The following is a 46,780-nucleotide window of genomic DNA, read 5'->3' on the forward strand; positions in this document are numbered from 1 at the left end:
CAGCCAATGCGATGGCGACCGAAGCCATGAAGCCGGCGACCGATGCTATGATGCCGACCGGCGCGATGAAGCCCGCGGATAAAATGAAGCCCGATGCGATGGCGTCCCAGGCGATGAAACCCGCCACGGATGCCATGAAGCCCGCGGATGCGATGAAGCCCGCGACGGATGCGATGAAGCCTGCCGACGCGATGGCGCCGGCGCAATAAGTCAGCGGCCCCGGTCTCTTGGCAACAATCGCCATCGGCCATAAGCCGCCGCACGGCAAAGTGAGAAACCAGCGGCGGCTTGCATCGTATATAATGGAACAACGAACAAGGAGATCCGATATGAACGGCATCGAAAAAAAGGCGGCGCGGCGCTCGCTGGCCCCGCTTGCAGCGCTGGTGCTGACGGCGGCCGCGGCCGTCTTCTGGCAGACGCCGGCGCGTTCGGCCGAGGACGCGGTGGTGATCCCGCCGCCGGTTTTGGATGAAAAGTCCGCCAGCGGCACGGAGAAAGCGATCTTCGCCGGCGGCTGCTTTTGGGGCGTGCAGGGCGTGTTCCAGCACGTCAAGGGCGTCAGCAAGGCCGTCTCCGGCTACGCCGGCGGCAGCGCCGAGAACGCCGTCTACGAGGTCGTCGGCACCGGCCGCACCGGCCATGCGGAATCGGTCGAGATCACCTACGATCCGTCGAAGGTCACCTATGGCCAGTTGCTGCAGGTCTATTTCTCGGTCGCGCACAATCCGACGCAGCTCAACTATCAGGGGCCGGACCAGGGCACGCAGTACCGCTCGACGATCTTTGCCGAGAACGACGAGCAGAAGAAGATCGCCGAGAGCTACATCGCCCAGCTCGACAAGGCCAAGGTGTTTTCGAAGCCGATCGTGACGACGCTGGAGACCGGCAAGACCTTTTATCCGGCCGAGGATTACCATCAGGATTTCCTGACGCTGAACCCGACCTACCCCTATATCGTCTACAACGACCTGCCGAAGATCGAGAATTTGAAAGCGCTGTTTCCCGCGCTCTACAGCGAGAAGCCGGTGCTGGTGCTGGCAAGTAGCAAGAGCTGAGGATGACCATCTTAGGCCTTCTCCCCGTCACTATACGGGGAGAAGGTGCCGGCAGGCGGATGAGGGGCGGCGCCGGCATTTGCAGGAACGGGCCGCCGCTTTGCTTGACAGGTTTGCGCTGCCCCTCATTGCCCTGCCGGGCATTTCTCCCCGTATGGTGACGGGGAGAAAGACGCCGTCACCAACGCCTCTCCTCAATCGTAGGTCAGATCCGTCGCCTTGCCGCCGAACACGCGATAGGCGTAGAACGAATAGAAAATAATGATCGGCAGCACGACGACGGTGCCGACCAGGATGAAGGCCAGGCTCTCCGGCGCCGAGGCAGCCTGCCAGATCGTCAGCCTGTCGGGCACGACATAGGGATAGAACGACCAGGCGAGCCCGGCGAAGCCGAGCGCGAAGATGGCGGCCAGGGTCAGGAAGGGCCGCAGCGCATGCCGGTCGTCGGGCTTGGGCAGATGAAACGTCTGCCGCCACAGCCACAGGAACAAGAGCGCCGATACGATCGGCAGCGGCGACAGATAGAGGATCTCCGGCCAGAGGAACCATCTGTCGAAGATGCGCGGGCTGGCGAAGGGCGTGGCCAAAGAGACCGCGACCATGCCGAGCGCCGTCAGCACCAGCGTGACGCGCAGCCAGCGCACCGCCTTTCCTTGCAGGTCGCCCTCGGTCTTGTAGATCAGCCAGGCCGAGCCCATGGCGGCGTAGGCCGCCGACAGGCAGAGCGCGACCAGCGCGCCGAAGGCCATGCCGCCAATGCCGACATCGAGGCCGAGCACATAGACGCCGAGCATATAGCCCTGCGCCAGCGAGGCCATGGTGGAGCCCAAAAAGAAGATCCGGTTCCAGCGGTGCTTCTTGCCGGCCGGCACCTTGGCGCGGAAATCGAAGGCAACGCCGCGCAGGATCAGGCCGACCAGCAGCAGGAACACCGGGATATAGAGCGCGGTGAGGATGGTGCCGTGCGCCATCGGGAACGCGACCAGCAAGAGGCCGACCGCCAGCACCAGCCAGGTCTCGTTGGCGTCCCAGAATGGGCCGATCGCGGCGATCATCGTGTCCTGCTCGGCATCTTCGGCGCCTGCGAACAGGATGCCGATGCCGAGATCGAAACCGTCGAGAATGACGTAGATCAGGATGGCGAGGCCCATCAGGCCGGCGAAGATCAGCGGAAGCGCGGTGGGCCAGTCGAAGGTCATCTTTCTTTCCTCCAACCGAGATTGGTCCGACAGACGGCCATACTGTTTGAAGCACCCGTGCCGGCGGTCAGGTGAGTGACAGCGCCGACCTCAGAAGAAAGGCCCGCATCGAACCGACCGTACCGCTTGTCTTGCTCCTGCATGTTCACTCTCCGGCGGCCGGCTGCGACATCGCGGCGTTCATGACGCCGGGCAACGGCGAGGTGTCGCCTTCCTTGGCCGCCTTCAGCGCGAGATGCACCAGCACGCCGAGATAGGCGATCAAGAGCAGCACATAGAGGATGAGATAGACGGCCAGGGTCAGCGCGACATGGCTGCCGGCGACCGGGCCGACGGCATCGGCTGTCTTCAATATCCCGGTGACCAGCCAGGGCTGGCGGCCGATCTCGGTCGTGTACCAGCCGGCCAGCGTCGCCAGCCAGCCGGAGAGCGCCATCGGCACCATGATCAGGGCCAGCGGCTTAGGCAGGTTGCGGCGACGCTTGAGGAAGAAGGCTGCCGACCAGGAGACGATGAGCATCAGGATGCCGGTGCCGACCATGACGCGGAAACCCCAGAACACCGGGAAGACCGGCGGGTGGTTGCCCGGATAGTCGTTGAGGCCGGGCACGACGCCGCTTGTGCTGTGGCGCAGGATGAGGCTGGCGCCGTCGGGAATGGCGAGCTCGAACCTGTTTTCCTTGGCCGCCTCGTCGGGCAGCGCGAACAGCACCAGCGGCACGTGGGCGCCGGTGTTCCAGTTCGCCTCCATGGCGGCGATTTTCTGCGGCTGGTGCTCGAGCGTGTTCAAGCCGTGCTGGTCGCCGGCAAAGATCTGGATCGGAATCAGGATGGCGGCGGCGAAGACGCCGGTGCGCAGCGCCTTCCACATCGATTCTGAGCGGTCGCCATAAAGGTAGCGCAGCGCCGAGCAGCCGGCGATCAGGAAGGAGACCGTGAGCCCGGAGGCGAGCAGCATGTGGACCAGCCGGTAGGGCATGGACGGATTGAAGATGACCGCCCACCAGTCGAGGGCATGCGCCTTGCCGTCGATCATCTCGAAGCCGGCCGGCGTCTGCATCCAGGAGTTCAGCGCGATGATCCAGAAGGCGGAAACCGTGGTGCCGCCCGCCACCAGCACGGTCGCCAGCGTGTGGATGCGGTTGGAGACGCGGCGGAAGCCGAACAGCATGATGCCGAGGAAGGCCGCCTCGAGAAAGAAGGCGGTCAGCACCTCATAGGCAAGCAGCGGGCCGGCGATGTTGCCGACCGTTTCCATATAGCCCGGCCAGTTGGTGCCGAACTGGAAGCTCATGGTGACGCCCGAAACCACGCCCATGGCGAAGGACAGCGCGAACACCTTCACCCAGGTGAAATACGCGCGCATCCAGGCCGAGTCGCCGGTCGCGTTGTAGCGGAGCTTGAAGAAGAGAAGCACCCAGCCAAGTGCAATGGTGATCGCCGGAAACAGAATATGGAACGAGATATTCGCGCCGAACTGGATGCGCGACAGGATGAGCGGGTCCATGCTGGGCTCCGGCTGCAATTCAGGCTTGAAGGATAGGCTTCGAACACGCATCGGTCAAAGCGGCGCGGCGTCACGCGAGGCGCGTTGTCGCAGCGCCGGGCGGTCATGGACACACGCATCGCGTGACAGCTTGCCGGCGCCGTGGGAGGCCGCGAGCGGCGGCGACTGTCGAGAACTGTCAGGAGCACGGTCGATTGCCGATTTGCATAAAACGACATCCGACCTATATCAGGTCACGTTTTCCAGCCGGCCATATTTCAGCATGTCACCCATCATCTCCATCTCCGGCGTCACGAAAACCTATGCCACCGGTTTCAAGGCGCTGAAGGAAATCAACCTCGACATCGAGCGCGGCGAGATCTTCGCCCTGCTCGGGCCGAACGGCGCCGGCAAGACGACGCTGATCTCGATCGTCTGCGGCATCGTCAACCGCTCGTCGGGCAGCGTCACCGTCGATGGTCATGATATCGGCAGGGACTACCGCGCGGCGCGCAGCCTGATCGGGCTGGTGCCGCAGGAGCTCACCATAGACGCCTTCGAGACGGTCTGGGCGACGGTGAACTACAGCCGCGGCCTGTTCGGCAAGGCGCCCGACAAGGCTTTCGTCGAGAAGGTGCTGCGCGATCTCTCGCTTTGGGACAAGAAGGACGCCAAGGCCATTACGCTTTCGGGTGGCATGAAGCGCCGGCTGATGATTGCCAAGGCGCTGTCGCACGAACCGCGCGTGCTGTTTCTCGACGAGCCGACGGCGGGCGTCGACGTCGAGCTGCGCCAGGACATGTGGGCGATGGTCAGGCGGCTGCGCGAGGACGGCGTCACCATCATTCTGACGACGCATTACATCGAGGAGGCCGAAGCCATGGCCGACCGCGTCGGCGTCATCAACCGCGGCGAGATCATCCTGGTCGAAGGCAAGGCCGAGTTGATGCGCAAGCTCGGCCGCAAGCAGATGACGCTGGAGCTGCGCGCGCCGCTCGACGCGTTGCCCGAGGGCCTGTCGCGCTATGCGCTGGAGCTGTCGGCGGACGGCAACGAACTCACCTACACCTATGACAGCCAGAGCGACCGGCCGGGCGTCGCCTCGCTGATCCGCGATCTCGAGGCCGCAGGCATTCAGTTTCACGACCTCGACACCAAGAACAGCACGCTCGAAGAGATCTTCGTCAATCTGCTGAGGCAAGAGCCATGAACCGCCACGCGGCCATGAACCTTCGTGCAGTGTGGGCGATCTACCGGATGGAGATGGCGCGTGCGTTCCGCACGGTGCTGCAGAGCATCGTCTCGCCGGTGATCTCGACATCGCTCTATTTCGTCGTCTTCGGCTCGGCGATCGGCTCGCGCATCACCGAGATCGACGGCATCAGCTACGGCGCTTTCATCGTGCCGGGGCTGATGATGCTTTCGCTTTTGACGCAGTCGATCTCGAACGCGTCGTTCGCGATCTATTTCCCGAAATTCGTCGGCTCGATCTACGAGCTCTTGTCGGCGCCGGTCTCCTATCTCGAGATCATCATCGCCTATGTCGGGGGCGCGGCGACCAAATCGATCATGCTCGGGCTGATCATCTTGGCGACCGCGGCGCTGTTCGTGCCGCTCAGGATCGAGCACCCGTTCTGGATGATCGCCTTCCTGGTGCTGACGGCGGTGACCTTCAGCCTGTTCGGCTTCATCATCGGCATCTGGGCCAAGACCTTCGAGCAGCTGCAGCTGGTGCCGCTGCTGATCGTCACGCCGCTCACCTTCCTTGGCGGCAGCTTCTACTCGATCCATATGCTGCCCGGCATCTGGAAGACGATCACGCTGTTCAACCCGGTCGTCTACCTGATCAGCGGGTTCCGCTGGAGTTTCTACGGCAAAGCGGACGTCTCGGTCGGCGTCAGCCTCGGCATGACGCTGGTGTTCCTGGCCGCCTGCATCGCAATCGTGGCGTGGATTTTCAGGACCGGGTATCGGCTGAGGAATTGACGAACAGGGCTTGCTTCAAATCGCCTTGATCAGCCGCAGCAGTCCAAGCATCTCCATCAGCGTTCCCTTGCGGAAGGCAATGTAGGTCGGCTCCTCCAGCCCGTGGAAGCGGCGCTTGAAGGCGGCCTGGCCCTGCAGGTTGAAGCGCGAGCGGTTGACCCAGGGCGACTCGTAGGCGCGCCGGAAGGTGCTGCGCCAGAAGCTCGATTCGGCAAAGCCGCTCGGCTCGACGTCGAGCAGCGGCGACAGGCCAAGCGTGACCACCGAAACGCCCTCCTCGCGAAAGCGATCGACGGCGAATTTGGTCAGGCCGATCTCGGCATGCGGCGTGGCGTCGACCTGCTTGCGCTTGAAGGCGGTGGTATAGCCGATGACCTCGCCATTGCTGAACAGCGGATCGAAATCGAGGATGGCGACGAGCTCACCCTGCGGGCCGTGAAGGACGAAGCGGCGCATGTCGGCGCCGAGATGGTCGGCGAAAGGGCGGTTGAGGAAGCCCATCTCCCAGCGTTTGACGATGCGCTCGCCGCGCCAATTCTCGGACAGCCGGGAAACCTCGTCGAGCAGCATGTTGGCCCTGTCCTCGGCGAAGGTGAAGCCCTTCTTCGCCAGCCAGCGCTCCGAATAGCGCACGGTCTCGTTGCGCTTGCCGGAGAAATCATGCGCCGGCAGCTGCAGCCTTGTGTCGACGCCCAGCCGATTGATCTGATAGCCGAACCCGGCCAGCACCTTTGCCGTGGCGGCGCTTATCTGAACGAACCAGGGGCCGCCGGCGGCCTCGACGAAGCGCTTGATGTAGCCCGGCCGGTCCGGCGGATCGACGACCGGATCGCCCAGCGCGAAATGGTGCTTCATCTTGGTGCCGAATGCGATGTAGCCATCGCCTTCGCTGAAGTAGGACAGCTTCTGCTGCACGGCGGTGGAATAGGCGAGCGAGAAGTCGCCATGGCGCCGCACCAGCTCCAGGCGCTCGAGATGCGTCAGCTCGCGCCGCGGCACCTTGGGCGCCGCGCCGTCAAGAAACCTGTCGATATGGATGCGCAGGGATGGCATCAAGCGTCCGCATGCCGATGAAGAAAGACCCGGAGCCCACGGGCCTCGAATCAGTCGCCTTGGCGCGACGGATCGGTCATGTCGCGCCAGCGCCATATAGGATGCTATCGGCGGCGAATGAAGAGGGAATGTCTACCGGCCAAAGCCGGCGCTCCGGCTGCATCGTGAAACCATATTGCCAATTTCCATGCAAGATTATATATCATGTTATCCTTTTCGTTCCGGCAGTTCGACGATGGAAGATGTTCTGAGGTCCCTCGGCTTTCTCTGCCTCGGCAGCAGGCTGAAGCGCATTGGCGAGCAGTTGCAGGCCGACACGCAGCGCGTGCTCGATCGCCTGGATGTGCGGATCCAGTCGAGTCAGTATCCGCTGCTCGCCGCGCTCGACAGGCTGGGGCCGCTGCCGGTCGGCGAACTGGCGCAGTCGCTCGGCATCGCGCAGCCGGGCGTGACGCGGGCCGTGTCGCTGCTCACCGAGCTCGGCCTGGTCGAGGTCGCACAATCGGATGACGACCAGCGGCGCCGGATCGTTTCCCTCTCCGCGGACGGCCAGCGGCTGGTCGATGCCGCGAAGCACGACGTCTGGCCGCGCATCGAGGGCGCGGTCGCGGAATTGTGCGCGGACCTCTCCGGGCCGCTGCTTGGCCAGCTCGCCGCCATCGAGGATCGATTGGCCGCGACCCCGCTCGACCGCCGGGCGGACAAGGCCAAGGCAGTCGCGCCCAAGGCCGTCGCACAATGAAACATGTTCTCGACCGTCCGATCTGGAGCGCGTTGGCGACGCGCCACCAGGCCTTTGCGGAAGGCGATACCCTCGCCCGGCGGTACCGGCCTTCGATCGTTCCCTTCGCCGCCACAGCCGCGGACGATGCGGAAAGCCTACAATCTCTGGGCAAGCTGCTCCCGCCGCTTGAAAGCGCCATCCTGGTTCAGACGGACCCGATCGCTCTGCCTTCGGAACTTGCCGCGGTTTCGACCGCGTCCCTGGTGCAGATGGTTGCCGAGCAGCGGCTTGAGGCGGTCTCCGACGAGCGCGTACAGCGACTGACGCCGGACGATGCGGCCGAGATGCTCGCTCTGGCATCGCTCACCAAGCCCGGCCCGTTCACGCTCGAAGCCTTGAGCCTCGGCGAGTTCTGGGGCGTGAAGATAGACGGCAGGCTCGCGGCGATGGCCGGCGAGCGCATGAAGCAGCCCGGCTACTCCGAGCTCAGCGGCGTGTGCACGCATCCGGATTTCCGCGGCGGCGGCCTTGCCAGGCTGCTGTCGCTGTTCGTGGCGAACCGGATCATGGCGCGGGGCGAGGTTCCATACCTGCACGCCTATGACAGCAATGCTCCGGCCATCGGCCTCTACGAGGCTATCGGCTTCCGGTTGAGAACCACCCTGAACATGGCCGTGGTCCGAGGCGTGGAGTAATCGCAAGGTGAGGAGGGTCGCGGATCACCGCAACCCTTCCCCTGCTTAAGCGAGTCGCCAATCAGACCGCGATCTTGCCGCCGCCCTGCTTGGTGATGGCAACGACCGCCGGACGCACCGGCATGTCCGGCTTGAAGTCCGGCCACCGGGTCGATGGATCCTCGTAATAGGAGGGGCGGCCAAAAGCTTCCCAGTCCTCGCCGCCATCGCCCGGATGCTGGACGGCGACGAAGGCGGTCTGGTCGTCCGGCGCGAATAGCGGGCCGCACATCTCGGCGCCGATCGGCACGCGGAAGAACAGCTTTGAGGTCGCCCGCGCCGCGCCCTCGGTGTCGACCGCCCACAGGCCGTCGGTACGGCCGGTGGCCTTCGGGCCCTGACCGTCGGTCGCGACCCACAGGCGGCCGGCCGAGTCGACGGCACAATTGTCCGGCATGCCGAACCAGCCATTGGCGGTGGTGGCAGTCGAGAAGGTGGCGCCGACATCGGCCACCGAAGGATCGCCGCACTTCAGCAGCACGTCCCACTTGCCCTTGGTGGCGGCGCAGTCGCCGCCGTCCTCGACGATCTCGATGATGTGGCCGAAGGCGTTCGCCGCGCGCGGATTGGCGGCGTCGACCTGGTCGGCCTTGCGCTTAAAATTGTTGGTCAGCATGACATAGACCTTGCCGTTGCCGGCATTGGGCTGAATGTCTTCCGGCCGATCCATCTTGGTGGCGCCGAGCAGGTCGGCGGCGCGACGCGTCTCGATCAGAACGTCGGCCTGGCTGGCGAAACCGTTTTCCGCCGTCAGCGGACCTTCGCCGAACACGATCGGCATCCATTCGACCGAGCCGTCCTCGGCGAATTTGGCAACATGCAGCGTGCCCTCGTCGAGCAGGTTCATGTTGGCGGCGCGGTCGTTCGGATTGAACGTACCTTTGGTGACGAATTTGTAGACATAGTCGAAGCGTTCGTCGTCGCCGAGATAGAAGGCGACGCGGCCATCCTTGGTGACGATCGATTCGGCGCCCTCATGCTTGAAGCGACCCATGGCGGTTCGCTTCCTCGGCACCGAATTCGGGTCGTTGACGTCGACCTCGACGACCCAGCCGAAGCGGTTGGGCTCGTTCGGTTCCTTCGCGAGGTTGAAGCGATCGTAATGCGCGCCCCATTCATAGGCGCCCTCCGGAATGCCGAGGCGCTTGTAGTTGGCGGCCTCCTTGTGGCCTTCCGGCAACTCGCCCGAGAAATAGCCGTGGATGTTCTCCTCGGCCATCACATAGGTGCCCCAGGGCGTGACGCCGCCGGCACAGTTGTTGAGGGTGCCGAAGACCTTGGTGCCAGACGGGTCGGCATTGGTCTTGACGCGATCATGGCCGGCTACCGGACCGGACAGCGCCATTTCGGTGGTGGACATGATGCGGCGGTTGAGCTTGCCGTCACGCACCACCTGCCATTTGCCGCCCTCCTTGCGGATCTCGACGATGCTGCCGCCGTGCGCCGCCATTTCGACATCGACCTGCTCCTTGCTGAGCGGCGCCACCTCGGCGGCCTTCTTGCCGTCCTTGTCGACGATCTTGACGATGCCGGGGAACATCAGATGCGGGTTGGTGTATTCGTGGTTGACGACCAGCAGGCCATGCTCGTCCGAGCCCTCGATCGGGATATAACCGATATAGTCGTTGTTGTAGCCGAACTGTCTTGCCTGGGCTCCGGCCGTTTGTTTTGCCGGGTCGAATTCCGGCGAATCGGTAAAGAGCGGGTCGCCCCAGCGCAAGAGCACGTCGGCATCGTAGCCCGGCGCGACGTGGTGCTTGTCGTCGATGCCGGCCTCGAGCTCGTCGAATTTGAAGGCCGAGACCTCGGCGGCGCGCGCCTCGTCTGCCGCGACGAGCGCCAGCGGGCTCACGGTGGCGGCGATGGCCGAGACAGCCAGCGAACCCCTGAGGAAGTCGCGGCGCGAGAAGCGCGCGGCGATGATCTCGCCCATCGTGCGGTTGTCGGTAGGATTGACGGGCGGGCCGTCATTCTCCTCAAGCTGGCTGGTACGGAAGCGAATCTCAGGTTGGGTCATGGGCTGTCCTCTGGCTCTTGAGGTGGCTGGAACGTGTAACCGGTCGATCCCTATAGGCGCCCGATCACATTTTCGTGACATCAGCCCCATTGAGCAATGCCAATTTGCCGGCTGATGACTGTTCGCCCACGCATTGGCGCCACACGAGGCCCACAACACACGGCGAGCAGGCTCCCGAGCGCGCTCGGCGCAAGGACGCCAACCATGGCTGCGGGGCTTGCCTTGCGAGATTCCGCCTTCGATCCCGTCGCACCGTAGCTTGCCCGACGCCATCAGCTTGACGGCTTCGCGCGCTTCGGAAACAAAAGCGGCGAGCGGCGCGGCGAAGGCCGCTTCGGGAGGGATGAACGTGAGTCTCTGGGGACTGGCGCAGCTTGGCGTTTCGACTGTGATTTTCCTGCTGGCCGCGATGGCGGCCAAACAATGGGGATTGGCGCCGAGTCTCGGCAAGATCGTGCTGACGCTGGCGCTCTATTCCGCCGGCAATCTGATCATGCTCAGGCTGATCCGCGAATTCGGCATGTCGGTGTCGTTCAGCCTGTCGGCAGTGATCCAGCTGGTCTCAGTCAATATCGTGGCGCTGGTCTTCTTTGGAGAGCGCCTCAACACTTTCCAAGCGACAGGCGTCGTGCTGGCGATCGCGGCCGTCGCGCTGATCACGCTCGGACCCTATATGCAGCGGCTGTAATTGGAGCAGGCCCGGCATGAAATCGACCGCCAAGGCGCTGCTCAACAGAATAGAATTCCCGGTGCTTGCGGCCGGGCTGGCCATCGCCTGCGGGCTATGGGGCCTGGTGGAACTCATGGGCGTGGCGCGCGCCATGACTCCGCATGCGTTGGACACGGAAATCCTGCTCGCCTTCCGCCATGCCGGGCAGCCGGACAGCCCGATCGGTCCGCTTTGGCTGCAAGGCGCGGTGCGCGATATCACCGCGCTCGGCAGCACCAGCGTGCTGGTGCTGATCACGACTGCGGTGATCGTCTATTTTCTGCTGATGCGCCGACCGGCGACCGCACTGTTCGTGTTCGTTTCGGTGGCGGGCGGTCAGGCGGCGTCCAGCCTGCTCAAGTTCGAGGTCGACCGGCCCCGCCCCGATCTCGTCTCGCATCTCGTCAACGAGACCTCGCTCTCCTTTCCGAGCGGCCATGCGATGCTGTCGGCGGTGACCTATCTCACGCTGGGCTCGCTCGCCGCGCGTTTCCTACCGAACCGCAGGACGAAGATCTTCGTGCTCGGCCTCGCCGTGCTCACCACGGTGCTGGTCGGAACCAGCCGCGTCTATCTCGGCGTGCATTGGCCGTCCGACGTGCTTGCCGGCTGGTGCGCCGGCTTTGCCTGGGCCATGTTGTGCTGGCTTGCAGCGCGCCTGCTGCAGCGGCGCAAAGTGGTGGCGGACAGCGAATGAGTACTCATGTTTCAACTGTTTGTTATGATGCTTGAAACATCATGATCTTTGGATTATCCATTGATACTGCAGACTCAGACAGGGGTTCTGGCCGATGATCACTGCCGCGCAGATGCGCGCCGCGAGGGCGTTGGCCGGTATCGACCAGAAAACGCTCGCCGAGCGCGCCGGGGTTTCGCTTCCGACCATCCAACGCATGGAAGCGAGTGAAGGTGTCGTCAGAGGCGTGGTCGATACGCTGATGAAGGTCATCCAGGGACTCGACGAGGCCGGGGTGGAGCTGATCGGCGAGAACCAGGCCAGCGAGCGCGGCGGCAGGGGCGTGCGTCTCAAGCCTGCCACGCCGCAGAACTCCCAAGGCTGAGCCGCACAAGAAAGTCGCGACGGCGACCGCCGACAGCCCTGCCGACGATCCCGGCGCCCTTACGGAGCGGAAGGCAGTCCATGGATCAGGTCCGGCGGTCAATCCACCCCCAGGCGCGGCCGTCCTTTGCCGAGCTGTTCACGCCCAAGCTGGTCACGGTGCTGCGCGAAGGCTACACGCTGGCGCATTTCAGGGCTGACGCCGTCGCGGGGTTGACGGTGGCCATCGTGGCGCTGCCGTTGTGCATGGCGATCGCCATCGCGTCCGGCGTGACGCCGGAGCGAGGCCTCTACACCTCGATCGTTGGCGGCTTCATCATCTCCGCGCTTGGCGGCAGCCGCTTCCAGGTCGGCGGTCCGGCCGGCGCCTTCATCGTGCTGGTAGCGGCGACGGTGGCGCGCGTCGGCGTCGACGGGCTGCTGCTCGCAACGATGATGGCGGGCGTCTTCCTGCTCGCCATCGGCTACCTCAGGCTTGGCACCTACATCAAGTTCATTCCCTATCCCGTGACCGTCGGCTTTACCGCCGGGATCGCGGTCATCATCTTCTCCGGGCAGATCGTCGAACTGCTCGGGCTGAAACTCGGCGGCAAGGAGCCCGGGCCGCTGGTGCCGAAGCTGACCGTGATCGGCGAGGCGATCGGCACGATCAGTCCGGCCGCGACCTTCGTGGCGATGCTGACTGTCCTAACCATTGTCTTTTTGCGGCGCTGGCAGCCGAGATGGCCCGCGATGCTGATCGCCATCGGCGTCGCCTCGCTGGTCGTGGCGCTGTTCGCCCTGCCTGCGGAAACGATCGGCACGAGGTATGGCGGCATCCCGCGGAACCTGCAATGGCCAGCCCTGCCGCCGGTCAGCTTGGAGAGGATGATCCACGTGCTGCCGGACGCGATCGCCTTCGCGCTGCTCGGAGCGATCGAGTCGCTGCTCTCGGCCGTGGTCGCAGACGGCATGAGCGGAAGGCGGCACCGCTCCAATTGCGAACTGGTGGCGCAAGGCTTCGCCAACATCGCGTCAGCCTTGTTCGGCGGCATATGTGCCACCGGCACGATCGCTCGCACGGCCACCAACGTGAGGGCCGGCGCGCATGGCCCCGTCTCCGGCATGCTGCATTCGGCGATCCTGCTTGTCCTGATGATGGCGGCGGCGCCCTTGGCCAGCTACATCCCGCTCGCCGCATTGGCCGGCGTACTCGCCGTCGTGTGCTGGAACATGTTCGAGAAGCAGGCTTTCCTCACGCTGCTCAGAGCCTCGCGTGGCGACGCGCTGGTGCTGATGGCGACGTTCCTGATCGTCATCTTCCGCGATCTGACGGAAGGCATCGTCGTCGGCTTCGCGCTCGGGTCGATCCTGTTCATCGATCGCATGGCCAAGTCCATCGCCGTCGAGGCCGATCTGCCGCTGGTGCCGGAGGACGTCGCCGATCGCGCCGCCACTTATGATTCAAGCCAGGCGGCCGACGCCGATACCGTCATCTATCGAATCTCCGGGGCCTTCTTCTTCGGTGCCGCCTCGACCGTCGGCGCCGTGCTCGACCGCATCGCAGACCAGCGCAAGAATTTCATCCTCGATTGCTCGGCGGTGCCGTTCCTCGACTCGACGGCGGCAAACGTCCTCGAGGGCGCCGCGCACAAGGCCGGAAGCGCCGGCGTGCGCTTCATCATCGCGGGTGCCGCGCCGCAGACAAGGCGCATGCTGATCAACCACGGCCTCAAGCGGCCGCTGGTCACCTATGCCGCCTCGATTCGCGACGCGCGGGCGCAGCTGAAAGCACAATCGCAGTCCGCGTAGAGCGACATGTTCTCTCAAACTGCCGCTTCGATCGGCTCGGCAAGTTTCGGGTTGGCGCGCGCCGCGATCAGGCAGCCGGCGACGATCAGGCAAGCCCCGGTCAGCGTGGTCCAGGCCACCTCCTCGCCGAAGAAGAACCAGCCGAGCGCGATCGCCCAGATGAAGGCCGAGTATTCCGTCGGGATGAGATATTGCGCTTCGGCGCGGGCGTAGGCCCAACTCATCAGGAATTGGCCGGCAAGCGACAGCATCGCCACCCCGACCAGGTGAAGCCACAGGTCACTCGGCAGCGCGACGGCGAGCCACGGCGCGGCGAGACCAAGGATGACCGCGATGCAGAGGTTCTGGAACAGCATGATCTCGACCGGCTTGGCCAACAGCGCCTGCCGCCGCGCGAGGATCAGATTGTAGCCATAGAACACAGTCGATACGAGCACCGCGGCCGTGCCCAGGAGCGCATCCTGCGAGTGGCCGGCCTGCCCGAACTGGCCGGCCAGAATGATCGCGACGCCGGCGATGCCGGCCAGCGACGCCCACACCGCCTGGCGCCGGATTCTCTCGCCCAGCAACAAGGCTGCGAGAAAAAGCGCAAACAGGGGCGCGACAAAGCTGAGCCCGATCGCCTCGGCGAGCGGCAATCTGGCGAGACCCCAAAAGAACGAAACCAGGACGATGCCGACGACCGCGGCGCGCAGCGCATGCAGCCCCAGCACCGGAAGAGCCGGCTTCGAGCGCGGCCCCGCCGACCAGGCGGCGCCCGCGATCAAGGTCGAGACCAGGCTGCGCCACAGCACGGTGTTGTACACACCGACCGCGATGACCAGGGACTTCATCGCCGCGTCCATCCCGGACAAAAGGAAGATCGCCAGTGCGCATACGAGCACCGGGATCATTGGCGACACGGCGGCGCCGGTCAGGCTGGATGTCTTCACGGCTTGGCCCATGTGACGGTTGCTGCCGGATATCCCGGAGCGAGCGGCTGAACCAGATGGCAGCCCCGTCGATATGGCGGTCCAGCCCCGATCGACCTCGTTCCCGCCGCAATCGTCCTCAGTCGAGCTTCAGCGCCGCGACCGCGCCTTCGTTCATCAGCGGAACATAGATGGTCGAGTTGCCGTCGGTGCCGATATCGGCGCTGCCCGGCTTGAAAGTGGCGATCGCTTCCGGCGCGCCGCCGCCCTTGTAGCGATAGAGCGTGCCGGTCATGTAGGCGGTGGCATAGATCGTGTCGCCGATGGCGATGACGCCGTCGAGGTCGGCAAAGTTTTGCGCGCCCGGCAGCGGCGTCACCTTCTTGCTGGCGAGGTCGACGGCCAGCAGGCCGCCCGGCGCCGCCGTGCTGAAATCGGGCTTGATGCCCCTGCCCCAGGACGCGACGATCAGCCGGTCGCCATCGGCGAAGACGCCATTGGGCGAGGCGAGCAGCGCATCCTTGATGAACAGCTCCGGTTTGTCGCCGTCGATACGGTAGATCGTGTCGGCGAGCATATCCGTGACATAGACCTTGCCCGAGGCATCGGCGGTCATATCGTTGAGGAAGACGGCGCCGGGCACATCGATGGTAGAGACCAGCTTGCCGCTGGCGAGGTCGACGACGCGCACCTTGGTGATGTCGGCGGCGTAGAGCTTGCCGCCGGCAATCGCCATGCCCTTGGGCGCGTCCATGCCGTCCACCCAATGGCGGCTGATGACCTTGCCGTCCAGCGACAGCAGCGACAAATAGCCGTTGCCATCAGCTTCGCCCGGATTGCCGACGATGTTGGAGACGACGATGCGCTTGTTGGCGGCATCGACCAGCGCCGATTCCGGCTGCTCGAAGCCGCCGGCGCGCCAGATCTCGCCGGCCTCGGCGGTGGCAGCCGTTGCGATGCCGGCGATGGCGAGAAAGGTCGAAGCGATGAGGTTTTTCATGATGCTCTCCTGTGTTGACGGCCAAGAGCTAGGTTTTTCGATACTTTTCCGGAAGCCAGTTCGAGCGTAGTATCGAGGAGCGATACGAATTCGCGCAAACGAGGTGCATTCCATGAACGGGCCGATCTTCGAGGCGCTGAAACGGACATTGAAGGCCAAGGGCCTGACCTACCAGGCGCTGGCCGAGCGCATGGGCGTTTCCGAGCCGACAGTGAAGCGCATCTTCCATGAGCGCAACTGCAAGCTCGATCGGCTGATACAAATCTGCGCCGCTGCGGACGTGGAACTGGAGAATGTGCTGGGCTCGATGAACCGGGGACCGGGACCGGCCAACCACGTCGCGCCGGAGATCGAGCGGAAGCTCGCCGCGCGGCCGGCGCTGCTCTTCGTCTTCATCATGCTGTCCGAAAAATTCACGCCAGAAGGCATCATGCGCTCACAGGGTCTCAGCGAAGCATCTATGTTCCTCTACCTGCGCGACCTGGAAGAGCTTGGGCTGGTGGCGCTCGGGCGCGGCCTGTCGGCAAGATTGCTGGTCGAGACACCGATCCAGTGGGATTTCGAGGGGCCGCTGCGGCCGCATTTCGAGACGACCAACAAGAATTTTGTCGGCTGGGCGATAACCCATCTGGAACGCGAAGCGACCTTCGTCAGCTTCTCGCGGCGCATGCGGCCGGAAACGGCGGAGATGGTGCGGCGCGAGGCGGAGGAGCTGGCGGAGCGCGCCAGGCTGCTTGCCCATCACGACCAGCACACCACGCCGGAAGAGCAGCTCATCGGCTACAAATGGACCTTCGCCTTCGGCGCGACGCCGTTTCCGGCGATCATGCCGATCGGACCGCATCCGCGCGATGCCGGCGCTCGGACGGATGCCGGGGCGAAAGCAAGGCGGCCGCTGCCGGCGTAGGCGTCAGGCCGCGACCCGGCCGGCTTCCTCATGCGGCGGCGCGAGGTCGTCGCGAGCCTTGCGCGCGAGCTTTCTGGCCGAGCGCTTGGGGCTGTCGCCGAACAATTCGGCGGCATCGGCAAGACAGGCCTTGCTGAGGCTTTTTTCCGCACGCTTCAGCAGCTTGCGCAGAAGCTTGGTGTCTTCGGGCGGACCGAGCGGCTCGCCAGCGGCGACGAGCAGCGCGCGCATGACGAAGACGTCATGCAGCTCGCCCAGCCGTTCGCCAAGCTTGTCAACCGCCTTGCGGCGCGCCTTGATCGGCGCCGGCCACAGGCGGCCGAGCAGCGACAGATGCATCGAATGCGTCTTGCACGCCTTGCGCAGGTCGTGAAAGTCATCGGCCTCGCCGCGCGAGCTCGCCTTATCCAGCGCCTTTTTCGCCCGCCGCAAGGCGGCGCGGGCGCCTTCGGCCAGTATGTCGGCCGCCTGCTCGGGCTGATCGGGGAGCGACAGCCTGTCGATACGCTCCAGACCTTCCCGGCAGGCAGCGACCGCGGCGTTTATGGCAGCGTCGAGACCGGGGCCGGCATGGAGCTCGTGCTGGCGCAGCACCAGCCGCTCGCGGACGGGACCGAGCTCACCGGCCGCGGTTTCATCCGGAAAAGCGGAGCCCAGACGGTCGATGGTCTCGATGAGAGCGGTCGCCTCGCGCGGGCCGGCAAGCAGCGCCGACACCTGCTTGTAGCATTCGTTCTCGGTCTGGCAGAACGGTTCGTCTCCGGAACGAACCAGGCGCAACAAGGCGCGCACGCCCTTAAGCCGCTTACGGCACTTGTGCAGTCCCTGCTCCGGCTTGTCGCGCGCCGTCTCGAGTTGGCCAAGCGCCTTGCCGATCTCGTCAGCCAATATGCGCCTGACCTCGCCGGTCAGCGGCAAGCGCGGATCGATGCGAAAGCTCATGCGGCTATCTCCGGAATCCCGCCGAGGGCCAGCGACGCGTTGTAAAACCTCGACTCACCGGTGACCTCGCGGCCGAGCCAGTCGGGCAGCATTTCGTCAGGCACGTCCTCCGGCGTCTCCAACTCCGCGACCACCAGCCCCGAGAGCACTCCGCCGAACACATCGACTTCATAGAGAAAGCCGCGGTGCCTAACATGGTGACGTGTCTTCTCGATGACACGCCCGATCGCGAAGGCCATCAATTCCTCGGCCTCGGCGAGCGGGATCGGATATTCGAATTCGTCGCGCTCGCGCGCCTTGTTGCCGAACTTCAGCGTCAGCGCGGCGGAGCCTCCGTCGCTGATGCGTACGCGAACCGTGCGTCCAGGCTGCGCGGCGACGTAGAACTGACGAATGCGGATATGCGCCTCGACCAGGCTGCGCCAGGCGGGATCAGCGACCAGGAACTTGCGCTCGACTTCCTTGCCCATGGCCGCGCACTAAAGCCCGCCCGCAGGAAGATGGCAAGCCGCGTTGGAATTCAATTTGACTTTAATCAATCGATTGATTAAATTGGTGCAATGAGCAAACAAACGAACGCCAAAGGGCCGCAACGCGAAGCCTCTCCCGCCGATCAAACGCGCGCGGCGCTGGTGCAGGCCGCGCTGAAGCTGTTCGGCCGGCAGGGCTTCGACGGCACCTCGACGCGCGAGATCGCGGCCGAGGCCAAGGCCAATATCGGCTCGATCGCCTATCATTTCGGCGGCAAGGAGGGGCTGCGCGCCGCCGCCGCCGACTTCATCGTCGAGACCATCCAGGGGATCGCCGGCCAGGCGCTCGGCGCACCCCAGCCGGCGGCCCCTTCGAGCCCGGAAGCCGCCCGGGCGCAGCTCTTTGCCGCGCTGGCGCGGATGGTCGGCTTTGTCGTGGCAAGTCCCCAGGCCGGCGAGATCGTACAATTCGTACTGCGCGAGCTCTCGCACCCGACGGCGGCGCTCGACCGCATTTATGCCGGCGTGTTCGAACCGACGCATCGCCGGCTGTGCCAGATCTGGGAGCAGGCGACCGGCGAACCGGCCGAGAGCGAGGCCACCAGGCTCACCGTGTTCACCATCATCGGGCAGGTCATCTATTTCCGCATCGGACGCGAGGCGGTGATGCGCAGGATGGGCTGGCGCGAGATCGGCGACAAGGAGGCCGCCAAGGTCGTGGCGGTCGCGACCGACAACCTCAGGGCAATGCTGGCGGCGCGCGACGCAGCCGCCGGCAGGAAGGTCAAATCATGAGCTTACTCTGTTCGCTGCCGCTCGCGGCCCAGCTGTTCGGCGCCTGCGCGCCGGCCGCCCCGCTTGCCGTCGGCTATGTCGAAGGCGAATATGTGCTGCTGGCGCCGATCGAAGTCGCGCAGGTCGAGACCGTGACGGTCAAGCGCGGCGATCGTGTCGAGTCGGGCGCGCCGGTGGTGACGCTGGAAAGCGCCGATGCCAAGATCGCCGTGGCGCAAGCCCAGGCCGCGCTCGCCCAAGCGCAGGCGCAGCTTGCCGACCTCAAGGTGGGCAAGCGGCCGGAAGAGATCGCCGTGCTCAAGGCGCAGGTGGACATGGCGAAGGCGCAGGCTGCCGACGCCAAACGCAAATATGACCGCGCCAGCGATCTCTACAAGCGCGGCACCGGCACCCAGGCCGATTACGACACGGCCTCGGCTTCGCTGGAGACCGCCAACGCGCAGGTCGGCCAGGCGGAGGCGAACCTTGCCGTCGGCGGCCTGCCGGCGCGGGCCGAAACGATCAGAGCTGCCGAGAACCAGGTCAAGCAGGCGCAATCGGAATTGGGGCAGGCCGAGTGGCGCCTGTCCAAGCGCGTGCTGGCGGCGCCTTCGCCCGGCCGCATCGACGACGTGATCCGCAATCCCGGCGATACGGCCGGACCGACCGCGCCGGTGATCTCGATGCTGCCCGACGGCGCGGTAAAACTCAGCGTCTATGTGCCGGAGACGGCCTTCTCCTCGGTCAAGGTCGGCACCCTGCTCAGCGTCCGTTGCGACGGCTGCGGGCCGGATTTGAAGGCACGCGTCAGCTATGTGTCGCCCGATCCCGAGTTCACCCCGCCGGTGATCTACTCGCTCGAGAACCGGCAGAAGCTGGTCTATCTCGTCGAGGCGCGGCCGGAGGGCGATGCCCATCCGCTGCAGCCCGGCCAGATCGTCGATGTCGACCTGGCGGATATTGACAGATGAACGTCATCGACGTCCGTGGGTTGGTCAAGCGCTTCGGCGACAAGACCGTCGTCGACCATGTCACGATGGCGGTCGCCGAGGGCGAGATCGTCGGTTTCCTCGGGCCGAACGGCTCGGGCAAGACGACGACCATCCGCATCATGTGCGGGCTTTTGACGCCGGATGCGGGCGAGGGCACGGTGCTCGGCTTCGACATCCTTACCGACGCGCTCAAGATCAAACGCGAAGTCGGGTACATGACGCAGAAATTCTCGTTCTACGAGGATCTGACGATCGGCGAGAATCTCGAATTCGTGGCGCGGCTCTACCAGCTGAAGCCGGTCAAGGAGTATGTCTCGCAAACGCTGCAGGAACTCGGCCTGACGACGCGCCGCAACCAGCTCGCCGGCACGCTTTCCGGCGGCTGGAAGCAGCGGCTGGCACTCGCTGCCTGCATCATGCACAAGCCGAAGCTGCTGCTGCTCGACGAGCCGACGGCTGGCGTCGACCCGAAGGCACGGCGCGAGTTCTGGGACGAGATCCACCGCCTGGCCAGCGGCGGGCTCACCGTGCTGGTCTCCACCCATTACATGGACGAGGCCGAGCGCTGCCACCGCATCAGCTACATCTCCTACGGCAAGATGCTGGCCACCGGCACCGTGGACGAGGTGGTGAGGAATGCCGGCCTTACCACCTTCGTGCTGCAGGGACCGCGGCTCGACCGCGTGGCCGAGGCGCTGCAGGGGCGTCCGGGCGTCGACCAGGTGGCGCCGTTCGGCGCCACGCTGCATGTCGTCGGCTCCGACAAGGCAGCCCTCGAAAAGGCGCTCGCCGATGTCGAGAAGGAGCACAAAGGGGTGACGGTGGCGCCGGGCGAGACCAGCCTGGAAGATGTCTTCATCCAGTTCATGTCCGGCTCGAAGGACAACATGGCATGAGAGATGGCGTGAGAGCGATCTTTTCCTTCTCGAGACTCGGCGCGCTGCTGATCAAGGAATTCATCCAGATGCGGCGCGACCGCATCACCTTCGCCATGATGCTGGGCGTGCCGCTGATACAGCTGGTGCTGTTCGGCTATGCCATCAACAACGACCCGAGGAGCCTGCCGGCAGCACTCGTCGCGACCAGCAGCGATCCCTACACGCGGGCGATGGTCTCGGCGCTGCAGACCACCGGCTACTATCGCTTCGACCATGTGGCGCAAAGTGCGTCGCAAGCCGAGTTCCTGATGTCGCGCGGCGATGTCGCCTTCGTCGTCACCATCCCGGCCGATTTCGCGCGACGGGTGGAGCGCGGCGACAATCCGCAGATCCTGATCGAGGCGGACGCCACCGATCCGGCGGTGGCGAGCGGTGCCATCTCGACGCTGAGCACCGTCGCCGGCCAAGCGCTGCTGAGAGCGCAAGGCATGCAGGAAGCGGCGAAGGAGGCGGCGCGCGGCCAGCTCGATGTCGTCGTGCACCGGCGCTACAATCCGGAAGGCATCTCGCAATACAACATCGTTCCCGGCCTGCTCGGCGTCATCCTGCAGATGACCATGGTGATGATGACCTCGATCGCGCTGACGCGCGAGACCGAGCGCGGCACGATGGAAAACCTTTTGGCCATGCCGTCCAGCCCGCTCGAGATCATGCTGGGCAAGGTGCTGCCTTACTTGGTGGTCGGCGCGGTGCAGGTGGTGGTGGTGCTGGCAGCGGCGAAGCTCCTGTTTTCCATTCCCTTCATGGGATCGCTGTCGCTCCTGCTCTCGGCGGTGCTGGTGTTCGTGCTGGCGCTGGTGCTGCTTGGCTACACGATTTCGACGATCGCGCGCACGCAGATGCAGGCGCTGCAGCTCACCTTCTTCTTCTTCCTGCCCTCGATCATGCTGTCGGGCTTCATGTTCCCCTATCGCGGCATGCCGGGCTGGGCGCAGATCCTTGGCGAGATCTTTCCGCTGACGCATTTCTTGCGCATCACCCGCGCCGTCATGCTGAAGAGCGCGGAACTGCCGGCTGTGGCGACCGAGATCGGCTGGCTGGTGGTGTTCGTGGCGTTGTTCGCCGGCGTTGCGCTGGTGCGGTTCCGGCGGACGCTGGATTGAGCGGCGACTGACCGATCAGGCCGCCGCCGCCATGATCTCCGCGTAGGTGCCGAAATCGACATTGCCGCCGGAAAGCACCACCGCCAGGCATTTGCCGGCGAGATCGATCTCGCCGGACGCGAGCGCCGCGAGCGCAACGCAGCCGCCGGGCTCGACCACCAGCTTCAAGTACGCCATGGCGTCGCGCATGGCTTGCGCCGTGGCCTTGTCCGAGACGGCGATGGCGCCGGCGAGGTTTTTGCGGTTGATCTCAAAGGTGATGGCACCGGGCTCGGCGGTCAGGATCGCATCGCAAATAGAGGTGTGGCCGGGCTCATTCGAGACCCGGTCACCCTTGGCGAGCGAGCGGCGCGTGTCGTCGAAATGCTCCGGCTCGACCGCCCAGACTTGCGTCTGTGCCGAGGCGTCCTTCACCGCGACGGAAATGCCGCTCGACAGACCCCCGCCGCCGCAGGGCACGACAACTGCGTCCAGGCTGACGCCCAGCGCCTTCGCTTGGCGCACCAGCTCCAGCCCGATGGTGCCCTGGCCGGCAATGATGGCCGGATCGTCGAAAGGCGGCACCAGCGCCATGCCCTTCTCGATATAGGGGCGAACGATGGTCATGCGGTCGTCCTTGAAGCGGTCGAAAGGCACCACCTCAGCGCCCATCTTGCGCACATTGCCGACCTTGAGCGCCGGCGCGTCCGCGGGCATGGCAATGACCGCCCTGACGCCGAACATGGCGGCCGAAGCGGCGACACCCTGCGCGTGATTGCCGGACGAAAAGGCGACGACGCCGCGGCTGCGCTCTTCTTCGCTTAAGCACGACAATTTGTTGTAGGCGCCGCGGATCTTGAAGGAACCGGTGCGCTGCAGCGTCTCCGGCTTGAACAGGATGCGGCCGCCATAGCGCTTGTTGAGCTCCGGCGATTCGATCAGCGGCGTTTCGACGATCAGCCCGGAAAGCCTGGCGGCAGCGGCGTGGATGTCGGAGATGCCGGGGAGGGCGGTCATGGTGGGCCTCGTGAGAATGATGCACATATGCTGCACGGAAAACGCCGCGGCGCGCCAACGAAAAAATGTGATGGAGACAATATTGGCGATGATAGCGTCGACGGCCGTCACCTTCGTCAGTCTCAGGCGGAGCAAGGAGCGAAGCGACGCGGGAATCCATGTCGGCACCTTCGCGATGCGGGCAGCCGAAGCAGAACGGACATTCTTCGCAGGGTCCTCCAGAGCGCGCTCTCGCTTCTGCATTCCGTGATAGCGCTCGCGGAATGATCCTCGGGTCAAGCCCGAGGATGACGAAGCGAAGGGCGGCCACTGCTCACCCCAGCAGCGCGCGCGTCCGCTTCTTGCCGCCGAGCTTGCGCCAGCTGTTGAAACGATGCGTGGCGGCAGCAAAAGAGATCTTCATCTGCTGGGCGACCGTGTAGCGCGACTTGCCGTCGTCGAACATGCGGTAGCAGCATTCGACGCCTTCCTCGGTCAGCTTGCCGTCCAGCGTCTTGTTGTGCGGATTGGCGGGGTCGAATTTTTCGGCCTGCTGCTCGACCAGGCCTTTGAGCCGCTCCAGGTCGGCCTCGATGCTGGCGATGAGATCGAGAACCGGCTTTGGATCGAATGCGTGCGGGGGCTTCTTGTCCGTCATCCCGTGTTTCCTTCGTTTTTGGCTAATGCGTTCCATATAGGTGAACATTCGGCAATAATGAAGGGTGCGAGCGGAAAGCTGGATCGACGAATTCTGCCTGTCCCGCGGCGTTCGCGATTGACCCTCGGCAAACGATTCCCTAGTTTAGAATCGTTCTAAACTAGGGTGATTTCTCATGCTTTCCCGTGTTTTCGGCTTTGGCCGCCGCTCCTTCGATTCGCTGTCGGAGCAGGAAATCCTGGCGCTGGCGATTTCGTCGGAGGAGGACGACGGACGCATCTACCGGGCCTATGCCGACGGGCTGGCACAAGAGTTTCCACAATCGGCCAAGGTGTTCGAGGCCATGGCGGAGGAGGAAGACGGCCACCGCGATTCCCTCATCGAGCTTCACCGCAAGCGCTTCGGCGAGCGCATCCCGCTGATCCGGCGCGAGCATGTGCGAGGCTACTACGAACGCAAGCCCGACTGGCTGGTGCGGCCGCTCGGCATCGAGCATGTGCGCCGTCAGGCCGAGGACATGGAGCGGCAGGCTTATCGCTTCTATGTCGAGGCGGCCAAGCGCACCACCGATGCGTCGACCCGGAAGCTGCTCGACGAGCTGGCGGCGGCGGAACTCGGCCACGAGAACTCCGCGCATGAACTCGAACAGGAGCACGTCCCGGGCGAGGTGAAGGAGGAGGAAGCGACAACCGAGCAGCGCCAGTTCATCCTCACCTATGTGCAGCCGGGGCTGGCCGGGCTGATGGACGGGTCGGTGTCGACCCTGGCGCCGATCTTCGCCGCCGCCTTCGCCACCCATGCAACCTTCCAGACCTTCCTCGTCGGCCTCGCCGCCTCGATCGGCGCCGGCATCTCGATGGGCTTCACCGAGGTGGCTTCCGACGACGGCAAACTTTCGGGGCGCGGCTCGCCGGTGAAGCGGGGGCTCACCGTCGGCATCATGACGACGCTGGGGGGACTCGGCCACGCGCTGCCCTATCTCATTCCCTATTTCTGGACGGCAACGATCGTTGCCGCGATCGTCGTGTTCTTCGAACTGTGGGCGATCGCCTTCATCCAGAACCGCTACATGCAGACGCCGTTCTGGCGCGCCGCCTTCCAGGTGGTGCTGGGCGGCGCGCTGGTGTTCGGAGCGGGTGTGCTGATCGGCAATGCGTGAGGGCCGACCCTCCTGCTCCCCTTGCGGGCCAATTACGCATCAGGCCCACAGGGGAAGGGAGAGCCGCGTTTCACCCATTCACTATGCGGCTGTCTTCGGGCGCTTCAGCCCTTTCATTTAGCCCGTAATCGCGCACCACATGGGCGATGCGCAGACGATAGCCGGCAAAGATGCCGCCACGGCCGGCCTTCTGCGCCTGCCGGTGCTCCTCGGTGTTGCGCCAGGCCTTGACGGCTTCCTCGTCGCGCCAGAAGGACAGCGAGAGCACGCGCCTCGGATCGGTCAGGCTCTGGAAGCGCTCGACCGAGATGAAGCCATCGATGCCGTCGAGCAGGGGCTTGAGCTCGGCGGCGATGCCAAGATAGGCGTCACGTTTTCCCTCCGCCGGCTCGACTTCGAAGATGACGGCGATCATGCCTCTATCCCTTCTTTGACCGTTACGTCGGTGCGAAAGACCTGCCTCGGGCCATGCGGTGCCGAGACCAGTTTCAGGAAGATCCGGTCTTCCTTGAGAATGAATTTCTCGCGCCGCGCGAACTCATAGTTTGCCTTGCCGGCCGGGTCGGCGGCAAGCCGCGCGCGATAGGCTTCGTAGGCCGCGAGGTTCTCGATGTTGTAGGCCGCGTAAGCCGTCGTGGCCGAACCCTCATGCGGCGCGAAATAGCCGATCAGCTCGGCGCCGCAGCGCGGAATGGCCTGACCCCAGGCGCGCGCATATTGCTCGAACGCGGCCTTGCCGAAAGGGTCGATCTCGTAGCGGATGAAGCAGGTGACGGTCATTTCGGTCTCCTCGTCGATTGGCTTACTGGGTCGGTAGGCTTGCTGGCGGCGACGGTTCGACCACGGTCGAAACATCGCTTCACCGGCTGTGCTAGACGTTCTGGTGTCAGCAGCGTTTGCCGAGCTCCTTGAGCTCGCCTGAGAATAGTGCTTCCCTCACGGGAATGCTTCGATGAGGATCGAACTATGCGTGAAGGACCCGATATCGCCCGCATCGCCAGCCTGGTCGGCGACCCGGCCCGCGCCAACATGCTCAACGCGCTGATGGGCGGCACGGCGCTGACCGCGTCGGAGCTGGCGCTTGAAGCCGGCGTGTCGCTGCCCACCGCGTCCTCGCATCTGTCCAAGCTGATGGACGGCGGGTTGCTGACGCTGGCGAGCCAGGGCCGGCATCGCTACTACGGCCTTGCCGGCCCGCAGGTGGCGGGCATGCTCGAGGCGATCATCGGCGTCGCCGAGGCGGTCGGCCCGAAGCGGGTGCGACCCGGCCCGCGCGACGCGGCCATGCGCGTGGCGCGGGTGTGCTACGACCATCTTGCCGGCGAGCAGGCGGTGGCGATGCTCGACCGTCTGGTCGACCGGAAGCTGCTGCTGCGCCAGGAGAACGAGATCAGGCTGTCGCCGTCAGCCATTTCGCATTTCGCCGCGCTCGGCATCGAGATCGACAGCAAAGCGAAGCGGCCGATCTGCCGCGCCTGCCTCGACTGGAGCGTGCGGCGCTCGCATCTGGCCGGCGCGCTGGGCGCCGCCATCCTCGACAAGGTCATCGTCGAAAAATGGGCGCGGCGCGACAAGGACAGCCGCGCCGTGGTGTTCTCGCCGAAGGGCAAGCAGGAGTTCGAGAGGGTATTTCTGGCGTGACGGACTGGCCGGCTCGGCTGTTGGCTAAGCCCGCTTGAGCGGTTTGCCCAGCTTGAAGAAATCCGCCCACGGATCGGCCTTCTTCAGCTGCTTTAGCGTCGTGGCGTCGCCGAGCGGAAACGCATTGGGCGGCAGGCCCTTCTCGATCTCCGGCCAGGTCACCGGCATCGACACCGTCGCGCCCTTCTTGGCGCGCGAGGAATAGGGCGCGACCGTGGTCGCGCCGCGACCGTTGCGCAGATAGTCGACGAAGATCTTGCCGGTGCGCGCCTTCTTCGACAGCGTCGCCGTGTAGCGGTCGGGCGCGGCCTGCTCCAGGGCGCGGGCGAAATCATGGGCGAAGTCCTTCACCTCGTCCCATTCGGCGGAGGGCTTGAGCGGCACCAGCACGTGATAGCCCTTGCCGCCAGACGTCTTGACCAGCGTCGGCAGCGACAGGTCGTTCAGCTTGGCTCGGATATCGAGGGCGGCGGCACGCACCGCCTCGACCCCGATGCCCTCGTCCGGATCGAGGTCGAAGATGATCTGGTCCGGCTTTTCCAGTTCGTCGACGGTCGAGCCCCAGATATGAACCTCGGCGACGCCGTATTGGACAAGGGCTGCAAGCCCGTCGAAATCCCTGATGAACAAGATCTCCTCGCCGTCGGTCGGATCGTTCATCCTGGCGATCTTGTCGCTCATGCCCGGTGAGGCATGTTTTTGGAAGAAGCGCTGGCCATGGATGCCGTCGGGCGCCCGCACAAGGCTGAGCGGCCGGTTGACGACGAATGGCTCAATTCGCGGCCAGACCAGGGCGTAGTGATCGAGGAGATCCTGCTTGGAGACCTTTTCGTCGGGCCACAGCAGCTTGTCGGGATGCGACAGCTTCACCGAGGTCTTCGCCGTTCCGGCCGAGGTTTTTGTCTCGGTCCTGCCGCTGCTCGCCTTTGCTCCGCTTTTTGTCTTGCCGTCGGCTTGCTTCGGCTTTTCCTGCACCACGTCCTCCGCCGGCTTGTCCTCGCGCAGCCCCTGGAACGAGGCGTGGCGGATTATATGGTCGGATGTCCAGCTGCGGAACTCCACTTCGCCGACAAGCTCGGGCTTGACCCAGACGAGGCCCTTGCCCTTCGGCACGGCGGCAGAAAAAGGCGACTTCGTCGTCCTGAGGCTGTCGAGTTTTTTCTTAAGGTCCGCAGCCACCTTGCCGGAAAAGCCGGTGCCGACGCGGCCGGCATAGTTGAGCTTGCCGCCTTCATGATAGCCGACCAGCAGCGAGCGCAGGCCGCGCCCGGTCTTGTCGGAGGGCAAGTAGCCGCCGATGACGAATTCCTGGCGCAGCGTGCACTTCGACTTGATCCAGGTGAGGCCGCGGCCGCTGCGATAGGGCGCGTCGGCACGTTTCGACACCACGCCTTCGAGACCCATGCGGCAGACATGCTGCAGCATGACGCTGCCTGGTTCCGCAAAATGATCGCTGAAGCGGACGGCGGATTGCTCCGACCGCTCGCCGAGCAGTTCGGCCAGCGCCTGCTTGCGCTCGACCAGCGGCTCGCGGCGAAGGTCCTCGCCATTGAGCCGCATCAGGTCGAAGACGTAGTAGATGAAGCGGTCGGTGCGGCCGGCCGAGAGATCCGCCTGCAGCATGGCGAAGGAGGACACGCCGCTGTCGGCCAACACGACGATCTCGCCGTCGATGATGGCGTCGCGGCATTTCAGTCCGGCAAGCTCGGCCACGACCGGACCTTCGAACTTCTTCGTCCAGTCAAGGCCGGTGCGGGTCAGCAGCCGGACATCGCTGCCGGCGATCTGCGCCTGCATGCGGTAGCCGTCGAACTTCACCTCATGCACCCATTCCTCGCCGGAAGGCGCAGTCTTTTCGAGCGTCGCCAGCTGCGGCTCGACGAATTCGAGGCGTGGGGATTTTGCCTTGCCTGCAGCCGGCTTGTTGGAATGCCAGACCCTTGGTTTGGCGCCCTTGGCCGTCTTGCCCTCGCCGATCTCCTCGATGGTCAAGCCCGACTTTACCGATTGCGGCGCCTCTACAAGTATGTCTTCACCAGGGCGGGCGGCGGCGTCATCGGATTTGATCAGCAGCCAGTTGTCGCGCTTTTCGCGCGGGCGCGGCTTCAGCCTGACCAGATGCCAGCGGCCGTTGAGCTTCTGGCCTTCGAGCTCGAAGTCGATATGGCCCTTCTTCATGCCCTTGGCCGGGTCGCCGTCGGGGATCCACCGGCCTTCGTCCCAGACGAGGACGGAACCGCCGCCATATTCGCCCTTCGGAATGGTGCCCTCGAAAGACGCATAGTCGATCGGGTGGTCCTCGACATGCACCGCCAGCCGCCTCTCGTGCGGGTCGAGACTCGGTCCGCGCGTGACCGCCCAGCTCCACAACACGCCATCATGCTCGAGCCGAAAGTCATAGTGGAGCCGCGTCGCGGCATGCTTCTGGACAACGAAGATGCCGCCGGCGTCGGTCTTCTTGCCGGGCGCGAGCTGGCCGGCCGGCTCCGAGGTTTTCCGGAAATCGCGCTTGGCGTGGTATTGCTCGAGGCCGGCCATGACATCGTGCTCCTATGCGGATCTGCGCCTGGACGTAGACGCCACGGCGACCTCCCTGGCAGGCGGGTGCCATCGCAACGGCCAAGGCTCCGCTTCGGTTCCGGGCAGGCGAAAGGCCGGCGGCTGTCCGCCGGCCTTTCGGGCTCACAACTAGCTATTCGGCAGCCTGGAGGTTGACCTTGCTTTCCGCGATCTCGGTGAGCTTGCGATCTGTCGCCTCTTCTTCCTTGAGGTTCTTGGCCAGCACATTGGCGCAGTCGCTGCGGCCGAGCTGCTTGGCCCAGGCGATCAGCGTGCCGTAGCGCGTTATCTCGTAATGCTCGACGGCCTGAGCCGAGGCGATCAGTGCGGCATCGAGGACCTCCTTGTCCTCCACGTCGCCGCTCACGTCGTCAGCCTCCTCGAGGATGCCGTCGATGGCGGGGCAGTTGACGGTCTTGGCCTTGACGCCATGCAGCTCGAATACCTGCTCGACCCGTTCGATGTGGCCCTTGGTCTGCGCGAGATGCTTCTCGAAACCGGCTTTCAATTGCGAATCCGTCGCCTTGTCGATCATCTTCGGCAGCGATTTCTCGATCTGTTTTTCGGCATAATAGATGTCGCGCAGCGTGTGGACGAAGAGGTCGTCCAGCGTCTTGATGTCCTTCGAAAAGAAACCCATGGCGGTTGCCTTCCATGTCTGGTGTTGTCCGGAAGTTGTGCGGCCGGTCCGCCGCCAACGCGGCCGGGTTCGGCCCCGGCCTTGATCGATCAACGTCACCGCGCAGGGCAGGTTCCTGCCGGCGGACGACGCCGCACGGAAATTTCAAGCCACCTTCGATGCGTGAAACAGAAGCGCGCCCAAGCGACATAGAGACGAAACATATGTGATGCAAAAGTCACACGAGCCGGAAACGCGACAAAAGGCGTGGAAAGACCGCGAATCAGCCGCATTCCGGCCACGATGCAACGCGTTTCGGACCAGAAATTAACATGGCGTTCACCGACTATTCACGCCTCGAGGCTATGATCCCCGCAATTCGGAAGGGACATCCGAAAACGGGACAGGGACAGGGAAAATGAACTTCTGGAACCACATCGCCGGCTATGCCGCCGCCATCCGCGAATTCGTCGCGCCGACCTATCGGCCCGAGCGCTATTACATGCGCGGCCCGGGCCCGGCCTGCGCACGCCGCGGCAACTCGCTCGGCATCGGCACGCACTGACCACGATGCTCGACAGCCGCCACAACAGCCGGATCTGCAAGCCGGTCGCCGACACCCGCGCCACGACCTATCGTGACGAGCGCCCCGCCGTCATCGACGGCAGGCGTGCGACAACGCCGCGACTTTGACGCCGCCGCCGGCTGGCTTAGTGTCCCCCTAGCTTAGTGCCTAGGGGCACAAGCAGCCGGGGCCGACATGACCGACCTGTCCGAACAGAAACGTCCCCTTCTCCCAGGCCAAGCTTACGATGCCCGCCAGCCGCTGCTCGTGTTCGACGGCGTCTGTGTGTTCTGCTCGGGCTTCGTCCAGATCGTCCTCAAGATCGACCGCAAGAAACGCTTCCGCTTGGCCACCGCGCAATCGCCGCTCGGCGAGGCGCTGTTTCGTGAGCACGGCCTGCCGACCGAGGATTACGACAGCAACCTCGCCATCATCGACGGCGCCGCCTTCACGAAGCTCGACAGTTTCGTCGCCGTCATGGCGGCGCTCGGCTGGCCGTGGCGCGCCGCGAGATTGCTGCTCGTCCTGCCGCGGCCGCTGCGCGACTGGCTGTACGACCGCATCGCCAAGAACCGCTGTGCGCTGTTCGGCCGCAAACACAGCTGCGAGATCCCCTCCGCCGAGCTGCGACAGCGGCTGATCAGTTGAGATCGGAGGGTCGGATGAAGCTTCTGATTGTCCGCGGTTACGGCACCTTCGGCGGACGCATCGTGCAGTTGCTGGAGAGCGAGCCGCGTCTGACCTTGCTCGTCGCCGGCCGCTCGCTCGCCAAGGCCGAGGCCTATTGCAAAGGACGAGGCGGCACCAAGTCCAGGCTCGTGCCGATCGCGACGCGGATTTTATCGCGGCTGGCTCGAACCCGCGCAGGCTTCGAGCACGACCGAATCCCCGGCCGTCCCGCCAAGTTCCAGGCAACTCGTGACCGTGCACAAGGTCCAGCCTTCCCCGGTTGCGCCGGATGCGGCGAGCACCAGACGCGGCTGTGATCGGACCCTGGGAGCATAGACCCACCATCCGTCCCGCAGCACCGAACCTTCCGGCGGCTCCATGCCGGCGCCGGAGCCCTTGACGCGCGCTTCGACGACGCGCAGACCTGCCGGCGTCACCTTCCAGTCCTCTTGCCAGCGCGTCCGTTCCACCGAATGCGTCCAGGACAAGGTAAAGGCGGCAACGGCAAGCGTCACCGACTTGCCGGCTGCGAGGATGCACAGGCTCATGCAGGGCCGGCCGCGGATGCCTGGCGCGCGCGCCAGCGGTGCCAGCCGATCCAGAGCAGCGCCAGCGCCCAGCCGCTTTCGTCGGTGAGCGGCAGCGCCGCCACCAGCAGCACGCCGGCGGCGAAGGCGACCAAGCGCTCCCACCAGGCCATGCGGCGAGCGAGGAAGCCGACGGCGGCGGCGCCCCAGAGCACGATGCCCATGCAGGCTTTGGCGACGACGTAGGCGACCTCGACCGGATAGCCGAACGAAGCCGCGATCGGGCCTGCATCCTGCAGCATCAGCGCCGGCGTGTAGACGGCCATGAACGGCACGACGAAGCCGGCGATGGCGAGCTTGGTCGCCTGAATGCCGATCTTCAGCCCGCTTTCCCTGGCCATGGGCGCCGCGGCGAAAGCGGCGAGCGCCACCGGTGGGGTGAGATCAGCCATGATGCCGAAATAGAAGACGAACATGTGGCTGACGATGAGCGGCACGCCGAGCGACAGCAGCGCCGGGCCGGCGAGCGAGGAGGTGATGATGTAGTTGGGGATGGTGGGGATGCCCATGCCGAGCACCAGGCAGGTGAGCATGGTGAGCAGCAGCGACAGGAACAGATTGTTCTCGCCGATGGAGATGATCCAGCCGATGAAGGTCGAAGCGATGCCAGTCAGCGTCAGCGTGCCGATGACGATGCCGACGATGGCGCAGGCGATGCCGACAGGCAGCGCGTTCTTCGCCCCTTCGGCAAGCGAGTCGACGCAGATGCGCAGCGTCTCGCGACCGCCCTTGAAAGTTACGCAGGCGACAATGAGCGCCGCGATGACGAGGCCGAGGATGTTGACGCCGAAGCGCATGAAGGAGGCGGCGGCAAGGCCGAGCGCCAGCCAGAAGACGACGCGGAAGGCGAACGGTCCGATCAGCGCCGCCAGCGGCGTGCCGAGGATCAGCACGATGGTCAGCGCCAGGCCCATGGTGCCGGCGAAGATCGGCGTATAGCCGGCGAAGAGCAGGTAAACCAGCACGGCAAGCGGCAGCACGAGCGGCCAGTGCTGCCGCACCGCATCCCAGGGATTGGGCAGCTCAGCCTTGGCCATGCCGTGCAGGCCGGCCTTGCCCGCCTCCAGATGCACCTGCCAGAAACAGGCGCCGAAATAGAGCAACGCCGGAATGATCGCCGCCTTCACCACCTCGGCGTAAGGGACGTTCAGCGTCTCGGCCATGATGAAGGCGACCGCGCCCATCACCGGCGGCATGATCTGGCCGCCCATCGAGGACGTTGCCTCGACGGCGCCGGCGAAGGCCGAGCGGAAGCCGAAGCGCTTCATCAGCGGAATGGTGAACTGGCCGCTCGCCACGACATTGGCGACGCCCGAACCGGAGATGGTGCCCATCAACGCCGAGGAGAGCACGCAGACCTGGGCCGGACCGCCGCGCCAGGAGCCGACCAGGCCAAGCGCGAAATCGTTGAACAGCGCGATCATGCCGGCGCGTTCGAGGAAGGCGGCGAAGACGACGAAGATGAAGATGTAAGCCGCCGACACATAGACCGGCGTGCCGTATATGCCTTCGGTGCCGAAGGCGAAGGTGTCGACGAGCTGGGCGAAATCGTAGCCGCGATGGATGAAGGGCGGCGGCAGGTGATTGCCGACGAAGCAATAGGCGAGGAAGATGAAGGCGATCACCGCGAGCGGCAGTCCCATCAGCCGCCTCGCCGCTTCGAAGACGAGCACCACCAGCAGCGTGCCGACGATCAGGTCCGGCGTGGTGAGGAAGCCGGAGCGGCGGATGAGGTCGGCGTAGAAGACCCAGTTGTAGAGGCCGGTGCCGAAGCCGAGCGCGCCGAGCGTCCAGAACGCGGCCTTCGCCGCTACGCCGGTGGCGCGCAGGTTGGCGATCAGGCCGAAGCCGAGCAGCAGCAGGAAGCCGACATGCATGGCGCGCACCACCTGGCTGGGCAGGCTGCCATAGGCGGCGATGTAGATCTGGAAAACGGAGAAGGCGACGGCAATCAGGAAGGCCGCCTTGCCGGCGATGCCGCCGCCGAAGCCCGGCGGCAGGCCTTCGACCTGTTCTTCGGCGACAGGGAGATGAAAAGTGGTCGAATTGCCGTCGGTCGTTGTTCCAGACGTTGCTTTGCTCATCCGACGCGCTCCATAGCAGACTGCCGCGCCATCCTCGCTTACTTGATCAGCCCTTTTTCCTTGTAATATTTCTCCGCGCCGGGATGCAGCGGCACCGGCATGCCGTCCAGCGCCTTGGCCGGATCGATCGCCTTGGCGGCGGCATGGGCGGCGGCGAGCTGGTCGAGATGCTCGAACATCAGCTTGGTCATCTGATAGGCGGTCTCGTCGGAAACATCGGCCCGGGTGACAAGGAAATTGCCGACCGCGGCGGTGGCGACATCCTCGGTCTGGCCCTCATAGGTGCCCTTGGGAATGATCACCGAAAGATAGGGCGAGCCGATCTTGGCGACGTCCTCGGCCGGCACGGCGACGACGTTGATCGGCACCGAAGTTGCGAGATCGCGGATCGAGGCGACGCCCAGGCCCGCCGATTGCAGCGTGGCGTCGAGCTGCCGGTTCTTGATCAACTCGACCGACTCGGCGAATGGCAGGTACTCGACCCGTCCAAGATCCTCATATTTCAGCCCGGCGGCGGCGAAGATGGCTCGGGCGTTGAGCTCGGTGCCGGAGGCGGGCGCGCCGACCGACAGGCTCTTGCCCTTGAGGTCGGCGAGGGTCTTGATGCCGGACTCCTTGCTGGCGACGATCTGAATATAGTTCGGATAGATGGCGGCGATGCCGCGCAGCTTGTCGAGCTTGCCGGGGAAGCCGGCTTCGGTGTTGCCTTCGGCGGCGAGCTTGACGGAATCGCCGAGCGCGAAGGCGATCTCGCCCTTGCCCTGCTGCAGCAGGTTGAGGTTCTCGACCGATGCCTTGGTTGCCTGCACCTGGGTGCGGGCGCCTTCGATGCCCTTGCCGTAGATTTCCGACAGCGCGACGCCGAGGGGATAGTAGACGCCCGACGTGCCGCCGGTCAGCACGGTGATGAATTCCTGTGCCCCGGCCGACATGGCGCCGAGGCCGAGCGACAATGCCAAAGCGCCGGCGGCAACAAATTTCGTCCTGAAATCGAGCATTTTGTTTCCTCCTCCTGATGGTCGCGCCGCGCCGCCTCTGCCGGCGCGAAGCTGGGAGTTTAGACAGGAGACGCCAAATGCCAACCCGCAATTGCAGCCATTAGACGAACGATCGAGGGGTGGCGAAAGCGCCGGCTTGCGCTCGATTGCTTTGGAGGCGAAAGATTTTCGCGGCGCCTGTCGAAATCGGCCGTGGCCGCACGACATAGGTCGGCCCGCGACGACGCGGCCTTCGAGAAAACGGAGAAGACCATGCGATACATGCTTTTGATCTACAATGACGAAGCGGCAATGGCGAATGCGCCGCGCGACAAGACCGAACAGACGCTTGCCGCCTACGGTGCCTATACCGAAGCCTTGAAGAGATCCGGCGCGTACCTCGCCGGCGAAAGGCTGCGTCCGACCCAGGCGGCCACTTCGATACGGCTCGCCGACGGCAAGACCAATGTGCTCGACGGTCCCTATGCCGACACAAAGGAACAGCTTGCCGGCTTCTACATGATCGAAGCGACCGACATCGACACCGCGATGGAATGGGGCGCGCGCTGCCCGGCAGCCAGCACCGGCACGGTCGAGGTGCGGCCGATCTGGGAAATGACCGACTACCGGTCCTAGCAATATGGACAAGCGCCCGGAGACGGCGCGGGCGGCGGCCGAGGCGGCCGCCCGGCAGAGCTACGGCAAGCTGGTTGCCTATCTCGCTGCTCGCATGCGCGACGTTGCCGGCGCCGAGGACGCGTTGGCCGACGCGTTCGCCGCCGCACTGGAGCGCTGGCCGAAGAGCGGCGTGCCCGAAAAGCCGGAGGCCTGGCTGCTGGCGGTGGCGCGCCGCCGCGACGTCGACGCCGTGCGGCGGCGGCTGACCGGCGAGGCGGCCCGCGGCCACCTGCAGCTGATTGCCGAAGAGGCGGAGGCGCGCATGACGCACGAGGATTTGCCCGACGAGCGGCTGAGGCTGATGTTTGCCTGCGCACATCCGGCGATCGAGGCCAGCGTACGCGCGCCGCTGATCCTGCAGACCGTGCTTGGCTTCGACGCCGCAACCATCGCCTCGGCCTTTCTGGTCTCGCCGACGACGATGGGCCAGCGCCTGGTGCGCGCCAAGAGCCGCATCCGCGAGGCCGCCATCCCCTTCCGGGTACCGGAGCGGGCCGAGCTCGGCGAGCGGCTCGAGGCGGTGCTGGAAGCGATTTACGCCACCTTCGCCGAGGGCTGGTCGGATCCGGCCGGCACCGAGACGCGCCGGCGCAACCTGGCCACGGAAGGCATCTGGCTCGGCCGGCTGGTCGCGTCGCTGATCCCGGACGAGCCGGAAACGCTCGGGCTCCTGGCGCTGATGCTTTTCGCCGAAGCGCGGCGCACGGCGCGGCGCAGTCCCGACGGCGACTTCGTGCCGCTGGCTGAGCAGGACGTGGCGCTTTGGGACGACAAGCCGATCGACGAGGCGGAAGCGCTGCTCAGGCGCGCCGCGATCAGGGGAACCATCGGCCGCTACCAATTGGAGGCTGCGGTCCAGTCGGCGCACACAGCAAGGCGGCGGAGCGGCCGCACCGACTGGGCCGCGATCCGCCAGCTTTACGACGCGCTGATGGCGATTGCCGGCTCGCCGGTGGTGGCGATCAACCGCGCTGTCGCGATCGCCGAAGCCGAGGGCGCAGCCGAGGGTCTTGCCGCGCTCGACGAGATCGGCGGCGACAAGCGGGTTGGCGAGTACCAGCCTTATTGGGCGGCGCGGGCCGAGCTCTTAGCCAGGCTCGGCAGGACGGCCGAGGCCGCCGAGGCTTACGACCGGGCGATCGGCCTCGAGCGCGATCCGGCCTTGCGCCATTTCCTGCAGGCCGAGCGGGGGAAGCTGGTCCGCAACTGAGGCGAGACGGCGGTTCCAGCAACTAGTCCTGCGGCCACATCTCATGAGAAAGGTTCAGTTTCCGCATGATCGCATGCTGGCGCAACTTGCCCCACAGCCGTTCGATGTTCGGCCAGGCCACGCGAGCGCTCTTGGTGTCGGGATGCCAGGCCACCAGCATCACGAGATAGATGTCGACCAGCGAAAGTTCCTCACCGGCCAGCCACTCACGGCCGGCGAGCGCGCTATCGAGAATGGCAAAGCCGCGATCCATTTCGGCAATAGCCGCCTCCTTGACCACCTGCACGCTATCGGCGTCGGCCGTGTAGCGGTGGGGGTAATAGAGCCTCAGGATCGCGGGATAGAGCGCCGACGACATGAAGGCCATCCAGCGCAGGAAATCGGCGCGCGCCGGCGAGCCCGCTTGCGGCGCCAGATGCGCTTCTGGATGACGCTCGGCGAGCAGGATGCAGATCGCCGCCGATTCGGTCATCGACCGGCCGTCGGGCAATGTCAGCGCCGGCACCTGGTTCAGCGGGCTGATGGCGAGGAAAGCCGGATCGGGCGGATCCTTCTTCGGCACGTCGATCTGCCGGAAAGGCGCGCCGGCCATAGCCAAGGCCGCCTCGACGACGAAGCCGCCGCTGCCGGGACGCGTGTAAAGCTTGTACATAAAATCCTCCCGCCGGCCGATTCGAGGCCGGCGGCGATTTGAACCGGAAGCGGCGCCTTCCTCAAGCCGGGCGTCCGCTTGCCACAGACGCTTTTTGAGCGATCCAGCTTGCATCATCCCGGGAGTGCCGCTTGTTCGCAAGCTCTTGAGATTGGCTGTGGCGTTCCCGACTTGGTCATCCACGTGCGAGCAACGAGCTGCGCGACGCGCGCAGACCCGAGGATCCATGCCTTGACGTCTCCACGTCACAAGCGTTGCGGATCTTTCTGCGGAGGAGGAACAGCGGCTCCGTTAATCTCGGATAAGACAGGTGGTATCCATTCTGGACCGTGGCATTTCCCGGCCATTCTTCGAGGTATGAGCGCCTACGCCCCCAGCCCGTCGAACAGGATCGTCGAGAGATAGCGCTCGGCGAAGGACGGGATGACGACGACGAGGTTCTTGTCCTTGTTTTCCGGCCGCGAGCCGACGACGATCGCCGCCTGCAGCGCGGCACCCGACGAGATGCCGACCGGCACGCCTTCGAGGCGGGCGACGAGGCGCGCATTGGCGACCGAATCCTCGTTCGAGACCCTGACGATCTCGTCATAGATCGTGGTGTCGAGGATCTTGGGCGCGAAGCCGGCGCCGATGCCTTGAATCTTGTGCGGGCCGGGCTGGCCGCCGGAGAGCACCGGCGAGGCTTCCGGCTCGACCGCCACGACATGCAGCGAAGGCTTGCGCTTCTTCAGCACCTGGCCGACGCCGGTGATCGTGCCGCCGGTGCCGATGCCGGCCACGAAGATGTCGACCTCGCCATTGGTGTCGTTCCAGACCTCCTCCGCCGTGGTGCGGCGGTGGATTTCCGGATTGGCCGGATTCTCGAACTGCTGCGGGATGATGGCGTTGGGCAGCGTGGCGGCAAGCTCGTCGGCCTTGGCGATGGCGCCCTTCATGCCTTTCGGGCCTTCGGTGAGCACCAATTCGGCACCGAGCAGCGCCAGCATCTTGCGACGTTCGACCGACATTGTCTCCGGCATGGTGAGGATCAGCTTGTAACCCTTGGCGGCGGCGGCGAAGGCCAGCGCGATGCCGGTGTTGCCGGAGGTCGGTTCGATCAGCGTGGTCTTGCCCGGCGCGATCTTGCCGGCCTCCTCCAGCGCCTCGATCATCGAGACGCCGATGCGGTCCTTGACCGAGGCGATCGGGTTGAAGAATTCAAGCTTAGCCAGCAGGTTGGCGACGACGCCCTTCTCCTTGGCGAACTTATCCAGCCGCACCAGCGGCGTGTCTCCAATCGTCTCGGTGATCGAGTTGAAGATGCGGCCGCGGCCGGGGACGCGCGCGGAGGTGACGGGCTTGTTCATTGGTTTCGCTCCCAAGGCAAAGGCATAGGCATACAGAATAAGGCTTTCAGCCGCGCAAGATAGGCTGCCCGCCGAAAATATCCGAGTGGGGCGGCTGCTGAAAACCTCCCCGCGCCGGAAATGCATTTTTTGGATCGGCCCGTTTTGGGGACGCTTTCCCCGAAACGGGGGCCGGTTGAGAATGCGGCCTATTGACGGGCCGCGATGGCGGCTGCCGCTCCCATCATGAAGCCGGCGGCGGTGCGGTTCAGCACCTTGAGCGCGCGCGGCGATCTCAGGAACCAGCGCGCCTTGGCAGCCAGCGCCAGATAGGGGACCAGCACCACGAACAGGACGACAACGGTCAGCGCGACAAGGATGCCGTAGTCGGCCGGCGTGATCGTCTTCAGGTCGACGATGGTCGGCGTGATGGCGAGATAGAAGATCATCGTCTTCGGGTTGCCGAGCGTCACCGTCAGCCCGGCGATGAAGCTCGACGCCAGGCCGCTTCTGCCCTTGCGCGCCTCGACCGTCTCGGGCGAGATGCCGCTCGTCCAGAAGCGCCAGGCAAGGAAGGCGAGATAAGCGACCCCCGCCCATTTGATGGCGAGGAAGACCATGCCGAAGGTCTGGGCGACGAAGGCGAGGCCGAGCACGACGGCAGTGAGGTAGGTAATGTCGCCGAGCATGAGACCGAACGACATAGCGAGCGACGAACGGAAGCCGGAGCCGAGCGCGCGGGCAACAAGCGCCGTCACGCCGGGGCCCGGAATGGCGGCGGCGACGCCGAGGGCGGCGCTGTAGGCGAGAAATCCTGTCAGTGTCATGGCTTGAACCCAGCGCTATCCCGAGATCGGGATCCAGAGCGGCGGCCTTTTACCACGGCGTCGGGGCGGCGTTAATTGCCTTGCGGCCGGATTCGGTTGCACCAGCGCCGCTTCAGGACCGGCCGTCGCCGTAGGTGACGCGCCATATCGTGCCGTTGCCGTCCTCGGTCAGGATCAGCGAACCATCCTTCGCCACCGCGACACCGACCGGCCGGCCCCAGACCGCATCGTCGGCAATGACGAAGCCGGTGGCGAAATCCTCATATTCGCCGGTCGGCTTGCCGTCCTTGAACTTCAGCCGCACCACCTTGTAGCCGGTGCGGACATTGCGGTTCCACGAGCCGTGCAGGGTGACGAAGGCGTCGCCCTTGTAGTCGGCCGGGAAGTTGCCGCCCTCATAAAAGGCGATGTTGAGCGGCGCCGAATGTGCCTGGATCAGCACGTCCGGCACCGTGACCTTGCCGGCGAGATCGGGCCGCGCGCCTTTGTGGCGCGGATCCTCGTTGTCGCCGATATAGTACCAGGGCCAGCCATAGAAGGCTCCCTCCTTGACGGCGGTCGCATATTCGAAAGGCACGTTGTCGCCGAGCTCGTCGCGTTCGTTGACGACGCACCAGAGCGCGCCCGTAGCCGGCTGCACCGTCATGCCCGAGCAGTTGCGCAGGCCGGTGGCGACCATCCTGCGGTTCTTGCCGTCAGGATCGAAAGCGAGCACATCCGCTCGGCCTTCCTCCGCGCCCCAGGTAGCGCCGAGCGGTGCCGATCTCGCCCATTCTTCGACGCCGCCCTTCGGCCTCGCTCCAATGCCCTCTGCGGTATTCGAGCCCGAGCCGACCGAGAGATAGAGCGTTTTGCCGTCGGGCGAAAAAGCGATGTCGCGCGTCCAGTGATGGCTCGACGGGATGTCCGAGACGATCGTTTCCGGCTCGCCGGAAGCTTTGAGGTCGCCGTCGCGATAGGCAAAGCGGACGACGCTGTTGCTGTTGGCGACATAGACCCATTGCGGCTTGTCGCCCGGCGGATAGAAGGCGATGCCGTAGGGCCGGGTCAGGCCTTTGGCAAAGACCGACTTCTCGGCCGGCTTGGCGCTGCCTTCGGCCAGTCGATAGACGCGGACCTGGTTCGCCCTGCTGTCGGCGACGAAGAGATCGCCGTTCGGCGCCGTGCGCACGACACGCGGGCTGCTGATGCCCGAAGCCACCAGCTCGGCCGAAAAGCCGGGTGGAAGGGCTGGCTTGGCATCCTCGGGGCGATCGGTGACACCGCCTCCGTTCGAGGCGGATTCGGCGACATTCGGCTTCGGGAGATCGTCGGGCCTGATGAGGCGCCGCACGCCGGGCCGGTCGGCCTTCCAGTCACCGAAGGCCTTCTTGCCGGTGAGCAAGGGCTGATCGGCCTGTTGCGCGACGGCGCCGGAGGCCAGGAGCAAGGCGAGGGCGGCAAGGCCGGCAATCCGTATCATGCTGTTCTCCGTTATTCGCCAACGTGCATCAGCAACCAGACAGCGAATATCGGGCAGGCTCTCCAAAAGAGAAGCCGGGCATGCAAATTTTGACGGAAAGCGCCGGCAGTTCAGCTCTCTTCGATATCCAGATCGTCGTCGAGCTGCTTTTCCAGCGCGACCAGATCGGCCGGCAGCGGCAGGCCCATGGCGCGCATTTCCCTGAGCTTCTCGCGCAGTAGCTCCTGGATCTCGTGATCGTCTTCCGGCTGGTTCACCATCTCCTCGAGCAGCAGGCTGATCTGGGCCTTGAACGATTCCAGCGCCATTTCCACCCTCCTTGCGACGTTTCCCGCTTGCCTATCTCAGCATGCGCGAAATCAACTGGGCCGTATAGTCGACCATCGGGACGATGCGGGCATAGTTCAATCGCGTCGGGCCGATGACGCCGAGCGCGCCGACGACGCGCGCATCCTTGTCGCGATAGGGCGCGACCACGAGCGACGAACCGGACAGCGAAAACAACTTGTTCTCCGAGCCGATGAAGATGCGCACGCCCGGACCTTCCTCGGCGAGGTCGAGGAGCTGCAGCAGTCCGTCCTGCGTTTCCAGATCCTCGAACAGATGGCGCAGCAATTCGAGATCGGCCTGGGCGGTGACGTTTTCCAGAAGATTGGCGCGGCCGCGCACGATGAGGCGCGCCGGCAGGCCGCTTTCGGCGCCGGCCCAGACCGCGAGGCCCTTCTCGACCAGCTCCTGCGACAGCGTGTCGAGAGCCGCCCTGGTCTCGTCTTTGATGCGCGCGATCTCGACCCGGGCCTCGGCCAGCGTGCGGCCGCGGATATGGGCGTTGAGGAAGTTCGAGGCCTCGTGCAGCTGCGAGACGGTGATACCGGCCGGCAGGTCGACAACGCGGTTCTCGACATCGCCGCTCTGCGACACCAGGACGGCGAGCGCCTTGGTGGGTTCCAACTGAATGAACTCGATGTGCTTCAGAGCCACCTCATTCTTGGCGGCGAGCACCAGGCCGGCGCCGCGCGACATGCCGGAGAGCATCTGGCTGGCCTCGGTCAGCATATGCTCCAGCGTGGCGCCCGAGCCCGAGGCACGCACCTGCGCCTCGATGACGCGACGCTCGTCGTCCGACAGATCGCCGAGCTCCATGAAGGCATCGACGAAGAAGCGCAGGCCGGTCTGGGTCGGCAGGCGGCCGGCCGAGATGTGCGGCGCGTAGATCAGCCCCAGATGCTCGAGGTCGCTCATCACGTTGCGGATGGTGGCCGGTGACAGCGACGACGGCAGGATGCGCGACAGGCTGCGCGAGCCGACCGGCTCGCCGTCGCGCAGATAGGAATCGACAATCCGCCGGAAGATGTCGCGCGAGCGCATGTCGAGCGACTGAAGCACGGGCGGCTGCGATGCGGGATCGACTGCCTTGTTCATTCCAGCGAAAAACCTCCTATCGAAAGATATAGACTTAAGGCTCCCTGGCGCAACCCGGGCCATTTTCGCTAGCGCCGTTTCCTTGGCGCCCCGTTTCCTTGGCGCCCTTTTCCTTTGCGCCATCCGCCGCATGCGTCTACAAGCCGCCGACGAATCCAAAACCATAGGAAAGAAGGCCGAATGCGCCCCTCCAAACGCCAGCCCGACGAAATGCGCGCCATCTCCTTCGAGCGCGGCGTCTCCAAGCATGCCGAAGGCTCGTGCCTGGTGAAATTCGGCGACACGCATGTGCTGTGCACGGCGAGCCTAGAGGAAAAGGTGCCGGCCTGGATGCGCAATTCCGGCAAGGGCTGGGTTACGGCCGAATACGGCATGCTGCCGCGCTCGACGGGCGAGCGGATGCGCCGCGAGGCTTCCGCCGGCAAGCAGGGCGGCCGGACGCTGGAGATCCAGCGGCTGATCGGTCGTTCGTTGCGCGCCGTTGTCGACCTGCAGGCGCTAGGCGAACAGCAGATCACCGTCGACTGCGACGTTATCCAGGCCGACGGCGGCACCCGCACCGCCTCGATCACCGGCGGCTGGGTGGCGCTATACGATTGCCTGCGCTGGATGGAAGCGCGCCAGATGGCCAGCGTTTCCAAGGTTCTCAAGGACCATGTCGCGGCGATCTCCTGCGGCATCCATGACGGACAGCCGGTCATCGATCTCGATTATCTTGAGGATTCCTCGGCCGGCACCGACGCCAATTTCGTCATGACCGGCAAGGGCGGCATCGTCGAGATCCAGGGTACTGCGGAAGGCGAGCCCTTCTCCGAAGAGCAGTTTTCGGCGCTGATGGGGCTGGCCAAAAAGGGTATTTCGCGGCTGGTGAGCCTGCAGCAGATGGCGGTGGCGTAGGGTCACCGATGAGGTCGACGATCCTTCGCATCCCCCTCTGGCCTGCCGGCCATCTGCCCGACAGGGCAGAGGGGGGTGCTTCGTGACTCCCTCCGCGATTCTGGAATCAGCGCTCTACGTCACAGATCTAACCGCTGCCGAAGCCTTCTACCGCGACATCCTCGGCCTGGATCCGCTGGGCAAGGTCGAAGGTCGCCACGTCTTCTTCCGCTGCGGCAACGGCGTGCTGCTCATCTTCAATGCCGAGGCGACGAAAATTCCGCCGGCGCCCGACGCCAGGCTGAAGGTGCCGCCGCACGGCACGGTCGGCGAAGGGCATCTTTGCTTCACCGCGACTGCGGCCGAGATCGCCCAATGGCGCAAGCATTTGGCGGCCAAGAACATCGCCATCGAAAGCGATTTCGAGTGGCCGCAGGGCGGACATTCGATCTATATCCGCGACCCTTCGGGCAATTCGATCGAGTTCGCCGAACCAAGGATCTGGGGTCTCTGAATGCATTCTTTGAACGGACAAAAGATCGTCGTCGCCAGCCACAATGAAGGCAAGCTGCGCGAATTCGCCGACTTGATGGCCCCGTTCGGCTTCGAGGCGAAGTCGGCCAAGGATTACGGCCTGCCGGAACCGGACGAGACCGGCACGACCTTCGAGGAGAATGCCTATATCAAGGCCTATGCCGCCGCCAAGGCCACCGGCCTGCCGGCGCTGTCGGACGATTCGGGGCTCTGCGTCGACGCGCTCGACGGGGCGCCCGGCGTCTACACCGCCAACTGGGCCGAGACGGCGGACGGCACACGCGATTTCGGCATGGCCATGCAGCGCACCGAAGTGGCGCTGCAGGAGGTCGGCGCGACCGAGCCGGCGCAGCGCACCGGCCGTTTCGTCGCCGTCATCTGCCTCGCCTTTCCCGATGGCGAGGCCGAATATTACCGCGGCGAGGCCGAAGGCACGCTGGTCTGGCCGCCGCGCGGCACGCTCGGCTTCGGCTACGATCCGGTGTTCCTGCCCAACGGCTTCGCCAAGACTTTTGGCGAGATGAGCGCCGAGCAAAAGCATGGCTGGAAGCCCGGCCAGGCAACAGCCCTGTCGCACCGCGCCCGCGCCTTCCAGAAGTTTGCCCAGGCCCGCTTGGATTTGGCGCGGCTGGATCTGGCGCGGCTCAGGTCAAAATGATCGGAACAGGCCAGACCATGCCGCTCGACCGCAGCCCCGGCTTCGGCGTCTATATCCATTGGCCGTTCTGCGCGGCCAAATGCCCTTACTGCGACTTCAACAGCCACGTTCGCCACCAGCCGGTCGACCAGGAGCGTTTTGCGCGGGCCTTCGAGACGGAGCTCAAGACGATGCGCGCCCGCACCGGGCCGCGCGAGGTGACCAGCATCTTCCTCGGCGGCGGCACGCCGTCGCTGATGAAGCCGGAAACGGTGTCAGCGGTTCTGGAAGCCGTAGCGAAGAACTGGACGGTGCCTGCCGGGATCGAGGTGACGCTGGAGGCCAACCCGTCCTCGGTCGAGGCGGAGCGCTTCCGCGGTTATCGGGCGGCCGGCGTCAACCGTGTCTCGCTCGGCGTGCAGGCGCTGAACGACAAGGACCTGCGCTTCCTCGGCCGGCTGCACAATGTCGAGGAGGCGCTGCACGCCATCGGGCTGGCGCGGGAAATCTTTCCGCGGCTCTCCTTCGACCTGATCTATGCGCGGCCCGGCCAGACGCCGGAGGCTTGGGCTTTAGAGCTTGAGGAAGCGATCGGGCATGCCGCCGACCACCTGTCGCTCTATCAGCTCACGATCGAGGAGGGCACGCCGTTCCATGCACTCCACTCAGCGCGAAAATTCGTCCTGCCCGACAACGACCATGCCGCCGACCTCTACGCGCTGACGCAGGAGGTGACCGCGGCGCACGGGCTTCCGGCCTACGAAATCTCCAACCACGCGCGGCCGGGCGCGGAAAGCCGGCACAACCTGACTTATTGGCGCTACGGCGAATATGTCGGCGTCGGACCCGGCGCGCATGGCCGCTTCGTCGAGAACGGCCGCCGTACCGTGACGGTCGCGGAAAAGATGCCTGAGACCTGGGCCAACCTGGTCGAAGCCAGGGGCCATGGCGTCACCGGCGGCGAGGTGCTGACGCGCGCCGAAGAAGCCGACGAGTTCCTATTGATGGGGCTGCGGCTGGCCGAAGGCATCGACCTCCAGCGCTACGAGACGCTTGCCGGGCGTAGTCTGGCGAGCGACCGATTGTCGGTGCTGCAGGAAGAGGGGCTGGTGGCGCCGGTCGGCAACGCCCGCCTCCGCGCCACGACCGCCGGCATGATCGTGCTCGATGCGGTGGTGGCAGACCTCGCGCGGTGAAAAAGGTTCTCTTCGTCTGCAGCCAGAACCGCCTGCGCAGCCCCACCGCCGAGCAGGTGTTTTCCAGGCGCCGCGACCTCGAGGTCGAATCGGCCGGCACCAATCACGACGCGGACAACCCCGCTGACGCATGAACTGGTCGCGTGGGCCGAGATCATCTTCGTCATGGAGAAGGCGCATCGCGTCAAGCTGCAGAAGAAGTTCCGGTCAAGCCTGATGCGGGCACGGGTGATCTGCCTCGACATCCCGGACAACTATGCGTTCATGGATCCGGAACTGGTGCGGCTGCTCGAGGCGAAGGTCACTAACTATCTGGGCTGAATGGCGTCAGGCGCCAAGCATGGCGCTTCGCTCCTCGCTCCGCCTGGGATGAGGCGAGAGATCGCGAAGGGTCGCAGCTGCTCTAGGCGTCGTGCTTCTGACGCTGCTTCCCGCGATCCTTTTCCGCATGCGCGTCGCCGGAACGGCCCTGCTTCAGATCGGTCTTGTCGCGGCGGTTCCCGTGCTGGGCGGCGATCGGATGGGAAGGAATGCCCTCGCGGGCGGTCTTGCTTTCGAGTCGTGTGATGAAAATGTCGAAGCGATTGGGCATCGTCCGGTCAGTGCTCCGTCGTGCTTTCGGTTTCGGTCGAGGCGTCTTGAACCGCGGGGCTTGGAAGCGGCTTCATCGCTTCCTTGTCCTTTGTCCTGGCGGAGGGTTCCCGATCCTCCGAACCGGCAACCTTCTCCGATCCGGCAAAGCGCTTGCAGCCCGAATAATAGGGCGTGAAAGCGTCTTGAATGATCAGGCTGTCCATCCTGTCCTCCTCCTCGGGAATCAGGGGTAAAATCCGCCTTATGCGGTTTGGTTCCGCATCGTGGCAAAGGCATGGCGATTCCCTTGCATCGCCATCACGTTTTGCAACCGCAGATCAGCCGTGGCAAACAGTGGCGCGTGGGGAGGGCCTCAATTGACCGGCGACAAACGCAGCTATGTAATCGGGCAGACCGAAATTGCGGCGCGGCCGCTGGAGCCGGCGCTCTATCTGGTGGCGACGCCGATTGGCAATCTCGCCGATGTCACGCTGCGTGCGCTGGAGACGCTGGCCGGCGCCGACATCGTTGCCTGCGAGGACACCCGCGTCTCGCGCGTGCTGCTCGAACGCTACGGCATTCGCCGGCGCACCACGGCCTATCACGAGCACAATGCAGCCGAGGCCGGGCCGAAGCTGATCGAGTCGCTCGCTGCCGGACAAAGCGTGGCGCTGATCTCGGATGCCGGCACGCCGCTGGTTTCCGATCCCGGCTACCGGCTGGTCGGCGAGGCGCTGGAGCGCGGCATCCGCGTTATTCCGGTGCCCGGACCGTCGGCGGCGCTTGCCGCGCTGACCGCTTCCGGCCTGCCTTCCGACACCTTTCTGTTCGCCGGCTTCTTGCCGGCCAAGGCGGGCCAGAGGCTCACCAAGCTCGAAAGCTTCAGGCAGGTGCCGGCGACGCTCATCTTCTATGAATCGCCGCGCCGGCTGGCCGAGACGCTTGCTGCGATGGCGCAAGCGCTTGGCGGAGCGCGCAAAGCGGCGATTGGCCGCGAGCTCACCAAGGCGTTCGAGGAGATGCGAACGGGAACGCTCGGAG

General features: G+C 65.1%; 50 protein-coding genes and 2 pseudogenes. 27 read left to right on the forward strand and 25 right to left on the reverse strand.

All coding sequences use genetic code 11. The features are described 5' to 3' along the window. Both EOA49_RS33380 and msrA read left to right on the forward strand, forming a co-directional pair. Positions 1 to 209: pseudogene (locus EOA49_RS33380) on the forward strand (hypothetical protein); the annotation flags it as partial. Positions 210 to 329: 120 nt separating this feature from the next. Beyond that, a complete protein-coding gene (gene msrA, locus EOA49_RS07915) occupies positions 330 to 1,058 on the forward strand; it encodes a peptide-methionine (S)-S-oxide reductase MsrA (RefSeq protein ID WP_127213839.1) in 729 nt (242 codons plus the stop codon). Between the two features lie 194 nt (positions 1,059 to 1,252). Here msrA and EOA49_RS07920 read toward each other — a convergent pair whose 3' ends face one another. Continuing rightward, a complete protein-coding gene (locus EOA49_RS07920) occupies positions 1,253 to 2,257 on the reverse strand; it encodes a cytochrome d ubiquinol oxidase subunit II (protein ID WP_127240351.1) in 1,005 nt (334 codons plus the stop codon). 145 nt (positions 2,258 to 2,402) lie between these two features. Then, positions 2,403 to 3,764, reverse strand: coding sequence for a cytochrome ubiquinol oxidase subunit I (locus EOA49_RS07925; RefSeq protein ID WP_067323393.1), 1,362 nt, complete (start codon positions 3,762 to 3,764; stop codon positions 2,403 to 2,405). Positions 3,765 to 4,026: 262 nt separating this feature from the next. Here EOA49_RS07925 and EOA49_RS07930 point away from each other — a divergent pair, with 262 nt between their 5' ends. Together EOA49_RS07930 and EOA49_RS07935 are read left to right on the forward strand one after the other, a co-directional pair. Continuing rightward, positions 4,027 to 4,953: an ABC transporter ATP-binding protein gene (locus EOA49_RS07930; protein ID WP_127240348.1), complete on the forward strand. Its 927-nt coding sequence runs from the start codon at positions 4,027 to 4,029 to the stop codon at positions 4,951 to 4,953. Positions 4,954 to 4,967: 14 nt separating this feature from the next. Further along, a complete protein-coding gene (locus EOA49_RS07935) occupies positions 4,968 to 5,729 on the forward strand; it encodes an ABC transporter permease (protein ID WP_067003307.1) in 762 nt (253 codons plus the stop codon). 15 nt (positions 5,730 to 5,744) lie between these two features. On the opposite strand, the gene EOA49_RS07940 is transcribed toward EOA49_RS07935, so the two are convergent. Then, positions 5,745 to 6,782 carry a phosphatidylglycerol lysyltransferase domain-containing protein gene (locus EOA49_RS07940; protein ID WP_095825061.1) on the reverse strand — a complete coding sequence of 346 codons (1,038 nt, stop codon included), beginning with the start codon at positions 6,780 to 6,782 and terminating at the stop codon, positions 5,745 to 5,747. Positions 6,783 to 7,017: 235 nt separating this feature from the next. Between EOA49_RS07940 and EOA49_RS07945 the strand changes: the two genes are divergently transcribed. Then, positions 7,018 to 7,524 (forward strand): MarR family transcriptional regulator, encoded by a 507-nt coding sequence (locus tag EOA49_RS07945; protein WP_095825062.1) that lies wholly within the window; start codon positions 7,018 to 7,020, stop codon positions 7,522 to 7,524. Further along, the gene (locus tag EOA49_RS07950) at positions 7,521 to 8,201 is read left to right on the forward strand and encodes a GNAT family N-acetyltransferase (protein WP_127240346.1); all 681 of its coding nucleotides are present in this window, start codon (positions 7,521 to 7,523) and stop codon (positions 8,199 to 8,201) included. The genes EOA49_RS07945 and EOA49_RS07950 overlap by 4 nt, the downstream gene beginning before the upstream one ends. Before the next feature lie 61 nt (positions 8,202 to 8,262). On the opposite strand, the gene EOA49_RS07955 is transcribed toward EOA49_RS07950, so the two are convergent. Further along, positions 8,263 to 10,257, reverse strand: coding sequence for a PhoX family phosphatase (locus EOA49_RS07955; protein ID WP_127243112.1), 1,995 nt, complete (start codon positions 10,255 to 10,257; stop codon positions 8,263 to 8,265). 349 nt (positions 10,258 to 10,606) lie between these two features. Between EOA49_RS07955 and EOA49_RS07960 the strand changes: the two genes are divergently transcribed. From EOA49_RS07960 to EOA49_RS07975, 4 genes are all read left to right on the forward strand, one after another. After that, complete coding sequence (locus EOA49_RS07960; RefSeq protein WP_067324604.1) at positions 10,607 to 10,945, forward strand: hypothetical protein; 339 nt, start codon at positions 10,607 to 10,609, stop codon at positions 10,943 to 10,945. A gap of 16 nt (positions 10,946 to 10,961) precedes the next feature. Beyond that, positions 10,962 to 11,663 carry a phosphatase PAP2 family protein gene (locus EOA49_RS07965; protein ID WP_127240168.1) on the forward strand — a complete coding sequence of 234 codons (702 nt, stop codon included), beginning with the start codon at positions 10,962 to 10,964 and terminating at the stop codon, positions 11,661 to 11,663. A 94-nt stretch (positions 11,664 to 11,757) separates the two neighbouring features. Beyond that, positions 11,758 to 12,027 carry a helix-turn-helix transcriptional regulator gene (locus EOA49_RS07970; protein ID WP_067323416.1) on the forward strand — a complete coding sequence of 90 codons (270 nt, stop codon included), beginning with the start codon at positions 11,758 to 11,760 and terminating at the stop codon, positions 12,025 to 12,027. A gap of 80 nt (positions 12,028 to 12,107) precedes the next feature. Next, positions 12,108 to 13,817: a SulP family inorganic anion transporter gene (locus EOA49_RS07975; protein ID WP_127240169.1), complete on the forward strand. Its 1,710-nt coding sequence runs from the start codon at positions 12,108 to 12,110 to the stop codon at positions 13,815 to 13,817. Positions 13,818 to 13,831: 14 nt separating this feature from the next. Here EOA49_RS07975 and EOA49_RS07980 read toward each other — a convergent pair whose 3' ends face one another. After that, positions 13,832 to 14,761, reverse strand: coding sequence for a DMT family transporter (locus EOA49_RS07980; protein WP_067323422.1), 930 nt, complete (start codon positions 14,759 to 14,761; stop codon positions 13,832 to 13,834). Positions 14,762 to 14,867: 106 nt separating this feature from the next. Continuing rightward, complete coding sequence (locus tag EOA49_RS07985) at positions 14,868 to 15,728, reverse strand: ATP/GTP-binding protein (RefSeq protein ID WP_067323425.1); 861 nt, start codon at positions 15,726 to 15,728, stop codon at positions 14,868 to 14,870. A gap of 112 nt (positions 15,729 to 15,840) precedes the next feature. On the opposite strand from EOA49_RS07985, the gene EOA49_RS07990 reads away from it, so the two are divergent. Continuing rightward, positions 15,841 to 16,635: a helix-turn-helix transcriptional regulator gene (locus tag EOA49_RS07990; RefSeq protein ID WP_067323428.1), complete on the forward strand. Its 795-nt coding sequence runs from the start codon at positions 15,841 to 15,843 to the stop codon at positions 16,633 to 16,635. A gap of 3 nt (positions 16,636 to 16,638) precedes the next feature. Here the strand turns inward: EOA49_RS07990 and EOA49_RS07995 are convergent, their stop codons facing one another. Together EOA49_RS07995 and EOA49_RS08000 are read right to left on the reverse strand one after the other, a co-directional pair. Then, the gene (locus tag EOA49_RS07995; RefSeq protein WP_127240170.1) at positions 16,639 to 17,577 is read right to left on the reverse strand and encodes a CHAD domain-containing protein; all 939 of its coding nucleotides are present in this window, start codon (positions 17,575 to 17,577) and stop codon (positions 16,639 to 16,641) included. Next, a complete protein-coding gene (locus tag EOA49_RS08000) occupies positions 17,574 to 18,047 on the reverse strand; it encodes a CYTH domain-containing protein (protein WP_095799515.1) in 474 nt (157 codons plus the stop codon). The genes EOA49_RS07995 and EOA49_RS08000 overlap by 4 nt, the downstream gene beginning before the upstream one ends. A gap of 90 nt (positions 18,048 to 18,137) precedes the next feature. Here EOA49_RS08000 and EOA49_RS08005 point away from each other — a divergent pair, with 90 nt between their 5' ends. From EOA49_RS08005 to EOA49_RS08020, 4 genes are read left to right on the forward strand one after another with little or no spacing between them, the layout of a single operon-like run. Then, positions 18,138 to 18,842 (forward strand): DUF1956 domain-containing protein, encoded by a 705-nt coding sequence (locus EOA49_RS08005; protein WP_067323437.1) that lies wholly within the window; start codon positions 18,138 to 18,140, stop codon positions 18,840 to 18,842. Next, positions 18,839 to 19,792 carry an HlyD family efflux transporter periplasmic adaptor subunit gene (locus EOA49_RS08010; protein ID WP_095799517.1) on the forward strand — a complete coding sequence of 318 codons (954 nt, stop codon included), beginning with the start codon at positions 18,839 to 18,841 and terminating at the stop codon, positions 19,790 to 19,792. Before EOA49_RS08005 ends, EOA49_RS08010 begins: the two co-directional genes overlap by 4 nt. Beyond that, positions 19,789 to 20,709: an ABC transporter ATP-binding protein gene (locus EOA49_RS08015; protein ID WP_127240171.1), complete on the forward strand. Its 921-nt coding sequence runs from the start codon at positions 19,789 to 19,791 to the stop codon at positions 20,707 to 20,709. Before EOA49_RS08010 ends, EOA49_RS08015 begins: the two co-directional genes overlap by 4 nt. A gap of 8 nt (positions 20,710 to 20,717) precedes the next feature. Then, on the forward strand, positions 20,718 to 21,854 hold the full coding sequence (locus EOA49_RS08020; protein WP_127240174.1) for an ABC transporter permease: 1,137 nt from the start codon (positions 20,718 to 20,720) through the stop codon (positions 21,852 to 21,854). 15 nt (positions 21,855 to 21,869) lie between these two features. Here EOA49_RS08020 and EOA49_RS08025 read toward each other — a convergent pair whose 3' ends face one another. Then, positions 21,870 to 22,850: a threonine/serine dehydratase gene (locus EOA49_RS08025; RefSeq protein ID WP_127240172.1), complete on the reverse strand. Its 981-nt coding sequence runs from the start codon at positions 22,848 to 22,850 to the stop codon at positions 21,870 to 21,872. A gap of 313 nt (positions 22,851 to 23,163) precedes the next feature. Then, positions 23,164 to 23,487, reverse strand: a complete 324-nt coding sequence (locus EOA49_RS08030; RefSeq protein WP_067324609.1) for a hypothetical protein — start codon at positions 23,485 to 23,487, stop codon at positions 23,164 to 23,166. 175 nt (positions 23,488 to 23,662) lie between these two features. Here EOA49_RS08030 and mbfA point away from each other — a divergent pair, with 175 nt between their 5' ends. Next, the gene (gene mbfA, locus EOA49_RS08035; protein WP_067003167.1) at positions 23,663 to 24,646 is read left to right on the forward strand and encodes an iron exporter MbfA; all 984 of its coding nucleotides are present in this window, start codon (positions 23,663 to 23,665) and stop codon (positions 24,644 to 24,646) included. Positions 24,647 to 24,716: 70 nt separating this feature from the next. On the opposite strand, the gene EOA49_RS08040 is transcribed toward mbfA, so the two are convergent. Continuing rightward, positions 24,717 to 25,061 carry an antibiotic biosynthesis monooxygenase gene (locus tag EOA49_RS08040; protein WP_067003170.1) on the reverse strand — a complete coding sequence of 115 codons (345 nt, stop codon included), beginning with the start codon at positions 25,059 to 25,061 and terminating at the stop codon, positions 24,717 to 24,719. Continuing rightward, entirely contained in the window at positions 25,058 to 25,426 is a 369-nt protein-coding gene (locus EOA49_RS08045; protein ID WP_067003171.1) for an NIPSNAP family protein, read from the reverse strand. The genes EOA49_RS08040 and EOA49_RS08045 overlap by 4 nt, the downstream gene beginning before the upstream one ends. Positions 25,427 to 25,612: 186 nt before the next feature. Between EOA49_RS08045 and EOA49_RS08050 the strand changes: the two genes are divergently transcribed. Continuing rightward, entirely contained in the window at positions 25,613 to 26,287 is a 675-nt protein-coding gene (locus EOA49_RS08050) for a winged helix-turn-helix domain-containing protein (RefSeq protein WP_067323441.1), read from the forward strand. Between the two features lie 24 nt (positions 26,288 to 26,311). Here EOA49_RS08050 and ligD read toward each other — a convergent pair whose 3' ends face one another. Together ligD and EOA49_RS08060 are read right to left on the reverse strand one after the other, a co-directional pair. Then, entirely contained in the window at positions 26,312 to 28,825 is a 2,514-nt protein-coding gene (gene ligD, locus EOA49_RS08055; RefSeq protein ID WP_127240173.1) for a DNA ligase D, read from the reverse strand. Between the two features lie 154 nt (positions 28,826 to 28,979). Then, complete coding sequence (locus EOA49_RS08060) at positions 28,980 to 29,486, reverse strand: ferritin-like domain-containing protein (RefSeq protein WP_067003177.1); 507 nt, start codon at positions 29,484 to 29,486, stop codon at positions 28,980 to 28,982. A 397-nt stretch (positions 29,487 to 29,883) separates the two neighbouring features. Between EOA49_RS08060 and EOA49_RS08065 the strand changes: the two genes are divergently transcribed. Then, the gene (locus EOA49_RS08065; RefSeq protein WP_082980733.1) at positions 29,884 to 30,030 is read left to right on the forward strand and encodes a hypothetical protein; all 147 of its coding nucleotides are present in this window, start codon (positions 29,884 to 29,886) and stop codon (positions 30,028 to 30,030) included. Positions 30,031 to 30,225: 195 nt separating this feature from the next. Further along, positions 30,226 to 30,678, forward strand: a complete 453-nt coding sequence (locus EOA49_RS08070) for a DCC1-like thiol-disulfide oxidoreductase family protein (RefSeq protein WP_095825070.1) — start codon at positions 30,226 to 30,228, stop codon at positions 30,676 to 30,678. 191 nt (positions 30,679 to 30,869) lie between these two features. Here EOA49_RS08070 and EOA49_RS08075 read toward each other — a convergent pair whose 3' ends face one another. From EOA49_RS08075 to EOA49_RS08085, 3 genes are read right to left on the reverse strand one after another with little or no spacing between them, the layout of a single operon-like run. Beyond that, the gene (locus EOA49_RS08075) at positions 30,870 to 31,247 is read right to left on the reverse strand and encodes a DUF1850 domain-containing protein (RefSeq protein ID WP_127241936.1); all 378 of its coding nucleotides are present in this window, start codon (positions 31,245 to 31,247) and stop codon (positions 30,870 to 30,872) included. Continuing rightward, positions 31,244 to 33,370: a TRAP transporter permease gene (locus EOA49_RS08080; protein ID WP_127241935.1), complete on the reverse strand. Its 2,127-nt coding sequence runs from the start codon at positions 33,368 to 33,370 to the stop codon at positions 31,244 to 31,246. Before EOA49_RS08080 ends, EOA49_RS08075 begins: the two co-directional genes overlap by 4 nt. A 38-nt stretch (positions 33,371 to 33,408) precedes the next feature. Continuing rightward, on the reverse strand, positions 33,409 to 34,368 hold the full coding sequence (locus EOA49_RS08085; RefSeq protein ID WP_067003186.1) for a TAXI family TRAP transporter solute-binding subunit: 960 nt from the start codon (positions 34,366 to 34,368) through the stop codon (positions 33,409 to 33,411). A gap of 252 nt (positions 34,369 to 34,620) precedes the next feature. On the opposite strand from EOA49_RS08085, the gene EOA49_RS08090 reads away from it, so the two are divergent. Both EOA49_RS08090 and EOA49_RS08095 read left to right on the forward strand, forming a co-directional pair. Beyond that, positions 34,621 to 34,983 carry a YciI family protein gene (locus EOA49_RS08090; RefSeq protein WP_127241934.1) on the forward strand — a complete coding sequence of 121 codons (363 nt, stop codon included), beginning with the start codon at positions 34,621 to 34,623 and terminating at the stop codon, positions 34,981 to 34,983. A gap of 4 nt (positions 34,984 to 34,987) precedes the next feature. After that, entirely contained in the window at positions 34,988 to 36,235 is a 1,248-nt protein-coding gene (locus tag EOA49_RS08095) for a DUF6596 domain-containing protein (protein WP_127243113.1), read from the forward strand. Between the two features lie 22 nt (positions 36,236 to 36,257). On the opposite strand, the gene EOA49_RS08100 is transcribed toward EOA49_RS08095, so the two are convergent. The 6 genes from EOA49_RS08100 to hrcA form a co-directional block, all read right to left on the reverse strand. After that, positions 36,258 to 36,887 (reverse strand): glutathione S-transferase family protein, encoded by a 630-nt coding sequence (locus EOA49_RS08100; protein ID WP_127241324.1) that lies wholly within the window; start codon positions 36,885 to 36,887, stop codon positions 36,258 to 36,260. Positions 36,888 to 37,252: 365 nt separating this feature from the next. Further along, positions 37,253 to 38,233 carry a cysteine synthase A gene (gene cysK, locus EOA49_RS08105; RefSeq protein WP_067003192.1) on the reverse strand — a complete coding sequence of 327 codons (981 nt, stop codon included), beginning with the start codon at positions 38,231 to 38,233 and terminating at the stop codon, positions 37,253 to 37,255. Between the two features lie 188 nt (positions 38,234 to 38,421). Then, entirely contained in the window at positions 38,422 to 39,039 is a 618-nt protein-coding gene (locus EOA49_RS08110) for a LysE family translocator (RefSeq protein WP_067323453.1), read from the reverse strand. Positions 39,040 to 39,151: 112 nt separating this feature from the next. Then, positions 39,152 to 40,501, reverse strand: a complete 1,350-nt coding sequence (locus tag EOA49_RS08115; RefSeq protein WP_127241323.1) for a sorbosone dehydrogenase family protein — start codon at positions 40,499 to 40,501, stop codon at positions 39,152 to 39,154. A 110-nt stretch (positions 40,502 to 40,611) separates the two neighbouring features. Further along, entirely contained in the window at positions 40,612 to 40,809 is a 198-nt protein-coding gene (locus EOA49_RS08120) for a hypothetical protein (RefSeq protein WP_067003314.1), read from the reverse strand. A 31-nt stretch (positions 40,810 to 40,840) separates the two neighbouring features. Continuing rightward, positions 40,841 to 41,923, reverse strand: a complete 1,083-nt coding sequence (gene hrcA / locus EOA49_RS08125) for a heat-inducible transcriptional repressor HrcA (protein ID WP_067003197.1) — start codon at positions 41,921 to 41,923, stop codon at positions 40,841 to 40,843. Positions 41,924 to 42,103: 180 nt separating this feature from the next. Here hrcA and rph point away from each other — a divergent pair, with 180 nt between their 5' ends. From rph to EOA49_RS08150, 5 genes and pseudogenes are all read left to right on the forward strand, one after another. Next, positions 42,104 to 42,820, forward strand: coding sequence for a ribonuclease PH (gene rph / locus EOA49_RS08130; RefSeq protein ID WP_067003199.1), 717 nt, complete (start codon positions 42,104 to 42,106; stop codon positions 42,818 to 42,820). Between the two features lie 82 nt (positions 42,821 to 42,902). Next, positions 42,903 to 43,313, forward strand: a complete 411-nt coding sequence (locus EOA49_RS08135; RefSeq protein ID WP_095799529.1) for a VOC family protein — start codon at positions 42,903 to 42,905, stop codon at positions 43,311 to 43,313. Beyond that, positions 43,314 to 43,991 carry an RdgB/HAM1 family non-canonical purine NTP pyrophosphatase gene (gene rdgB, locus EOA49_RS08140; protein ID WP_067323458.1) on the forward strand — a complete coding sequence of 226 codons (678 nt, stop codon included), beginning with the start codon at positions 43,314 to 43,316 and terminating at the stop codon, positions 43,989 to 43,991. It abuts the gene before it with no gap. Further along, the gene (hemW, locus tag EOA49_RS08145) at positions 43,988 to 45,166 is read left to right on the forward strand and encodes a radical SAM family heme chaperone HemW (protein ID WP_127241322.1); all 1,179 of its coding nucleotides are present in this window, start codon (positions 43,988 to 43,990) and stop codon (positions 45,164 to 45,166) included. The genes rdgB and hemW overlap by 4 nt, the downstream gene beginning before the upstream one ends. Continuing rightward, positions 45,163 to 45,487, forward strand: a pseudogene (locus tag EOA49_RS08150) (low molecular weight protein tyrosine phosphatase family protein). Before hemW ends, EOA49_RS08150 begins: the two are co-directional and overlap by 4 nt. An 82-nt stretch (positions 45,488 to 45,569) precedes the next feature. Here EOA49_RS08150 and EOA49_RS08155 read toward each other — a convergent pair. Beyond that, positions 45,570 to 45,758, reverse strand: a complete 189-nt coding sequence (locus EOA49_RS08155; protein ID WP_067003209.1) for a hypothetical protein — start codon at positions 45,756 to 45,758, stop codon at positions 45,570 to 45,572. Between the two features lie 7 nt (positions 45,759 to 45,765). Continuing rightward, positions 45,766 to 45,963, reverse strand: coding sequence for a hypothetical protein (locus EOA49_RS08160; RefSeq protein WP_067003211.1), 198 nt, complete (start codon positions 45,961 to 45,963; stop codon positions 45,766 to 45,768). 153 nt (positions 45,964 to 46,116) lie between these two features. Between EOA49_RS08160 and rsmI the strand changes: the two genes are divergently transcribed. After that, a partial coding sequence (rsmI, locus tag EOA49_RS08165; protein WP_127243114.1) for a 16S rRNA (cytidine(1402)-2'-O)-methyltransferase occupies positions 46,117 to 46,780 on the forward strand: 664 nt, incomplete at its 3' end.

It is taken from the genome of Mesorhizobium sp. M1A.F.Ca.IN.020.04.1.1, from assembly GCF_003997315.1.
In the GTDB taxonomy this organism is placed as follows: domain Bacteria; phylum Pseudomonadota; class Alphaproteobacteria; order Rhizobiales; family Rhizobiaceae; genus Mesorhizobium.

What these genes read in the sequence shown, in the direction of transcription:
- rdgB (WP_067323458.1), top strand. Translation starts at nt 43,314, where the DNA reads ATGCATTCTTTGAACGGACAAAAGATCGTCGTCGCCAGCCACAATGAA.
- EOA49_RS07975 (WP_127240169.1), top strand. Translation starts at nt 12,108, where the DNA reads ATGGATCAGGTCCGGCGGTCAATCCACCCCCAGGCGCGGCCGTCCTTT.
- EOA49_RS08075 (WP_127241936.1), bottom strand. Translation starts at nt 31,247, where the DNA reads ATGAGCCTGTGCATCCTCGCAGCCGGCAAGTCGGTGACGCTTGCCGTT.
- EOA49_RS07940 (WP_095825061.1), bottom strand. Translation starts at nt 6,782, where the DNA reads ATGCCATCCCTGCGCATCCATATCGACAGGTTTCTTGACGGCGCGGCG.
- EOA49_RS08030 (WP_067324609.1), bottom strand. Translation starts at nt 23,487, where the DNA reads ATGACGGACAAGAAGCCCCCGCACGCATTCGATCCAAAGCCGGTTCTC.
- EOA49_RS07970 (WP_067323416.1), top strand. Translation starts at nt 11,758, where the DNA reads ATGATCACTGCCGCGCAGATGCGCGCCGCGAGGGCGTTGGCCGGTATC.
- EOA49_RS08070 (WP_095825070.1), top strand. Translation starts at nt 30,226, where the DNA reads ATGACCGACCTGTCCGAACAGAAACGTCCCCTTCTCCCAGGCCAAGCT.
- EOA49_RS08005 (WP_067323437.1), top strand. Translation starts at nt 18,138, where the DNA reads ATGAGCAAACAAACGAACGCCAAAGGGCCGCAACGCGAAGCCTCTCCC.
- mbfA (WP_067003167.1), top strand. Translation starts at nt 23,663, where the DNA reads ATGCTTTCCCGTGTTTTCGGCTTTGGCCGCCGCTCCTTCGATTCGCTG.
- EOA49_RS07980 (WP_067323422.1), bottom strand. Translation starts at nt 14,761, where the DNA reads ATGGGCCAAGCCGTGAAGACATCCAGCCTGACCGGCGCCGCCGTGTCG.
- EOA49_RS07985 (WP_067323425.1), bottom strand. Translation starts at nt 15,728, where the DNA reads ATGAAAAACCTCATCGCTTCGACCTTTCTCGCCATCGCCGGCATCGCA.
- EOA49_RS08085 (WP_067003186.1), bottom strand. Translation starts at nt 34,368, where the DNA reads ATGCTCGATTTCAGGACGAAATTTGTTGCCGCCGGCGCTTTGGCATTG.
- EOA49_RS08050 (WP_067323441.1), top strand. Translation starts at nt 25,613, where the DNA reads ATGCGTGAAGGACCCGATATCGCCCGCATCGCCAGCCTGGTCGGCGAC.
- EOA49_RS08015 (WP_127240171.1), top strand. Translation starts at nt 19,789, where the DNA reads ATGAACGTCATCGACGTCCGTGGGTTGGTCAAGCGCTTCGGCGACAAG.
- EOA49_RS07935 (WP_067003307.1), top strand. Translation starts at nt 4,968, where the DNA reads ATGAACCTTCGTGCAGTGTGGGCGATCTACCGGATGGAGATGGCGCGT.
- hemW (WP_127241322.1), top strand. Translation starts at nt 43,988, where the DNA reads ATGATCGGAACAGGCCAGACCATGCCGCTCGACCGCAGCCCCGGCTTC.
- EOA49_RS08060 (WP_067003177.1), bottom strand. Translation starts at nt 29,486, where the DNA reads ATGGGTTTCTTTTCGAAGGACATCAAGACGCTGGACGACCTCTTCGTC.
- EOA49_RS08160 (WP_067003211.1), bottom strand. Translation starts at nt 45,963, where the DNA reads ATGGACAGCCTGATCATTCAAGACGCTTTCACGCCCTATTATTCGGGC.
- ligD (WP_127240173.1), bottom strand. Translation starts at nt 28,825, where the DNA reads ATGGCCGGCCTCGAGCAATACCACGCCAAGCGCGATTTCCGGAAAACC.
- EOA49_RS08040 (WP_067003170.1), bottom strand. Translation starts at nt 25,061, where the DNA reads ATGATCGCCGTCATCTTCGAAGTCGAGCCGGCGGAGGGAAAACGTGAC.
- EOA49_RS07925 (WP_067323393.1), bottom strand. Translation starts at nt 3,764, where the DNA reads ATGGACCCGCTCATCCTGTCGCGCATCCAGTTCGGCGCGAATATCTCG.
- EOA49_RS08090 (WP_127241934.1), top strand. Translation starts at nt 34,621, where the DNA reads ATGCGATACATGCTTTTGATCTACAATGACGAAGCGGCAATGGCGAAT.
- EOA49_RS07990 (WP_067323428.1), top strand. Translation starts at nt 15,841, where the DNA reads ATGAACGGGCCGATCTTCGAGGCGCTGAAACGGACATTGAAGGCCAAG.
- EOA49_RS08100 (WP_127241324.1), bottom strand. Translation starts at nt 36,887, where the DNA reads ATGTACAAGCTTTACACGCGTCCCGGCAGCGGCGGCTTCGTCGTCGAG.
- EOA49_RS08095 (WP_127243113.1), top strand. Translation starts at nt 34,988, where the DNA reads ATGGACAAGCGCCCGGAGACGGCGCGGGCGGCGGCCGAGGCGGCCGCC.
- EOA49_RS08045 (WP_067003171.1), bottom strand. Translation starts at nt 25,426, where the DNA reads ATGACCGTCACCTGCTTCATCCGCTACGAGATCGACCCTTTCGGCAAG.
- EOA49_RS08080 (WP_127241935.1), bottom strand. Translation starts at nt 33,370, where the DNA reads ATGAGCAAAGCAACGTCTGGAACAACGACCGACGGCAATTCGACCACT.
- EOA49_RS07955 (WP_127243112.1), bottom strand. Translation starts at nt 10,257, where the DNA reads ATGACCCAACCTGAGATTCGCTTCCGTACCAGCCAGCTTGAGGAGAAT.
- EOA49_RS07995 (WP_127240170.1), bottom strand. Translation starts at nt 17,577, where the DNA reads ATGAGCTTTCGCATCGATCCGCGCTTGCCGCTGACCGGCGAGGTCAGG.
- EOA49_RS08155 (WP_067003209.1), bottom strand. Translation starts at nt 45,758, where the DNA reads ATGCCCAATCGCTTCGACATTTTCATCACACGACTCGAAAGCAAGACC.
- EOA49_RS07965 (WP_127240168.1), top strand. Translation starts at nt 10,962, where the DNA reads ATGAAATCGACCGCCAAGGCGCTGCTCAACAGAATAGAATTCCCGGTG.
- EOA49_RS08000 (WP_095799515.1), bottom strand. Translation starts at nt 18,047, where the DNA reads ATGGGCAAGGAAGTCGAGCGCAAGTTCCTGGTCGCTGATCCCGCCTGG.
- EOA49_RS08065 (WP_082980733.1), top strand. Translation starts at nt 29,884, where the DNA reads ATGAACTTCTGGAACCACATCGCCGGCTATGCCGCCGCCATCCGCGAA.
- EOA49_RS08025 (WP_127240172.1), bottom strand. Translation starts at nt 22,850, where the DNA reads ATGACCGCCCTCCCCGGCATCTCCGACATCCACGCCGCTGCCGCCAGG.
- rph (WP_067003199.1), top strand. Translation starts at nt 42,104, where the DNA reads ATGCGCCCCTCCAAACGCCAGCCCGACGAAATGCGCGCCATCTCCTTC.
- cysK (WP_067003192.1), bottom strand. Translation starts at nt 38,233, where the DNA reads ATGAACAAGCCCGTCACCTCCGCGCGCGTCCCCGGCCGCGGCCGCATC.
- EOA49_RS07950 (WP_127240346.1), top strand. Translation starts at nt 7,521, where the DNA reads ATGAAACATGTTCTCGACCGTCCGATCTGGAGCGCGTTGGCGACGCGC.
- EOA49_RS08115 (WP_127241323.1), bottom strand. Translation starts at nt 40,501, where the DNA reads ATGATACGGATTGCCGGCCTTGCCGCCCTCGCCTTGCTCCTGGCCTCC.
- msrA (WP_127213839.1), top strand. Translation starts at nt 330, where the DNA reads ATGAACGGCATCGAAAAAAAGGCGGCGCGGCGCTCGCTGGCCCCGCTT.
- EOA49_RS07930 (WP_127240348.1), top strand. Translation starts at nt 4,027, where the DNA reads ATGTCACCCATCATCTCCATCTCCGGCGTCACGAAAACCTATGCCACC.
- EOA49_RS07945 (WP_095825062.1), top strand. Translation starts at nt 7,018, where the DNA reads ATGGAAGATGTTCTGAGGTCCCTCGGCTTTCTCTGCCTCGGCAGCAGG.
- EOA49_RS08010 (WP_095799517.1), top strand. Translation starts at nt 18,839, where the DNA reads ATGAGCTTACTCTGTTCGCTGCCGCTCGCGGCCCAGCTGTTCGGCGCC.
- EOA49_RS08110 (WP_067323453.1), bottom strand. Translation starts at nt 39,039, where the DNA reads ATGACACTGACAGGATTTCTCGCCTACAGCGCCGCCCTCGGCGTCGCC.
- EOA49_RS07920 (WP_127240351.1), bottom strand. Translation starts at nt 2,257, where the DNA reads ATGACCTTCGACTGGCCCACCGCGCTTCCGCTGATCTTCGCCGGCCTG.
- EOA49_RS08120 (WP_067003314.1), bottom strand. Translation starts at nt 40,809, where the DNA reads ATGGCGCTGGAATCGTTCAAGGCCCAGATCAGCCTGCTGCTCGAGGAG.
- hrcA (WP_067003197.1), bottom strand. Translation starts at nt 41,923, where the DNA reads ATGAACAAGGCAGTCGATCCCGCATCGCAGCCGCCCGTGCTTCAGTCG.